This window comes from Curtobacterium sp. MCBA15_001, assembly GCF_001864835.1.
In the GTDB taxonomy this organism is placed as follows: Bacteria; Actinomycetota; Actinomycetes; order Actinomycetales; family Microbacteriaceae; genus Curtobacterium.
Genome location: NZ_MJGI01000004.1, coordinates 57,672 through 106,139 on the forward strand (window position 1 = coordinate 57,672; position 48,468 = coordinate 106,139).

At 72.0% G+C, this 48,468-nt stretch carries 46 protein-coding genes and 1 pseudogene (1 of these 47 cut by a window edge); 19 read left to right on the forward strand and 28 right to left on the reverse strand.

Features of this window, described 5'->3' with window-relative positions; genetic code table 11:
• Positions 1–959 carry the 3' portion of an iron-siderophore ABC transporter substrate-binding protein gene (locus BIU90_RS01675; RefSeq protein WP_254786907.1) on the forward strand. Its footprint begins 55 nt before the window's first position, so the window shows 959 of its 1,014 coding nt (coding positions 56–1,014); the start codon falls outside the window, past its left edge; its stop codon occupies positions 957–959.
• A gap of 172 nt (positions 960–1,131) precedes the next feature.
• Here BIU90_RS01675 and BIU90_RS01680 read toward each other — a convergent pair whose 3' ends face one another.
• Positions 1,132–1,536 carry a DUF1304 domain-containing protein gene (locus BIU90_RS01680; protein ID WP_071298512.1) on the reverse strand — a complete coding sequence of 135 codons (405 nt, stop codon included), beginning with the start codon at positions 1,534–1,536 and terminating at the stop codon, positions 1,132–1,134.
• Positions 1,537–1,615: 79 nt separating this feature from the next.
• Here BIU90_RS01680 and BIU90_RS01685 point away from each other — a divergent pair, with 79 nt between their 5' ends.
• Positions 1,616–1,918, forward strand: a complete 303-nt coding sequence (locus BIU90_RS01685; RefSeq protein WP_071298513.1) for a chorismate mutase — start codon at positions 1,616–1,618, stop codon at positions 1,916–1,918.
• On the forward strand, positions 1,915–3,027 hold the full coding sequence (locus BIU90_RS01690; protein ID WP_071298514.1) for a beta-propeller fold lactonase family protein: 1,113 nt from the start codon (positions 1,915–1,917) through the stop codon (positions 3,025–3,027). The genes BIU90_RS01685 and BIU90_RS01690 overlap by 4 nt, the downstream gene beginning before the upstream one ends.
• Before the next feature lie 31 nt (positions 3,028–3,058).
• Here the strand turns inward: BIU90_RS01690 and BIU90_RS01695 are convergent, their stop codons facing one another.
• From BIU90_RS01695 to purS, 4 genes are read right to left on the reverse strand one after another with little or no spacing between them, the layout of a single operon-like run.
• Positions 3,059–3,997 (reverse strand): NAD(P)-dependent oxidoreductase, encoded by a 939-nt coding sequence (locus BIU90_RS01695; RefSeq protein ID WP_071298515.1) that lies wholly within the window; start codon positions 3,995–3,997, stop codon positions 3,059–3,061.
• Between the two features lie 10 nt (positions 3,998–4,007).
• Positions 4,008–6,389, reverse strand: coding sequence for a phosphoribosylformylglycinamidine synthase subunit PurL (gene purL, locus BIU90_RS01700; protein WP_254786908.1), 2,382 nt, complete (start codon positions 6,387–6,389; stop codon positions 4,008–4,010).
• A 35-nt stretch (positions 6,390–6,424) separates the two neighbouring features.
• On the reverse strand, positions 6,425–7,120 hold the full coding sequence (gene purQ, locus BIU90_RS01705; protein ID WP_071298660.1) for a phosphoribosylformylglycinamidine synthase subunit PurQ: 696 nt from the start codon (positions 7,118–7,120) through the stop codon (positions 6,425–6,427).
• Between the two features lie 5 nt (positions 7,121–7,125).
• On the reverse strand, positions 7,126–7,386 hold the full coding sequence (purS, locus tag BIU90_RS01710) for a phosphoribosylformylglycinamidine synthase subunit PurS (RefSeq protein ID WP_071298517.1): 261 nt from the start codon (positions 7,384–7,386) through the stop codon (positions 7,126–7,128).
• A 146-nt stretch (positions 7,387–7,532) separates the two neighbouring features.
• On the opposite strand from purS, the gene BIU90_RS01715 reads away from it, so the two are divergent.
• Positions 7,533–8,141, forward strand: coding sequence for a PadR family transcriptional regulator (locus BIU90_RS01715; protein ID WP_083403602.1), 609 nt, complete (start codon positions 7,533–7,535; stop codon positions 8,139–8,141).
• Positions 8,138–9,796 (forward strand): DHA2 family efflux MFS transporter permease subunit, encoded by a 1,659-nt coding sequence (locus BIU90_RS01720; RefSeq protein WP_083403603.1) that lies wholly within the window; start codon positions 8,138–8,140, stop codon positions 9,794–9,796. The genes BIU90_RS01715 and BIU90_RS01720 overlap by 4 nt, the downstream gene beginning before the upstream one ends.
• A gap of 689 nt (positions 9,797–10,485) precedes the next feature.
• Here BIU90_RS01720 and BIU90_RS01725 read toward each other — a convergent pair.
• The gene (locus BIU90_RS01725) at positions 10,486–11,304 is read right to left on the reverse strand and encodes a cytochrome c oxidase assembly protein (protein WP_071298519.1); all 819 of its coding nucleotides are present in this window, start codon (positions 11,302–11,304) and stop codon (positions 10,486–10,488) included.
• Between the two features lie 203 nt (positions 11,305–11,507).
• On the opposite strand from BIU90_RS01725, the gene BIU90_RS01730 reads away from it, so the two are divergent.
• Positions 11,508–11,966 carry a Fur family transcriptional regulator gene (locus BIU90_RS01730; RefSeq protein ID WP_071298520.1) on the forward strand — a complete coding sequence of 153 codons (459 nt, stop codon included), beginning with the start codon at positions 11,508–11,510 and terminating at the stop codon, positions 11,964–11,966.
• 65 nt (positions 11,967–12,031) lie between these two features.
• Positions 12,032–13,561, forward strand: a complete 1,530-nt coding sequence (locus BIU90_RS01735) for a catalase (protein ID WP_071298521.1) — start codon at positions 12,032–12,034, stop codon at positions 13,559–13,561.
• 68 nt (positions 13,562–13,629) lie between these two features.
• On the opposite strand, the gene BIU90_RS01740 is transcribed toward BIU90_RS01735, so the two are convergent.
• From BIU90_RS01740 to BIU90_RS01750, 3 genes are all read right to left on the reverse strand, one after another.
• On the reverse strand, positions 13,630–14,196 hold the full coding sequence (locus BIU90_RS01740) for a GNAT family N-acetyltransferase (protein ID WP_071298522.1): 567 nt from the start codon (positions 14,194–14,196) through the stop codon (positions 13,630–13,632).
• Between the two features lie 231 nt (positions 14,197–14,427).
• Positions 14,428–15,297 carry a VOC family protein gene (locus tag BIU90_RS01745; protein WP_071298523.1) on the reverse strand — a complete coding sequence of 290 codons (870 nt, stop codon included), beginning with the start codon at positions 15,295–15,297 and terminating at the stop codon, positions 14,428–14,430.
• Between the two features lie 73 nt (positions 15,298–15,370).
• Positions 15,371–16,147 carry an SDR family oxidoreductase gene (locus BIU90_RS01750; protein ID WP_071298524.1) on the reverse strand — a complete coding sequence of 259 codons (777 nt, stop codon included), beginning with the start codon at positions 16,145–16,147 and terminating at the stop codon, positions 15,371–15,373.
• 70 nt (positions 16,148–16,217) lie between these two features.
• Here BIU90_RS01750 and BIU90_RS01755 point away from each other — a divergent pair, with 70 nt between their 5' ends.
• Both BIU90_RS01755 and lepB read left to right on the forward strand, forming a co-directional pair.
• Positions 16,218–16,742: a hypothetical protein gene (locus BIU90_RS01755; RefSeq protein ID WP_071298525.1), complete on the forward strand. Its 525-nt coding sequence runs from the start codon at positions 16,218–16,220 to the stop codon at positions 16,740–16,742.
• Positions 16,739–17,350: a signal peptidase I gene (gene lepB, locus BIU90_RS01760; protein WP_071298526.1), complete on the forward strand. Its 612-nt coding sequence runs from the start codon at positions 16,739–16,741 to the stop codon at positions 17,348–17,350. The genes BIU90_RS01755 and lepB overlap by 4 nt, the downstream gene beginning before the upstream one ends.
• A gap of 122 nt (positions 17,351–17,472) precedes the next feature.
• On the opposite strand, the gene BIU90_RS01765 is transcribed toward lepB, so the two are convergent.
• Genes BIU90_RS01765 through BIU90_RS01785 form a run of 5 tightly spaced genes read right to left on the reverse strand, consistent with a single transcriptional unit; the run spans position 17,473 to position 21,441 of the window.
• On the reverse strand, positions 17,473–17,793 hold the full coding sequence (locus tag BIU90_RS01765; protein ID WP_071298527.1) for a hypothetical protein: 321 nt from the start codon (positions 17,791–17,793) through the stop codon (positions 17,473–17,475).
• Positions 17,794–17,802: 9 nt separating this feature from the next.
• Complete coding sequence (locus tag BIU90_RS01770; RefSeq protein ID WP_071298528.1) at positions 17,803–18,429, reverse strand: response regulator; 627 nt, start codon at positions 18,427–18,429, stop codon at positions 17,803–17,805.
• The gene (locus BIU90_RS01775; protein WP_071298529.1) at positions 18,426–19,646 is read right to left on the reverse strand and encodes a sensor histidine kinase; all 1,221 of its coding nucleotides are present in this window, start codon (positions 19,644–19,646) and stop codon (positions 18,426–18,428) included. The genes BIU90_RS01770 and BIU90_RS01775 overlap by 4 nt, the downstream gene beginning before the upstream one ends.
• A 23-nt stretch (positions 19,647–19,669) precedes the next feature.
• A complete protein-coding gene (locus tag BIU90_RS01780) occupies positions 19,670–20,482 on the reverse strand; it encodes an ABC transporter permease (RefSeq protein WP_083403604.1) in 813 nt (270 codons plus the stop codon).
• 2 nt (positions 20,483–20,484) lie between these two features.
• Complete coding sequence (locus tag BIU90_RS01785; protein WP_071298530.1) at positions 20,485–21,441, reverse strand: ABC transporter ATP-binding protein; 957 nt, start codon at positions 21,439–21,441, stop codon at positions 20,485–20,487.
• Between the two features lie 167 nt (positions 21,442–21,608).
• Between BIU90_RS01785 and BIU90_RS01790 the strand changes: the two genes are divergently transcribed.
• Entirely contained in the window at positions 21,609–22,814 is a 1,206-nt protein-coding gene (locus BIU90_RS01790; RefSeq protein WP_071298531.1) for a PP2C family protein-serine/threonine phosphatase, read from the forward strand.
• 61 nt (positions 22,815–22,875) lie between these two features.
• On the opposite strand, the gene BIU90_RS01795 is transcribed toward BIU90_RS01790, so the two are convergent.
• Together BIU90_RS01795 and purD are read right to left on the reverse strand one after the other, a co-directional pair.
• On the reverse strand, positions 22,876–23,751 hold the full coding sequence (locus tag BIU90_RS01795; RefSeq protein ID WP_071298532.1) for a phosphoribosylaminoimidazolesuccinocarboxamide synthase: 876 nt from the start codon (positions 23,749–23,751) through the stop codon (positions 22,876–22,878).
• Positions 23,748–25,016: a phosphoribosylamine--glycine ligase gene (gene purD / locus BIU90_RS01800; RefSeq protein WP_071298533.1), complete on the reverse strand. Its 1,269-nt coding sequence runs from the start codon at positions 25,014–25,016 to the stop codon at positions 23,748–23,750. Before purD ends, BIU90_RS01795 begins: the two co-directional genes overlap by 4 nt.
• A gap of 57 nt (positions 25,017–25,073) precedes the next feature.
• On the opposite strand from purD, the gene BIU90_RS01805 reads away from it, so the two are divergent.
• On the forward strand, positions 25,074–25,436 hold the full coding sequence (locus tag BIU90_RS01805) for a sterol carrier family protein (protein ID WP_071298662.1): 363 nt from the start codon (positions 25,074–25,076) through the stop codon (positions 25,434–25,436).
• Between the two features lie 376 nt (positions 25,437–25,812).
• On the opposite strand, the gene BIU90_RS01810 is transcribed toward BIU90_RS01805, so the two are convergent.
• Positions 25,813–28,401 (reverse strand): LuxR C-terminal-related transcriptional regulator, encoded by a 2,589-nt coding sequence (locus BIU90_RS01810; protein ID WP_139195061.1) that lies wholly within the window; start codon positions 28,399–28,401, stop codon positions 25,813–25,815.
• A gap of 107 nt (positions 28,402–28,508) precedes the next feature.
• Here BIU90_RS01810 and BIU90_RS01815 point away from each other — a divergent pair, with 107 nt between their 5' ends.
• On the forward strand, positions 28,509–28,901 hold the full coding sequence (locus BIU90_RS01815; RefSeq protein ID WP_071298535.1) for a hypothetical protein: 393 nt from the start codon (positions 28,509–28,511) through the stop codon (positions 28,899–28,901).
• 86 nt (positions 28,902–28,987) lie between these two features.
• On the opposite strand, the gene purF is transcribed toward BIU90_RS01815, so the two are convergent.
• Entirely contained in the window at positions 28,988–30,445 is a 1,458-nt protein-coding gene (purF, locus tag BIU90_RS01820) for an amidophosphoribosyltransferase (protein WP_071298536.1), read from the reverse strand.
• Positions 30,446–30,516: 71 nt separating this feature from the next.
• Between purF and purM the strand changes: the two genes are divergently transcribed.
• Positions 30,517–31,614, forward strand: coding sequence for a phosphoribosylformylglycinamidine cyclo-ligase (gene purM / locus BIU90_RS01825; RefSeq protein WP_083403606.1), 1,098 nt, complete (start codon positions 30,517–30,519; stop codon positions 31,612–31,614).
• A gap of 253 nt (positions 31,615–31,867) precedes the next feature.
• Here the strand turns inward: purM and BIU90_RS01830 are convergent, their stop codons facing one another.
• Positions 31,868–32,080: a DUF3073 domain-containing protein gene (locus BIU90_RS01830; protein WP_071298538.1), complete on the reverse strand. Its 213-nt coding sequence runs from the start codon at positions 32,078–32,080 to the stop codon at positions 31,868–31,870.
• Between the two features lie 173 nt (positions 32,081–32,253).
• Between BIU90_RS01830 and BIU90_RS01835 the strand changes: the two genes are divergently transcribed.
• Positions 32,254–33,375, forward strand: coding sequence for an NAD(P)-binding domain-containing protein (locus BIU90_RS01835; RefSeq protein WP_254786909.1), 1,122 nt, complete (start codon positions 32,254–32,256; stop codon positions 33,373–33,375).
• 137 nt (positions 33,376–33,512) lie between these two features.
• On the opposite strand, the gene BIU90_RS01840 is transcribed toward BIU90_RS01835, so the two are convergent.
• The 7 genes from BIU90_RS01840 to BIU90_RS01870 form a co-directional block, all read right to left on the reverse strand.
• Positions 33,513–33,953, reverse strand: a complete 441-nt coding sequence (locus BIU90_RS01840) for a DoxX family protein (RefSeq protein ID WP_071298539.1) — start codon at positions 33,951–33,953, stop codon at positions 33,513–33,515.
• Positions 33,954–34,062: 109 nt separating this feature from the next.
• Complete coding sequence (locus BIU90_RS01845) at positions 34,063–34,374, reverse strand: DUF3072 domain-containing protein (protein WP_071298540.1); 312 nt, start codon at positions 34,372–34,374, stop codon at positions 34,063–34,065.
• Positions 34,375–34,449: 75 nt separating this feature from the next.
• Positions 34,450–35,205: a hypothetical protein gene (locus BIU90_RS01850; RefSeq protein ID WP_071298541.1), complete on the reverse strand. Its 756-nt coding sequence runs from the start codon at positions 35,203–35,205 to the stop codon at positions 34,450–34,452.
• A gap of 30 nt (positions 35,206–35,235) precedes the next feature.
• The gene (locus tag BIU90_RS01855; protein ID WP_071298542.1) at positions 35,236–37,485 is read right to left on the reverse strand and encodes an APC family permease; all 2,250 of its coding nucleotides are present in this window, start codon (positions 37,483–37,485) and stop codon (positions 35,236–35,238) included.
• 178 nt (positions 37,486–37,663) lie between these two features.
• A complete protein-coding gene (locus BIU90_RS01860) occupies positions 37,664–38,236 on the reverse strand; it encodes a PadR family transcriptional regulator (protein WP_071298543.1) in 573 nt (190 codons plus the stop codon).
• Positions 38,233–39,126: a DUF4097 family beta strand repeat-containing protein gene (locus BIU90_RS01865; RefSeq protein ID WP_071298544.1), complete on the reverse strand. Its 894-nt coding sequence runs from the start codon at positions 39,124–39,126 to the stop codon at positions 38,233–38,235. Before BIU90_RS01865 ends, BIU90_RS01860 begins: the two co-directional genes overlap by 4 nt.
• Positions 39,127–39,213: 87 nt before the next feature.
• On the reverse strand, positions 39,214–39,876 hold the full coding sequence (locus BIU90_RS01870) for a YitT family protein (protein ID WP_071298545.1): 663 nt from the start codon (positions 39,874–39,876) through the stop codon (positions 39,214–39,216).
• Positions 39,877–39,937: 61 nt separating this feature from the next.
• Between BIU90_RS01870 and BIU90_RS01875 the strand changes: the two genes are divergently transcribed.
• The 3 genes from BIU90_RS01875 to BIU90_RS01885 all read left to right on the forward strand — a co-directional run bounded on the left by BIU90_RS01875 (position 39,938) and on the right by BIU90_RS01885 (position 45,367).
• The gene (locus BIU90_RS01875; protein ID WP_071298546.1) at positions 39,938–41,380 is read left to right on the forward strand and encodes a PLP-dependent aminotransferase family protein; all 1,443 of its coding nucleotides are present in this window, start codon (positions 39,938–39,940) and stop codon (positions 41,378–41,380) included.
• 106 nt (positions 41,381–41,486) lie between these two features.
• Positions 41,487–42,137 (forward strand): DUF6518 family protein, encoded by a 651-nt coding sequence (locus BIU90_RS01880; RefSeq protein ID WP_071298547.1) that lies wholly within the window; start codon positions 41,487–41,489, stop codon positions 42,135–42,137.
• 68 nt (positions 42,138–42,205) lie between these two features.
• Positions 42,206–45,367: an efflux RND transporter permease subunit gene (locus BIU90_RS01885; protein ID WP_071298548.1), complete on the forward strand. Its 3,162-nt coding sequence runs from the start codon at positions 42,206–42,208 to the stop codon at positions 45,365–45,367.
• Here the strand turns inward: BIU90_RS01885 and BIU90_RS01890 are convergent.
• Together BIU90_RS01890 and BIU90_RS01895 are read right to left on the reverse strand one after the other, a co-directional pair.
• Positions 45,364–45,615: a hypothetical protein gene (locus BIU90_RS01890; protein ID WP_071298549.1), complete on the reverse strand. Its 252-nt coding sequence runs from the start codon at positions 45,613–45,615 to the stop codon at positions 45,364–45,366. The two genes, BIU90_RS01885 and BIU90_RS01890, sit on opposite strands and share 4 nt — an antisense overlap.
• A 134-nt stretch (positions 45,616–45,749) precedes the next feature.
• Positions 45,750–46,775, reverse strand: coding sequence for an alpha/beta hydrolase (locus tag BIU90_RS01895; protein ID WP_071298550.1), 1,026 nt, complete (start codon positions 46,773–46,775; stop codon positions 45,750–45,752).
• An 81-nt stretch (positions 46,776–46,856) separates the two neighbouring features.
• Here BIU90_RS01895 and BIU90_RS01900 point away from each other — a divergent pair, with 81 nt between their 5' ends.
• Both BIU90_RS01900 and BIU90_RS01905 read left to right on the forward strand, forming a co-directional pair.
• On the forward strand, positions 46,857–47,711 hold the full coding sequence (locus BIU90_RS01900; protein WP_071298551.1) for a PPK2 family polyphosphate kinase: 855 nt from the start codon (positions 46,857–46,859) through the stop codon (positions 47,709–47,711).
• 260 nt (positions 47,712–47,971) lie between these two features.
• Positions 47,972–48,468: pseudogene (locus tag BIU90_RS01905) on the forward strand (ATP-dependent helicase); the annotation flags it as partial.

Consider the following 48,468-nt stretch of genomic DNA (forward strand, 5'->3'; position numbering starts at 1 on the left):
GCGCCGTCGTGGCCGCGTCGCTCGTCCTCGCCGGGTGCGCCGGTGGCTCGACGACCGCACAGTCCACCTCGTCCGCGACGGGCGACGGTGCGTTCCCCGTGTCCATCACGACCGGCCTCGGCACCACGACGATCGAGTCGCAGCCCAAGCGCGTCGTCGCCCTCGGCTGGGGCGACGCCGAGACGGCACTGGAACTCGGCGTGCAGCCCGTCGGCGCGAGCGACTGGCTGGCGTTCGGTGGCGACGGAGTCGGGCCGTGGCTCAAGGGCGCGTACACGAAGTCGCCGAAGATCATCAACACGCTCGAGCCCAGCTACGAGGACATCCTGAAGCTCAAGCCGGACCTGATCCTCGACGTCAAGTCGTCGGGCGACAAGGACCGCTACAGCAAGCTCTCCGCCATCGCGCCGACCGTGGCGATCCCGAGGGGCGGCGCGAACTACCTCGCCACCACCGAGCAGCAGACCACGATGATCGCGAAGGCGCTCGGCAAGGTCTCCGAGGGCAAGGAGCTCCTGTCGGGGGTCGACCAGGCCTACGCCGCCGCACGCAAGGCCCACCCGGAGTTCGACGGCAAGACCGCCGTCATCGGGTCGTACACGTCCGAGGGCTTCGGCGCCTACGCCTCGGCCGACAGCCGCGCGCAGTTCATGGAGCAGCTCGGCTTCACGATCCCGAAGCAGATCGACCGGGAAGCCGGCAAGCAGTTCTCGGTGTCGCTGTCGAACGAGAACCTCGACCTGCTCGACGCCGACCTGACCGTGATCCTGCCGATCTACGTCGACGCGTCAAAGGCCGAGGCCGACCCGCTGTTCCAGAAGGTCCCGTCCGTGCAGGCCGGCCACGACATCGTGGTCGACGACGCCGACGTGTCCTCGGCGTTCTCGATGGGCACGACCGCTGCGATCGAGTGGGCGCTCAAGCGCCTGCCGGACGAGTTCCAGGCGAAGCTCGGCTGAGCCGAGCGGACCTGCTGCACGGCTGCTGCACGGCTGCTGCACGGCCAGGAGGCCCGGGTCACCACCCACGGACCGGTTGCGGTCCACCGGGGGTGAGCCGGGCCTCCAGTGCGTTGCGTCGGCCGGTGGCCGGCCTTCGGATCGGCCGGTCAGTCAGGCAGTCGGCCCTCGGTCAGACGCCGAACGTCGATCCGAGGAAGGCGAAGAGCAGCGCGATGAGCGGGAACGAGCCCTGGATGAACGCGGTGCTGAGGTAGCGGCGGCCGGTCCCGAGCAGGACCACGGCGGCCGCGAGCATGCTCGCCGTGCCGAAGACGACGAGCGGCCAGCCGGTCGCGCCGTTGCCCGCGAAGGCGAGCGCGACACCGAGGAAGGTGCCGATCGCCAGGAACAGGTTGTAGAAGCCCTGGTTGAAGGCGAGCGAGCGGGTGGCCCTGGCCTCGGCGTCCGAGGCGATGCCGAACGTCTTGCGGACGCGGGGGCTCGTCCAGGCGATCGACTCCATGAAGAAGATGTAGACGTGGAGCAGTCCGGCGAGGATCGCGAACACGCACGAGATGACGAGGAGGACCGACATGGCTCCCATCCTCCCACTCCGTGAGCGAGGTTCCGTCATCGACGAGGTCGCGGGCAGCGCGCGCCGTTAGGCTCGGCGCATGAGCGAGTACGACGAAGCGGCCGTGGCGGAACTGCGGAGCATCCGCCAGAGCATCGACAACATCGACGCCGCCGTGATCCACATGCTCGCCGAACGCTTCAAGTACACGCAGCGGGTCGGGTACCTCAAGGCCAGTGCCGGCATGCCCGCGGCCGACCCCGCACGCGAGCAGATCCAGGTCGCACGGCTGCGGTCACTGGCGGCGGAGTCGCACCTGGACCCGGCGTTCGCGGAGAAGTTCCTGAACTTCATCGTCGCCGAGGTCATCCACCACCACGAGCAGATCGCGGAGGGCGCGTGAGCGCCGCCGACGACGCCCCGGCGTCGTCGCTGCCAGCGCTGCCGGACTTCTTCGTCGGGTCGTACACCGCCACCGGGGGCGGCACCGCGACGGGCATCTCCTTCGTGCGGGACGGTGTCGCAGCGACCGTCGCCGTGGTGGACGACCCCTCGTTCCTGGCCGTCTCGGGTGACCGCGTGTACGCCGTCTCCGAGGTCGTCGACGGCAGCGTGCACGCCTTCCGTCGGCACGGGGACGGGCCGGGGCACGGGCTGGAGCACCTGTGGCAGGCCTCCGCCGGGGGCGATGCGCCGTGCCACGTCCGGGTGGACGCGTCCGGGGTGCTCGTGCTGGCGAACTACACGTCCGGTACGGTGACCGCGGTGTCCGTCGACGACCCGCAGGCGGTCGCGACCGTGGTGCTGCCCGACGTGACCGGGCCCGACGAGGACCGCCAGGACGGCCCGCACGCGCACCAGTCGACTGCGACGCCGTGGGGGACCGTGCTGGTCGCTGACCTGGGTGGGGACGCGTTGCACGAGTTCGCGGTGTCGGGGGCGTCTGGGGCGTCTTCGCCGGGATCGTCGTCTTCGTCTTCGTCTTCGTCTTCGTCGTCGTCGTCGTCGTTGGAGCTGACGCCGGTCCGGGTGCACCACGTCGCTCCGGGAGCCGGTCCGCGGCACATGGCCTGGTACGACGGGGACCTCTTCGTCACCGGCGAGCTCGACGGGCACGTATCACGACTGCGGCGGGACGAGAACGGTGCGCTACGGGTCGTCGCCACCGCCCCGACGTGGGAGGGCGACGAGCCCGCTGCGGCGTCGGCTGTCGCCGGTGCGTCGCTGCTCAGCCACATCGAGGTCGACGAGGCCGGTCGGGTGGTCGTCGCGGTCCGGGGTCGCGACGTGATCGCCGTGCTCGACGCCTCGGACGGAGGCCTGTCGTTCGTCGGGGCGGTCTCGTGCGGTGGGTCGTGGCCGCGGCACTTCGCGCAGGTGCCCGGGTTCCTGCTCGTCGCGAACGAGCGGTCCGACGCCGTCGCGGTGCTGCCCGTGGGCGAGGACGGCGTGCCGGGAGCGCCCGTGGCACAGATCGCCGTGGGCACACCCACCTGCGTGGTGCCGGTCTAGCGACTCGTCCCGGGCCGGATGCCGGTCGGGGTCAGCGCTCGATCAGGTTCTCGAACGGTCGACCCTCGGCCAGCGCTGCCACCTGCCGACGCATCAGCTCGATCGACCGCGGCACGCTGAGGTCGGTGTTGCCTCCGACGTGCGGTGTGAGCACCGTGTTCGGCGTCGTCCAGAGCGGGTGTCCGGCAGGCAGCGGCTCGGGATCGGTGACGTCGAGGCCGGCAGACAGGCGTCCGCTCGTGAGTTCGGCGACCAGGGCATCGGTGTCGACGACCCGACCACGCGCGACGTTGACCACGAGGGCGCCGTCGGGCAGTGCGGCCAGCAGCGCGGCGTCGACCAGCTGGTCGGTCTCGTCCGTGAGCGGCGCGATGAGCACCAGCACGTCCGTGGTCCGCGCCAGGTCCGGCAGCTCGCCGAACGCGTGCACGTGGCGGCCGTCCTGTTCGCGCGCGGTCCGGGCGACGACGGTGACGTCCGTGCGGAACGCCTCGAACCGGGTCGCGATGGCTCGGCCGATGGCGCCGTAGCCGACCACGGTGACCCGCCGGTCGGCCAGCGAGCGGGTCGTCCGGACGTCCCAGACCTGGTTGGTCCGGTCGATCTGGAACTGCCCGATCTCCCGCAGGGCCGTCAGCGCCAGCCTCACGGCGAGCTCGGCCGTCTCGTCGTCGTGGATCCCGCGGCCGTTCGCGAGCTGCGCGTGGTCGGGGACGTGCGGCACCGCGTGCTCGTACCCGGCGCTCGGCAGCTGCAGCAGCTGCAGGTGCGGCAGGTCGTGGACGTACTGCCACCGGTGCCGCCCCTGGAAGTAGAACGGCAGCAGCGTGACCGCCACGTCGTCCGGGCGGCCGTACGGCTGCTCGAGGTCCCACACGTCGAGCTCGACGCCGTCCGGCACAGGGCCGAAACGGTCGACGAGCTCGGCGAAGGGCAGCGTGACGATGCGGGTCTGGCCCTCGGCGGTCACGATGCGCGGGTCAGCTGTCCGTGCGCGGCGAGAACGTGCCGTCGGACGCCAGCGGGCCGCGGCCCAGGACGCCTTCGGTGACGGTCTCCTGGATGACGTCGCCGAAGCGGCCGGGGAGCGTGGCGTCGTGCGTGCCGCGGAGTTCGCCGACCGAGGCCTGGAACGCGCCCTGGACCTCGAGTGCCTGGGAGTGGCCGTCGGTGACGCCGATGCGCAGCACCGGGAAGCCCCGGCCGGCGCACAGACCCTGGAACCGGACGTCGTCCTCGCGCCGGACGGTGACGATCACGCGCGCCGTCGACTCGGAGAACAGGGCCGTGGCGACGTCGATGCCGTCGCGCTCCTGCAGCTCGTCGAGCACGACGCGGGCGCCGACCCCGAACCGCAGCACCGACTCGGCGAGCGACTGGCCGAGGCCGCCGTCCGCCAGGTCGTGGGCGCTGGTCAGGAGCTGCTCATCGGTCGCTGCCTGCAGCAGACCGGCGAGCTCCTTCTCGCGCGCCAGGTCGACCTTGGGCGGACGACCGCCGAGGTGCCCGTGCACCGTGCCGGCCCACGCCGACCCGTCGAGCTCGAGCGAGGTCGTGCCGAGCAGGTAGATGTTGTGGCCGTCGTCCTGCCAGCCGGACGGCACGCGCTTGGCGACGTCGTCGATGACCCCGAGCACGCCCACCACGGGGGTGGGGTGGATCGGCGTCGAACCGGTCTGGTTGTAGAACGACACGTTGCCGCCGGTGACGGGGATGCCGAGCTCCATGCACCCGTCGGCCAGGCCCTCCACCGCCTGGGAGAACTGCCACATCACCTCGGGGTTCTCGGGGGAGCCGAAGTTCAGGCAGTCGGTGACCGCGGCCGGCACTGCGCCCGTGACGGCGACGTTCCGGTAGGCCTCTGCCAGGGCCAGTCGTGCACCCTGCTTCGGGTCGAGCTGGCAGTAGCGGCCGTTCGCATCGGTGGCGATCGTGACGCCCAGGCCAGTTTCCTCGTCGACGCGGATCATGCCGCCGTCGTCGGGGAAGGACAGGGCGGTGTTGCCGAGCACGTAGGTGTCGTACTGGTTCGTGACCCAGTTCTTCGACGCCAGGTTCGGCGACCCGAGCAGCTGCAGGAACTGGGCCTTGAGCGCCGGACCCGTCTCCGGGCGGTCGAGCGACTCGGCGCCGTCGGCCTGCAGGGCGTCGATCCAGCTCGGGTAGGCGACCGGACGGTCGTACACCGGGCCGTCGACGGCGACGGTGCGCGGGTCGACGTTGACGATCTCCTGGCCCTGCCAGTCGATGACGAGACGGCCGGTGCCGGTGACCTCGCCCAGGACGCTCGTCTCGACCTCCCACTTGCCGACGACGGCCAGGAAGGCATCGAGCTTGTCGGGGCGGACGACCGCCATCATGCGCTCCTGGCTCTCCGACATCAGGATCTCTTCGGCGGTGAGCGTGGGGTCGCGCAGCAGGACGTCGTCGAGCGAGATGTGCATGCCGCCGTCGCCGTTGCTGGCGAGCTCGGACGTGGCGCACGAGATGCCCGCGGCGCCGAGGTCCTGGATGCCCTCGACGAGTTCCTCGTGGAAGAGCTCGAGGCAGCACTCGATCAGGACCTTCTCGGCGAAGGGGTCACCGACCTGCACGGCGGGACGCTTGGTCGGGCCGCCCTCGGTGAAGGTGTCGGACGCCAGGATCGACGCGCCGCCGATGCCGTCGCCGCCGGTGCGGGCACCGAACAGGACGACCTTGTTGCCGGCACCGGAGGCGTTCGCCAGGTGCAGGTCCTCGTGCCGCAGGACACCGACGGCCAGGGCGTTGACGAGCGGGTTGCCCTGGTACACCGGGTCGAAGTAGGTCTCGCCGCCGATGTTCGGCAGGCCGAGGCAGTTGCCGTAGAACGAGATGCCGCCGACGACGCCGTGCACGACCCGTGCCGTGTCCTCGTGGTCGATGGCGCCGAAGCGGAGCTGGTCCATCACCGCGACCGGGCGTGCGCCCATCGAGATGATGTCGCGGACGATGCCGCCGACGCCCGTGGCTGCGCCCTGGTACGGCTCGACGTACGACGGGTGGTTGTGCGACTCGACCTTGAAGGTCACCGCCCAGCCGTTGCCCACGTCGACGACACCGGCGTTCTCGCCCATGCCGACCATCAGGTCCTTCTGCATCTCCGGCGTGACCTTCTGGCCGAACTGCCGCAGGTAGTTCTTGCTCGACTTGTACGAGCAGTGCTCCGACCACATGACGGAGTACATCGCCAGCTCGCCGGACGTGGGGCGGCGGCCGAGGATCTCGCGGATCTTCGCGTACTCGTCGGCCTTGAGCCCGAGTGCCTCGTACGGCTGCTCCTTGTCGGGCGTCGCGGCGGCGTCCTGCACGGTGTCGGGCTTCGGGCGAACGTGGGTCGTCACGGTGGTGTTGTTCCCTGTCACTGGCGTCGTGTCCGTCACTTGACGAGCGTCGACTCGATCACGGAGGTGAAGAAGGTCAGGCCGTCCGTGCCGGAGGCCATCGCCGCGGGGGTGTCCGGGCCGAACCCGGGTTCCGTCGCGTGCTCGGGGTGCGGCATGAGGCCGACGACGTTGCCGCGCTCGTTGGAGACGCCGGCGATGTCGTCGATCGAGCCGTTCGGGTTCACGCCGACGTAGCGGAACACCACCTGGCCGTTGTCCTCGATGCGCTTGATCTCGTCAGCGTCGGCGACGAACCGGCCGTCCGCGTTCTTGAGCGGGATGGTGATCTCCTGCTCGGCGCTGAACCCCGAGGTCCAGGCCGTACCGACGTTCTCGACGCGGAGCTTCTGGTCACGCCGGATGAACTGCTGGTGGGCGTTCCGCGTGTGCGCACCGGGCACCAGGCGTGCCTCTGCCAGCATCTGGAAGCCGTTGCAGATCCCCAGGACGGGCATGCCCTTGCGGGCGACGTCGATGACCTCGGCCATGATCGGGGCCTTCGCGGCGATGGCACCGGCACGGAGGTAGTCGCCGTACGAGAACCCGCCGGGGAGCACGATGGCGTCGACGCCTTGCAGGTCGTGGTCGCCGTGCCAGAGCGCGACCGGCTCGGCACCGGCGAGACGGACCGCACGCTGGGCGTCGCGGTCGTCGAGCGAACCGGGGAACGTGATGACGCCGATGCGCATCGCGGTCACTCCGCGTCGTCCTCGACGACACTGACCGAGACGACGTCCTCGATCACGGCGTTGGAGAAGACGTCGACCGCGATGTCGCGGACCTCGGCGAGGCGGGCGTCGTCGACGGGGCCGTCGACGGTCACCTCGAACCGCTTGCCGATGCGGACGTTGGTCAGGTCGTTCTTGCCGAGGCGGGCGAGGGCGTTGCCCACCGCCTTGCCCTGGGGGTCGAGGATCTCGGCCTTCGGCATGACCTCGACGACGATCGTTGGCACGTGTTCACTCCAGCACGGTGGGTCGGTTGGGGACGTGACGAGTCTAGTTGGCACGCGCGGCTCGTCGGAGCCGGTTGTGGAGAACTGATCCGGAGCGTATATTCGAAGTGGAATAGTCGCGTTGGATCATCGGACAGGAGGCCCAGGTGACGTCGCTCACACCGCTCGCGTTCGCCGCGCTCGGCTTGCTCGCCGAGTCGCCGATGCACCCCTACGAGATGTTCCAGACGATGCTCCACCGGCGTGAGGACGAGAACGTCAAGGTGCGGCCCGGCACGCTCTACCACCAGATCGGCCGCCTGGTCGACCTCGGGTACGCCGAGGCCCTCGGCACCGCGCGCGAAGGTAACCGCCCGGAACGCACGACCTACGCGATCACCGACCACGGGCGTGCTGCGCTCGAGTCCGGCCTGCGACGCATGATCGCCGAACCGGCCGACGAGTACCCCGAGTTCCACCTCGCGGTCGCCCACGTCGACAACCTGACCGCCGACGACGCGGCGACCGCGCTGCGGGCACGCGTCGACGCACTGCGAGCCCGACGCGACGAGTACGACGTCGCCGCCACGAGCCTCCAGGACAAACGTCTGGCCGAGCGCTTCTGGCTGGATCTGTCGTACGTGCGTGCCATGCTCACCGCACAGATCGAGTGGCTCTCCGCCACCGCCGACCGCATCGCGGACGGCGTCCTCCCCTGGGACGGCCCGGCCCTCCCCAACCAGACCTCCACGAACAGCAAGGAACCCACTCGATGACCTCTGTCGCCCCGGCCCCCGCGGCCACCGAGAAGAAGCCGTGGCCGGCCCTCTGGGCCCTCGTCGTCGGCTTCTTCATGATCCTGGTCGACTCGACCATCGTGTCGGTCGCCACCCCCACCATCGCCGAGAAGCTGAACGCCGACATCAACGCCGTCATCTGGGTGACCAGTGCCTACCTGCTGGCCTACGCGGTGCCGCTGCTGATCACCGGCCGGCTCGGTGACCGCTTCGGCCCGAAGGTGCTGTACCAGACCGGGCTCGTCGTCTTCACGCTCGCCAGCCTGTGGTGCGGGTTCGCGGGCTCGATCGAGATGCTGATCCTCGCCCGTGTCGTGCAGGGTCTCGGCGCGGCCATGATGACGCCGCAGACCATGGCCGTCATCACCCGCATCTTCCCGCCGCAGAACCGCGGCGCCGCGATGGGCCTGTGGGGGGCCGTCGCCGGTGTGGCCTCGCTGGTCGGGCCGATCGTCGGCGGGCTGCTCGTCGACGGCTTCGGCTGGGAGTGGATCTTCTTCGTCAACGTGCCGGTCGGCATCGTGGCGTTCGTGCTCGCGCAGCGCTTCGTCCCGTCGTTCGAGCGGCACGGGCACCGGTTCGACTACCTCGGCATCGTGCTGAGCGCGGTCGGGCTGTTCCTGCTGGTGTTCGGCATCCAGGAAGGCGAGACCTACGACTGGGGCGTCATCACCGGGGTCATCTCGGTCTGGTCGCTCATCATCGCCGGCATCGTCGTGCTCGTCGCCTTCGTGGTGTGGCAGGGCGTGCAGAAGGGCGAGCCGCTGCTGCCGCTCGGGCTGTTCAAGGACCGCAACTTCACGCTCGCCAACATCGCGATCACGGCGGTCGGTGTGGCGATCTCCTCGTTCGCGCTGCCGATCATGCTCTGGGCCCAGGACGTCCTGCGCTTCTCGCCGACCCAGGCCGCGCTGCTGCTCGTCCCGCAGGCCCTGATCGCTGGCGGCCTCTCACCCCTCGTGGGCAAGAAGTTGACCGTGTGGAACCCGCGCTGGGTCGCTGCGTTCGGGCTCGCGTGCTTCTCGGGCGCCCTCTTCTGGTTCGGCGCGCTGCTGGCCGGCGGAGCCGCCTGGGGCTGGGTCATCCTGCCGAGCGCGCTCCTCGGCCTCGCCAACGCGTGCATGTGGGGGCCCCTGTCGGTCTCCGCGACGCGCAACCTGCCCCCGAAGCTCGCCGGTGCGGGTTCGGGTGTGTACAACACCACCCGGCAGATCGGTGCGGTCCTCGGTTCGGCCGGCATCGCCGCACTGATCGAGGCTCGGATCACCGCGAACTTCCCGGCGCAGTCCGGCGGTGCGTCAGCCGGTGGCGCGGAGCAGCAGGTCGGTGCGCTGCCCGCGTTCCTGCAGCAGCCGTTCGCCACGGCCATGGGGCAGTCCCTCGTGTTGCCGGCAGTGGTGCTCGTCGTCGCGATCGTCGCGGCGCTGTTCCTGGCGAAGCCGAAGCAGACCGTCGCGTGGGGCAACACCGGCTCCGTCGCGACCCAGCCCGGCGCCCCGACTGACGCCGCGCCGGCCGACGGCCCCGCTGCGCCGGCCGGGCACGGTGCCCACGCCGCTGCGCCTGCGCCCGCTTCCCCGGAAGAGGAGCTCGCCGCTGCCGACCACCACGGGCGGCACTCCGGCGCCGAGTAGTCGGCACACGCCTGCGTTCCGACGCCCCCGGCCACACACGTGGTCGGGGGCGTCGTCGTGTGTGGGCCCGGCTGCCGCTCGGACGTTGTGTGCGTCGTGTGCGCCGAGGCGACAGATCTGGCCGTCGCGCGGACGTCGTGTGCGCCGAAGCGACAGATCTGGCCGTCGCGCGGACGTCGTGTGCGCCGAAGCGACAGATCGCGTCGAACATCCGGCGGCGAAGTGTCGCTTTCGCGGAGGTGGAGGCCGGGCGGCGGCGGCAGGCGTGGCGGCTCGCGCGACCAAGCCGTGGTCGTACGACAGCGGCGGTGTCGTTCCGAGTCGGCAGCGCTCCCGGGGTGATGCGGCCGCATGCTCCGTCACCGCGCGAGACGATCACGTGGCGTCGTGTCGAACGATGCGGATCGATCGAGTGTGTCCGCATCGTTCGACTTCGCAGATGACGTTCTCGCGGCGCGGTGTCGGCAGGTGCGTCTGCATGTTCCGACTGGCGGGCAGGGGATCCAGCTGGCGCGACAAGACCGACGTCGTACGACAGCGGCGGTGTCGTTCGGAGTCGGCAGCGCTCCCGGGCACCGGGCAGCGGGCAGCGGGCGGCGGGCATCCACACAGCGGGCAGCGGGCAGCGGGCAGCGGGCGGCGGGCGGCGGGCATCCGCACAGCGGGCAGCGCGGCGCCCCGCGCGCCCGTCACCCCCGGCGGGACAGGTGCTCGCGGGTGAGCGCCTCCATCTCCTCGTCGGACAGGGCGTCGACGGTGCGGGCCTCGCGGCGGTCGGTCCGCTGCCACCGCACGAACAACGAGATCAGCACGGGGATGTCCGCCACCTCGGCGATGAACCACAGCAGGTCGCCCGCCAGGTGCTGGTCGCGCAGGGGTGACGGGAACCAGGCCGGTCCGACCGCCATCCGCGTCGCACCGTCGAGCACGTGGTCGGTGATCCGCAGCACGATGCCGGGGATCGCGTCGAGCATGAGCTCCACGAACGCCAGCAGGAACTCGGCCGTGACGAACGTCGACGAGCGGACCAGCCCGGGCTCGGACAAGGGCGCGAGCAGCCCGAAGCCGAGCATCGGCACGAGCACCGTGATCGCCACCGCTCCCACCGCGGACGTGCGGATCACGGCCGACAGGGGCGTCAGCAGCAGGCAGAACAGCGCGAGGGCGACCAGGGGCGAGACGATCGCGGTGCCGAGCAGCCGCACCGGCCGCGACTGCATGACCGCGGTGGCGGCGCGGGCGAGGGGAGCCGGGCCTCCCGACCGGAGCAGCCCCAGCGGAGCGGCGAAGGCCGCGAACGTCGGCACGGCGAAGAACAGCAGCGCGAGCCGCAGGACGAAGGCCCAACGCAGGGTCTGGTCGTACACGCCGACGATGCCGAACTGCAGCACGCCGAAGAGCGCGAGCGCACCGATGAACGACAGCGTCCGCCACCAGGGCCAGCGGGTCCCGCGGCGACGGGCCGCGACGATCCACCAGCCGTACGACCCCGCTGCGGCGACGAGCATGACGAGGGCCAGCGGGTCGAGGTGCCAGATGCTCCAGAACTCGGACGGTGACGGCGTGGGGTGCCTCCTGCGGGTCGTGCGGCAGGGACATCCTCCGCTCGCAGGTCGTGCTGCCGACCGGACGGACGGGGCGTCGCGATGAGAACCAGCTCAGACCGTGTAGCGTTACGCCTGTCTTGATCGATGCAAGAAAGGGAGTCGCCATGGACGCCGACGCCGAACTGCTTCGTTCCGCCGGGCTCCGCGTGACCACTCCGCGACTGGCAGTCCTGCGCGCGACCGCCTCACTGCCGCACGCCACCGCCGACGACCTGTTGACCGCGCTGGCCGCGGAGCTCCCGACCACCAGCCACCAGGCGGTGTACGGCGTCCTCGCGGCGTTGACCGGGGCCGGGCTCGTCCGGCGGATCGAGCCGGCGGGCAGCCCGGCGCGGTACGAGCGACGCACCGGCGACAACCACCACCACATCGTGTGCACCGTGTGCGGGACGATCGCGGACGTGGACTGCGCGGTCGGGCACGCCCCCTGCCTGACGCCGTCCGAGACCCACGGGTTCGCCGTCACCACCGCCGAGGTCACCTACTGGGGCATCTGCGACCGGTGCGCGGCAGCCGAGCACGACGACGTGACGACCACAGCGCCCGCCCCGACCCCGGCGTGATCGCGCACCCCCAGACCAACCCGAGCCACCCTGACCGAACCAACCGTTCCACCCAAGGAGGAACCGTGTCCGACCAGAACACGACGACCGGCACGCCGGCCGCCACCCCGACCACCACGACCAACAGCGGCGCCCCCGTCTCGAGCGACCAGCACTCCATGGGTGTCGGCGCCGACGGCCCCCTCGCGCTGCACGACCACTACCTGGTCGAGAAGCTCGCCCAGTTCAACCGCGAGCGCGTGCCGGAGCGCGTCGTCCACGCGAAGGGCGGCGGTGCGTTCGGCACCTTCACCGTGACGCACGACGTGTCGCAGTACACCCGCGCCGCGTTCCTGCAGCCCGGCAAGCAGACCGAGATGCTCGCCCGCTTCTCGAGCGTCGCCGGTGAGCAGGGCTCCCCGGACACCTGGCGCGACCCGCGCGGCTTCGCGCTGAAGTTCTACACCGAAGAGGGCAACTACGACCTCGTCGGCAACAACACCCCGGTGTTCTTCATCCGCGACGGCATCAAGTTCCCCGACTTCATCCGCTCGCAGAAGCGCCTGCCCGGTTCGCACCTGCGTGACCACGACATGCAGTGGGACTTCTGGACCCTGTCGCCCGAGTCGGCGCACCAGGTCACGTGGCTGATGGGCGACCGTGGCCTGCCGGCGAGCTGGCGGAACATGGACGGCTTCGGCTCGCACACGTACCAGTGGATCAACGCCGAGGGCGAGCGCTTCTGGGTCAAGTACCACTTCCAGACCCAGCAGGGCCACGAGACCCTCACGCAGGAGGACGCCGACCGCATCGCCGGCGAGGACGCGGACTTCCACATCCGCGACCTGCACGCCGCGATCGAGCGCGGCGACAACCCGCGCTGGACCCTCAAGGTGCAGGTCATGCCGTACGAGGACGCCGCGAGCTACCGCTTCAACCCGTTCGACCTGACGAAGGTCTGGCCGAAGGGTGACTACCCGCTCATCGAGGTCGGCACGATGGAGCTCAACCGGAACCCGGAGAACTACTTCGCCCAGATCGAGCAGGCCACCTTCGCGCCCTCGAACTTCGTCCCCGGCATCGCGGCCAGCCCCGACAAGATGCTCCTCGCGCGCATCTTCAGCTACGCGGACGCCCACCGCTACCGCGTCGGCACGAACCACGCGCAGCTGCCGGTCAACGCTCCGAAGAACGAGGTGCACTCGTACTCGAAGGACGGCGCGATGCGCTTCGACTTCCAGCAGTCCGAGGTCCCGGTGTACGCGCCGAACTCGCTCGGTGGCGCGCACGCCGACCCGAACGCCACGGACGACGCTCCCGGCTGGGAGTCCGACGGTGCGCTGCAGCGCTCCGCCGCCACGCTCCACCCCGAGGACGACGACTTCGGCCAGGCCGGCACGCTGGTCCGCGAGGTCCTCGACGACGCGGCCCGCGAGCGCCTCGTCGGCAACATCGCCGGGCACGTCTCGAAGGTCACGCGCGACGACCTGCGCGAGCGCGTCTTCGCCTACTGGACGAACGTCGACGCCGACCTGGGTGCGCGCGTGCGCGCAGCGGTCGCGCCGAGCGCGCCGGGTTCGAACGAGGACCCCGCGGAGGTCGCGGTCGAGGCGTAGCCAGCCACACGACGGACGGGAGGCCCGGTGCCAGCTGGCACCGGGCCTCCCGTCCGTCTGTCGGGACGTCAGACCTGTTGGCCGTTCAGCCAGATCGGGCCCGACGGCCAGTCCTCCAGGGCGGCGGTGACGGGCCGGACCATCCATCCGCCCTGCTCGGTCTCGGTGACCCCGGCCCCCTCGGCCGTGAAGGCCGAGAACGTGCCGACGGCGTCCGGGATCTCGTGCCAGCCCATGTGCGCGTAGAAGGGGATGCGGTCCTCGCCGGCGCCGAGGAACCCGTACGGCACGCGGAGCCCCTCGAGCACGGCGTGTGTGCGGTCGAGCAGCTCGCGGCCGATGCCCGTGCCCTGCAACCGGGGCGCGACGGCGACGATGCCGGTGTCGCCGACCAGGACGTCCTGCCCGCCGACCGTGATGAACATGCGGCGGATCCCGACGTGGGCGAGCACGACGCCGTCGGCATCCCGCGCGATGACCCGGCGCTCGGGCTGCATGCCGGCGTAGTCACGACCGCCCACGTACCAGTGCGACCAGTCGGGGAACGCCTGTCCCAGCATCGCCGCAATGCCTTCGTGGTCGGAGAGGTTCAGCGCGTTCTCCTCGACCACCTCCCACCGGATGTCGTCGCTCATGCGTCCATCCTGCACGGGTGCTCCTGCGTCGGGCCGTGGCCGACGGCGCCGCCCCCACCCTCGCGAGAAAGCGACAGATCGCCCCGAACGTTCGGCGCCGGTCTGTCGCTTTCGGGAACGGGGCGAGCCTCGTTCCCGCGAAAGCGACAGATGACGGCGAGATGCCGAGGGAGAAGTGTCGCTTTCGCGCAGGCGGACTGCCGCGCGCGCGGGACCGCCGACCCGCCCGCGTCAGCCGCGACCGGGCGTGGTGACCTCGATGCGGTTCGCCCACGGGTCCTCGAACGCGACGGTCCGGCCGTCGTCCGCGGTCTGCACCCCGGTGTCGTGCATCCGAGCGACGAGCGCGCCGAGGTCGTCCGCCGCGGGCACCTCGATGCGGACGAGCCCGAGGCCGAGCGCGAGCTGCCGACGACCGGCGCCCCGCGAGTTCCACGTGTTCATCGCCATGTGGTGGTGGTAGCCGCCGGCGCTGACGAACAGCGCTTCGCCCCAACCAGCGGTGGTCGCGAAGCCGAGCTTGTCCACGTAGAACGCCCGCGCGGTGGGCACGTCGCCGACGGACAGGTGCACGTGGCCCACCCGCCCGGGCTGTGCCGCGGCGGACTCGAGCGCGGACGCGGTCAGGTGCTCCTGCAGGAACGCGTTCGGGTCGACGTACTTCGTGTCCATGTCGACCATGCCGTGCGTCCACGACCACTCGGTCCGGTCGCGGTCCCAGTAGAGCTCGACGCCGTTGCCCTCGGGGTCGGTGAAGTAGAAGGCGTTGCTGACGAGGTGGTCGGCGCTGCCGGTGAACGACTGCGGGTACTGCGTGGCGACGGAGTACAGCGCTGCCGCCAGGTCGGCGCGGGTGTCGAAGAGGATCGCGGTGTGGAACAGCCCGGCCTCGTGCGGGGCGGCGTGCTGCATCGACGGTGCGTGCTCGAGGACCACGATCGGCGTCGTGCCACGTCCGAGCACGGCGACCCCGCCCGCGTTCGACAGGAGCGCGAGCCGGATGCCGTCCCGGTAGAAGGCGGTCATCCGGTCGAGGTCGGCGACCCGGAGCGTGACGGCGCCCATCGCGGTGTCGGCGGCGAGGAGGTCCTGCGTGTGCATGCCATCAGTGTGCGCCGAATTGGTTGACGCGTCAACTAAATCGGTGTCGCCATCGCCACGGGCGAACGACCCGTCACCGTGCGCTGAACCCGCCGTCCGACCTGAGCAACTGCCCGTTCACCCAGCCGCCGTCCGGCCCGAGCAGGAACCGGACGAGCGCGGCGGTGTCCGACGGCAGCGACGGCCGCCCGAGCGGGGTCTGTTCGGCGGCGGAGCGACGGATCTCGTCGGTCATCCACCCGGTGTCGTTCGGCCCGGGACTGACCAGGTTCGCACTCACCCGGACGTCGCCGAGCTCCTGCGCGGCGCCGATCACCAGCCGGTCGAGTGCGCCCTTGCTCGTGCCGTACGGCAGGTTGAACCCCACGTGGTCGCTCGTCAACGCCACGACCCGGCGGCGGTCGAGCGGCGCGTCCGCTCCCGCGCGGAGCCGCGCTGCGTACGCCTGCACGAGCAGGAACGGTGCGCGGACGTTCACCGCCAGGTGCCGGTCGAACGACTCGAGGGTGGTCGACGCGAAGTCCGAGGCCACCGACTCGCAGTGCGACATCACGATCGCGGTGACGGGAGCGCCCGCCTCGGCCTCGGTGCGGCCGACGAGCGCGGCCGCCTGTTCCGGATCGGCCAGGTCGACCGGGAGGCGCGTCACCGTCGCACCCGCGTGCTCGCACTCGGCGACGACGGCGTCGATCCCTGCCGGATCGGCGGCTCCGTGCACGCGGTCGTCGTACGGGCCCCACCACGAGACGGCCAGGTCCCAGCCGTCGGCCGCCAGTCGCGCCGCGATCGCGGCGCCGATCCCGGCCCTGCGGCCGACACCGGTCACCAGGGCGAGTGGTCTGCGGGTCATGGGTCGGGCCTCCTGTCCGGCGCCGCGGCGCGCCGACGCGGCCAGCCTGCCACAGGGGCAGGATGGGCAGATGCCCCGCTCCCGCCCCGCTCCGGGTGACCTGGACGTCGAGCACGTCCGCGACCGCCTGTCGTCGTACGTGTACGGCAACATCACCGTGCTCGCCGCGGCCATCGCCGTCGACCCCGACGCGATCCGCCACGGCTCGGCGGTGTGGGCGGTCCTGGCCACCGCCGTGCTGACGTACGCGGCGCACGTGCTGTCGCACCTGGTGGCGCACGGCGTCGGTGAGCAGGACACCTCCGACGACGCCCGCCGCGAGTCGTTCGCGACGATCGCGCGGAACGCGAACCCGATCGCGACCTCGGGCCTGATCCCCGCCGTCCTGTACGCCGTGGCGTGGGCCGGCTGGGTCCCTGAGCAGTGGGCGCAGACCGCTGCGCTCGTGATCCTGGTCGTCCGCATCGGCCTGGTCGGGGTCTTCATGCAGCGGTTCAGCGGTCGGAAGCCCACGTTCCTCGGGCTCTGGGGTGGCATCGTGCTGGCAGCGGTGGCGTTCGTCATCGGCTTGGCGAAGGTGGTGTTGACGCATTGAGCGAGTCGTCGTCGGACCGCGCGCGCCCGCGCTGGAAGTTCCTGCGCGACCTGGTCGTCATCGTCGTGGTGGCCCTGCTCGCGTCGTTCCTGGTCAAGGCGTTCCTGGTGCGGTCGTTCTGGATCCCGTCCGGGTCGATGCAACAGACGCTCATGATCGACGACCGGGTGCTCGTCAACGAGCTCGTGCCGCGGGTGGCGCCGGTGCGACGGGGCGACGTCGTCGTGTTCCGCGACCCGGGCGGCTGGCTCGGCCCGGGCATGGGCGACGACCTGGTCAAACGGGTGATCGGCATGCCGGGAGACACCGTGACGTGCTGCGACGCCCAGGGCCGGCTCTCGGTCAACGGGCACCCGGTGGACGAGTCCTACGTGGTGCGCTCGCCGGGGTCGGACCGCGTGGCGGCGGACGACTTCTCCGTGACGGTGCCGGCAGGGCAGCTCTGGGTGATGGGCGACAACCGGTACGACTCGGCGGACTCCCGGGTGCACGGGACGGTGCCCGAGTCCGACGTGGTGGGTCGGGCGTTCGTGATCACGTGGCCGATCGGGCGCTGGTCGGTGCTCTCACGCCACGGGGACGTCTGGGACGCGGTGCCGGCGCCCTGACGGTGCTGGCGGCGCTGCGCGGGCGGGGGCGGGGGGCGGGCGGGACCTCGCACCGTGCGCGGACCGCACCGACCTGCGAATGCCACACCGGGCCGCGAACCTCGCACCGTGTGCGGCGGGGGTCAGCAGCCCGTCGAGGACAGCGTGACGTCGACGACCTGCCCGCTGATGATCGTCGTCGACTGCGGGCAGAGGCCGTCGGCGCGGACCGTGACCCTGCCCACGGCGACCCCGGCGAACTCGAGGGTGTCCCCGGGGAAGGCCTTCTGGTGGGCGGCCGTGCGACCGGTCGGGATCAGGACCTCGACGAAGTAGGACTGCTCGGCCTCGTTCGGCGCGACCGTCACGGCGATCCTCCCGGTCGAGTCCTGGGCCTTGCAGCCGGTCAGGACCAGGGCTGCGGCGAGCCCGACGACGAGGACAGCAGCGGGACGACGGAGCACCCGACAAGCCTACGCGGGACCGAGCAGCCAGCCGTTGTCCGCCGCGACCCGCAGCGCCTCGGAGGCGTTCCGGGCCGCGGTCTTGCCGATCGCCGCGGACAGGTGGTTCCGCACGGTGCCCTCGGACAGGTGCAGCGCCGCAGCCACCCCGGCGACCGTCGAGGCCGTGCGGAAGGCGATGAGCGCATCGGTCTCGCGCGGGGTCAGCGGCGACGGGCCGGCCGCCAGGGACTCCGCCGCCAGGACCGGATCGACCACGCGCAGCCCGGCGGCGACCCGACGGACGGCGTCGGCGAGCTGCTCGGCGGGCGTGTCCTTGACGACGAACCCCGCGGCACCGGACTCGAGCGCTCGCCGCAGGTAGCCCGGCCGCCCGAAGGTCGTGACGATGAGCGACCGACAGGACGGCAGCGCCGCGGCGAGCTGGGCTGCTGCCGTCAACCCGTCGGCACCGGGCATCTCGACGTCGAGCAGCGCCACCGTGGCGCCGAACGTGCGCGCGGCCTCGAGCACCTCGTCCCCGCGGGCCACCTGCGCCACGACGTCGATGTCCCGCTCGAGCGACAGCAACGATGCCAGCGCCCCGCGGACCAGCGCCTGGTCGTCGGCGAGCAGCACCCGGATCGTGTCGGTCATCGTCGTCCCCGTTCCACCCGGAGCAGGAACCCGCCCAGGTCGCTCGTCCCCGTCGTGACGCTCGCCCCGACCGCGTCGGCGCGCTCGCGCAGCCCACGCAGCCCGTTGCCGCCGAACACCGGGGCCCCGACGACGGCGTCCCCGACCGGTCCGCCGTCCAGGACCCCGGTCCCGTCGTCCTCGATCGTCAGCGCGGTCCGGCTGATCGTGACCCGCGCAGCCGAGGCGCCGGCGTGCCGCACCACGTTCGTGACCCCCTCGCGCAGCACCCACGCGAACAGGCTCCGCACGTCGGCCGCCGCCGCGTCGCCGGAGGCGGGCAGCGTCGCGTCGATCGACGCCGCGGTCAGCGCGGCCCGGGCGGAGACCAGCTCGGCGTCGAGCGACGCCTCGCGGTACCCGCTCACGGCCTGGCGCAGCCCCTGCAGGGCCTCGCGGGAGAGGCGTTCGACGTCCTGCATCTCGGCCACGGCACGCGCGGGGTCGACGTCGACCAGGCGTGCGGCGAGCTCGGACTTCATCGTCACGACGGTGAGCGTGTGCCCGAGCACGTCGTGCAGGTCGCGGGAGAACCGCGCGCGCTCCTCGACCACGGCCAGCCGGGTGATCTCGTCCTGCGCCACCCCGAGGCGGTCCTCGGCCTCGCGCTGCCGCCCGAAGAACAGCATCGAGGCGCCCACCGACACCGAGATGAACGGCGCGAAGAGGATCCCCGAGCTCGCTGCGGCATCCCACCCCATCGTCGCCGCGACGGCGAACTGGCCGCCGACGGTCACCAGCGCGACGGTCACGGCGACCCACACCCGTGCGGCGACGAAGCCGGACAGGGACACGAGCAGCAGCCACGACCACACCGCGAGCGGGCCGATCACCACGAGCAGCAGTCCGGAGCACACCGCGAAGAGCCCGACCACGACGCTCCGGCCGACCAGTCCACGGCGCCACATCAGCTCGGGGGCCAGCAGGTAGAAGCCGTACAGGACCGCCAGGGCCAGCGTCGCGCCGACGTGCTCGGCGAGCGACCGGTCGTCGGTCCAGAGCGCGATGAGCAGCAGCGACTGCCACAGCAGCCCGAACACGGCCCCGCCGTACCAGCGGCGACGGGAGACGCGGACCTCGGCGTCGTCACGGCTGGGCGGAGCGGCCCACGGGAACGCCCGGGAACGCGCCGGACGGGAGGCCCGTGGGGCCTCCCGCACGCTCGTCACGTCCTCCACGTGGGCGAGTGTAGGGCGCTCGGTCACTGCCGTGCCGCGTCGCGGCGGTAGCGCCAGACGATCACGGCACCGAGGACGACCGCCCAGCCGGTCAGCACGAGCGCGGGCTCGAGCATGCCGGCCGTCCCGGTGGCCCCGGCGCCCATCTGCCCGATCCGGTTGAGCCAGTACGAGGGCAGCAGGTGCGCGACGTCGCCCATCCACGCCGGCATGACCGACAGCGGGACCCAGAGCCCGCCGAGGATCGCCAGGCCCATGAACACCACCATGAAGAGCGGCTGCGCGAAGGACGGCTTGGCGAACTGCCCGATCAGCACGGCGATGAGCGCGAAGGGCACCACCCCGCACCAGATGCCGGACGCGGCGGCGACCCAGTGCCCGGGGTCGAGTGCGGCATGCAGCGCCAGGACCGCGACGACCAGCGTGACGAGGATCGACATCGCGGCGAACGCCATCGCGGCGATGACCTTCGACACCAGGAACGCCCACCCGGACAGCGGCGTGATCCGGAGCTGCCGGTTCCACCCGAGCGAACGTTCGGTGACCAGGACGAACGCCTGGCTGAGCGCGGCCATCATCGCGCCGTACGACGCCATCTGCAGCGTGGTGACGACCAGGTAGCGCAGGTGGGTCGTCGGGTCGAGCTGCGATCCGTACGCGCCGCCGAACACCAGGAGCATCACGACCGGCACGGCGAAGGTGAACACCATGGCACGGACGTTGCGGAGCTGACGGGCGGTCTCGAGGGCGACGTAGCGCCAGGGGAGCCCCGCGCCGAGCGCGGGCGTGGTGGTGGAGCGGACGGGGGCGACGGCGGTCGCGGTGGTCGCGGTCATGGTCAGGCTCCGATCGGGGCTGCGGTGCGGGCGTCGGCGGCACTGCCGTCGGTGTCGGCGGTGAGGGCGAGGAAGGCGTCGTCCATGGTCGAGGCGACCACCTCGACGTCGTGGGCCTGCGGGAACGTGGTGAGCAGCGCCCGGAGGGTGGCGTCCGAGTCGTCGGTGCGCAGCGTGACGGAGCCGTGCCGGGCCTCCAGGTCGAGCGTGCCGGGCAGGACCCGCAGGACGTCGTGGGCATCGTCCGCGACGCCGCGGAAGCGGATGGTGCGGCTGGTGACGATCGCCTTGATCTCGGCCGGCGTGCCGTCGGCGACGACGCGTCCGGCGCGCAGGATGACGATCCGGTCGGCGAAGGTGTCGGCCTCGTCGAGGTAGTGGGTGGCGAAGACGACCGTGCGGCCGGCGTCGGTGAACTCGCGCATCGAGGACCAGAAGACGTGTCGGGCCTCGACGTCCATCGCGGCGGTCGGCTCGTCGAGGACCAGCAGGTCCGGGTCGGAGACCACGGCGACCGCGAAGCGTGCGCGCTGCAGCTGGCCACCGGAGAGCTTGGACACCCGGCGTCCGGCGATGTCGGTGCAGCGGGCGCGGGCGAGGGCCTCGTCGACCGGCATCGGCGCCCGGTGTGCCGCGGCGACCAGCGCGACGGCCTGCCGGACGGTCATGTCGGGCAGCAGCGCACCTCCTTGCAGCATCGCTCCGACGCGGCCCGCGACCACCGCGGTGCGCGGGTCGGCGCCGAACAGGCGGGCGGTCCCCGCGGTCGGGGTCGCCAGGCCGAGCGCCAGGTCGACGGTCGTGGTCTTGCCGGCGCCGTTCGGGCCGAGGAGGGCGACGACCTCGCCCGGACGGATCGTCAGGTCGACGCCGTCGACGGCGGTCACGGTGCCGAAGCGCTTCCGCAGGCCGCTGAGTTCGATGACCGGGCTGTCGTCCCGGGCCGCTGTCTCGTTCATGGACCCAGCGTGCCGCCGGACCGGGACACGCCCATGGTGCGTCCGTCACGGTTCCACCGTGACTTCCGTCACGGGTCGTGGATGCCCGGCGTGGCCCGCATTCTGGGGGTGCGCGTCCTCCGATGTGGGGACAGGCGCTGTCCGGACGGCGCGTTAGCGTGGAGTGCATGGCAGCCGACACCGCGAGCACCGTGCAGTCGACCTCTCCCGCGCAGGACGCGGTGCGGCGCGCAGCGCTCCTCGCGGCGCTCGACGTGGTGCAGGGCGGCGCCGAGGAACGCTTCGAGCGGATCACCCGCATCGCGCGAGAGGCCTTCGGCGTCTCCGGCTCGTTCCTCAACCTGGCCGGCGACGACCACCTGACGATCAAGTCGCAGCAGAGCGACCAGCCCTTCGGCCCGACCATCCCGCTCGACGACACCTTCTGCGGCCGCACGCTGAGCAGCCCCGGGCCGGTGCTCGTCCCCGACGCCCGCGTGGACGCCCGGTTCCGCGACCTGCCGATGGTCGTCGAGGACCCGAACGTCCGCTTCTACGCCGGCGTGCCGCTGCGCCTGGGCTCCGAGCACCTCAAGGTCGGCACGCTGTGCCTGATCGACCCCGAGCCGCGCACCCTGGACGACGACGACGTCGCCCTGCTGCAGGAACTCGGCATCTGGGCCGAGCGTGAACTCGCCGCCGGTGCCGACGAGGACCGCGTGCGTTCGGTGCTCGCCGGACTCGAGCCGAACGCCGTCACGGTGCCCGGGTGGCACGTCACGGGGATGTCGGTCCCGCACGGCGTCGTCTCCGGGGACTTCCACGACTGGCACGTCTCGGACCGCGGGCTGCACCTGACCGTCGCCGACGTGATGGGCAAGGGCATGTCGGCCGGGCTGCTCGCCGCGAACATCCGCGGCGCACTGCTCGCCCACGGCGCGGCACCCGCACCCCGGGCCGTCGGGGCCGTCGAGTCCCAGGTCGCCCCCGAGCTGAGCCGCGCGGAGTCGTTCGCCACGCTGTTCCACGGCGTGGTCGACCCGGCGACCGGCGTGCTCGAGTTCGTCGACGCGGGCCACGGTCTCGTGCTCCAGCTGCACGCCGACGGCACCGAGACGATCCACCGCTCGCTCGACCTGCCGCTGGGACTGCACCCGATCGGGTTCTCCCGCACGACGGGGTCGCTCGAGCTCGAACCCGGTGACGTCCTGATCCTGGTCAGCGACGGTGCGCTCGAGCTCTGGGACTCGACCCTGGCGTCGCTGTCACGGTTGGGCGGGCTGTACCGGAACTCGGCGGACGTCGAGACGTTCCTCGGGCGGATCCGGGCGCGGGCGGCGTCCCACGACCCGGGCGACGACCTGACGGTCGTCGTGGTCGCGCGTGACGCCTGACCGGCACGTCGGGGTCGCCCGTGACGCCTGACCGGTCGCGCGACCGGTCTGGGCGACCGCGCTACGCGCCGAGTCGGTCGATGAGCTCGCGGTAGCGTGCCGCGGTCCGGGTGACGATCTCGTCCGGCAGCACCGGCGGCGTGCCCTGCTTGTCCCAGTTCGCGCTGAGCCAGTCCCGCACGATCTGCTTGTCGAACGAGTCCGTGCGGTTGCCGGCGTCGACCGCGCGGGCGTCCCAGTAGCGGCTCGAGTCGCTCGTGAGGACTTCGTCCCCGATGCGGATCTGCCCAGCGCTGTCGTGCCCGAACTCGAACTTGGTGTCGGCGATGACGACCCCGCGCTGCAGGGCGATCGCCGCGGCCTCGGAGTAGACGTGCAGGGACAGCTCGCGCAGCGTCGCCGCGACGTCGGCCCCGACGAGTTCCTCGGTGCGCTCGAACGAGATGTTCTCGTCGTGCTCACCCTGGGGAGCCTTGTACGCCGGCGTGTAGATCGGCTCCGGCAGCCGGTCGCCGTTGGCCAGACCGGCGGGCAGTTCGACGCCGCAGACGCTGCCGGACTCCTGGTACTCGATCCAGCCGCTGCCGACGAGGTAGCCGCGCACCACGCACTCGACCGGGAACATGGTCAGCGGCATGACGTGCATCGCCCGCGCGGCCACGGACTCGGGGACCGGGGTGCTGGTGGCCGAGGGCCCGAGCAGGTGGTTCGGGACGTCGCCGAGCTGGGCGAACCAGAACCGTGACAACCGGGTCAGCAGCTCGCCCTTGCCCGGGATCGGCGGTTCGAGCGCGAAGTCGTAGGCGCTGACCCGGTCGGAGGCGACCAGCAGCAGCTCGGTGGCACCGGCCACGTCCGCGGTGCCCTGCGGCACGTAGAGCTCGCGCACCTTGCCGGAGGAGACGTGCTGCCAGCCGTCGACGTGCGGGGCGGTCATCGGGTCACCTTCGCCGCGATGTCGGTGCGGAACTGGGCGCCCTGCAGCGTGATGTCGTGCAGTCCCGCGTAGGCACGGCCCCGCGCGTCGGCGAAGTCCGACCCGGTCGCGACGACGCTGAGCACCCGGCCGCCCGTCGCGACGAGTTCGCCGTCGAGCACCCCGGTCGCCGCGTGCAGCACCGAGACGCCCGGTCGGGCAGCTGCTGTGTCGACACCGGTGATCGGACGCCCGGTCTTCGGGCTCTCGGGGTAGCCCTCGCTCGCCAGGACCACGGTGACCGCGGCCTGGTCGTGGAACTCGGGGGCCGGTACGCCGCCGAGCTGGCCGGTGGCGGCCGCGAGCATGAGCGCGCTGAGCGGGGTCGCCAGGCGGGGGAGCACGACCTGCGTCTCCGGGTCACCGAAGCGGGCGTTGAACTCGATGACCCGGACGCCCTGCTCGGTGACGATCAGGCCGCAGTAGAGCAGGCCGACGAACGGGGTGCCCTCATGTTCGAGACGGCGGACGGTCGGCAACGCCACCAGGTCGGCGACCTCGGCCACGAAGGCGGCCTCGGAGCCCCAGCGGTCGGCCAGCCACGGCAGCGGCGAGTACGCGCCCATGCCGCCGGTGTTCGGCCCGGTGTCGCCGTCGCCCAGGCGCTTGTAGTCCTGTGCCGGGCTGAGCGGGGCGACGTCGTGCCCGTCGCTCAGGAAGAACAGCGACACTTCTTCGCCGTCGAGGAACTCCTCCACCACCACCGGGCCGTGCTGCAACCAGTAGCGGGCGTGGTCGACGGCGGCCTGACGGTCCTCGGTCACGAGCACGCCCTTGCCCGCGGCCAGCCCGTCGGCCTTGACCACGTGGGGCGCACCGAGCTCGTCGATCGCGGCGATCGCTTCGTCGAGCGTGCCCGCGGAGACCGGGCGTCCGGTGGGCACCGACGCCTCGGCCATGATGCGCTTGGCGAACGCCTTGGAGCCCTCGAGCGCCGCCGCGGCCTTGCTCGGCCCGAACACGGCGATGCCGCGCGTGCGGAGCGGGTCGGCGACGCCGGCGATCAGCGGTGCCTCGGGACCGACGACGACGAGCTCGACGTCGTTCTCGAGCGCGTACTCGGCGACGAGCGGACCGTTGGTCGGGTCGAGCGACACGGTCTCGACGTCGGCGGCGATGCCGGCGTTGCCGGGCGCGACCGTGATGACGTGGCCGGCTTGTTCGGCCAGCAGCGCCGTCGTGATGGCGTGCTCGCGGGCACCGGAACCGAGGACGAGGATTCGCACCCGATCACCCTACCGAGCCGCAGCGCCCCGCCGCAGTGCACCGGCTAGCCTGTGGACATGCCGGGCCGGACGATCGACGATGCCGAGGGCGCGGCTGCGCTGACCGCCGTGGTCGCCGGGGCCACCGACCGCGCCAGCGTCGCGACGGCCGTGCGGTGGACGCTGCAGCGGCTCGCCGAGGACGTCCCGGGCAACAGCGTCGAGGTCCGCGTGCCGCCCTTCGCCGCGGTGCAGGCCGTCCCCGGTCCGCGACACACCCGTGGCACCCCGCCGAACGTCATCGAGACGGACGCGGCGACGTGGATCGCGTTGGCGACCGGTGCACTCCGGTGGGACGACCCGGCGGTGGCCGTCAAGGTCAGCGCCTCGGGATCGCGTGCGGACCTGGCGTCGTTCCTGCCGGTCCGGACGACGCCCTGACACCACAGCGCCGACACCACAGCGCCGACACGACGATCGCCGCGCCCGACACGCCGTGCAGTACCCGCGGGGATCGAATTAGGTAGCACCTACTGATGCGCCGATCCGCGCCGCGGTCCTAGCGTTGAAGTCACCGGGATTCGGACCCGACCCGAACGGGTCCGAACCCGGCAACGGGGACAACGCTACGCGATGTTCGGCACTGTGTGTCAACCATCCGGCGTGGCGTGCTGCATTCCGCAACGAATCTGCCGAATCCGGCCGCCCCGAATGCCGTTCGACCGACCCGACAACGACGTCTGGCCGGTCGTGCGGACCACGCCGTCCGCGCGGACGGACGCGCGCGCGGGGGTGCGCCCGGACGGACAGCAGACGGTCAGGCGACGCGCAGCAGGTCCACCAGCTCGGACCGGGCGTGCAGCTCCCACTTCTGGAACACCTTCGCCAGGTGCGCGTCGATCGTCCGGACCGACAGCCCGAGCTGTTCCGCGATGAGCCGGTTCGACAGCCCCTGCGCCGCGAGTTCGGCGACCTCGTACTCACGGCGGGTCAGGGGCGGTCGCGCGGCGTTGTCCGTGACGTAGAGCCCGCAGCGCGCCAGCGCCCCGTACGACGCGACGACGCGAGTCCGGTCGCCGGACCGTGACGCCGCGACGTACTCCCGCACCGCGGCGGCGAGCGGACCGTCGACGTGCGCGGCAGCCTCGCCGAGCCGCTCGAGCGTCGGGGTGGGGTCCTGCCCGCGCACGAGCGCTGCGGCGTGCAGGGTCAGGACCCCGGTGAACACGCCGAGCCAGGACCCCGTCGCGGTCGACCGGGCGATGAGCTCGTCGGCGTGCTCGAGCCCGAGCGGGTTGCCGAGCAGCACCTCGGCCCACGTGACCGACGCCGACATCTGCTCGCCGGTGATCCGCATCGCCCGGAGGGGCACGGCGCGCCACCGATCGATGGCCGTCATCGCGTCCTCGATGCGGCCCGCCGACGCCAGGGCCATCGCGAGCCGCGCCCACGGGTACGCGCCGAACCCACCGAGGTCGGCGACGGCGTACCGCTCGCAGGCCGCGGAGAACGCGGTGATCGCGTCGTCCCACCGCCGCTGCCCGATCGCCAGGTTGCCGGCGCCGATCAGCTCGAGGGTGAAGTCGTACTTCAGGAAGGGGTTCGACCGCTTGACCGAGATCGACGTGATCATGTCGTCGTAGTCGCCGCGCCAGACCTGCACCTGGTGCATCACGGACAGCAGTTCCCCGACGCTCCACGGGGCTTCCTCGACGTGCACGGTCGCGGTCGCCAGCGACGCGGTGCCCAGTGCCATCGCGTCGTCGAGCCGTCCGGCGTCGGCCAGGGCCATCACGGCGCACGGTGCGACGCACAGGAACGACATCGGCACGGTCGGCGCGCTGACGATCCCGGAGCGGTCGACCTCGTCGCGCACCTCGGCGAACCGCCCGCCCCACCCGAGGTGTGCCAGGCGGAGCAGCCGGAGCCGTTCGACTGCGCCCGGGCTGCTGACGTAGTCGCGGGCGTCCTCGGAGAGCACGACGGCCGCCGTCACGTCGTCGTCGTGGAACTGCCGGATGTTCGCCAGGGTCTCGCAGGCCTCGATCACGACGGCGTCGGCGACCTCGCCGCGACGTGCACGGACCAGGTCCCAGGCGGCCTCGGCGTCGGCGCGGCCGGCCTCGCGCCCGCTGCTGTACCCGCGCGCCAGGGACCGCAGGCAGAGGGCGACGACCCGCTCCGTCGGAGTCAGGTCCACCCGCAGCGCCGCCGAGCTCAGGGCGACCGCGCTCTCGAGCTCCTGCAGACCGCTCGCCACCTGGGCGGCGTCGAGCAGCTGCGCGACGGGCGGCCGCACCCCGCACTCCAGCGCCCAGAGCGCTGCCCGCAGGCGGGCGGCCGGGGTGGCGCCCTCGTGGTGGTCGGCGCGGAAGGCGTTGGCGCGGGCGAACAGCGTCGTCCGGCGCGCGACGGGCACGAGCGACCGGACGACCTCGCCGACCAGCGGGTGCGACGGGCAGACGATCGGGGCGCCGTCGGCGAGGGAGTCGATGCGGACCAGTCCGAGGGCCACGACACGGTCGACGTCCCCGCCGCTGACCAGCCCCAGCAGGCGCGACAGCGGGATCGGGTCGGCCAGGGCGACGATGTCGACGACGTCGCGCAGGTCCTCCGGCAGCGCGCCGAGCTCGGTCCGGTACATGTCGGCCAGGCTGTTCGACGCCGTGATCCGCCCGCGCCAGTACCACCCCGACACGGTGTGCTCCAGTGCGCCGGAGGCCAGCGCGGCCCGCACCACCTCGCGCAGGTACAGCGGGTTGCCCTCGGTCGCGCGGTGGACGCGTTCGACCGAGGCGGACTCGAGCGGGGCTCCGAGGGCGTCCTCGATGAGCCGCGCGGTGTCGTGCAGGTCGAGCGGCCCGAGGTCGATCCGTTCGAGCAGGTCGTCCTGCCACAGCGATCGCAGCGGTTCGGGCAGCCCGGTGAAGTCGCGGCAGGTGAGGACGAGCCGTGCGCCCTGGTTCCGCACGAGCCAGGCGACGTAGCGTGCCGAGATCGCGTCGAGGTGGTCGGCGTCGTCGATCCGGACCAGCAGGTCACGGTCGACCGCGTCAGCCGCTTCGCGCAGTCGGCGCTCCGATCCGGTCTCGTCGACGAGCACCTCGGCGGGCAGGTCGCCGAAGCGCTCGGAGATCGCGCCGAAGGGCATCGTGCTCCCGGTGGCCACCGCGACGATCGGCACCACGAGCGTCCGCCCGGTCCCGTCCCGCCCGGCGACGCGGTCGGTCACGCGGGCCGCGGCGGTGCTCTTGCCCAGTCCGGGCGCGCCCACGAGCGCGACACTGGTGCGGTGTTCGGCGACGACGGCGACCGAGCGGTCCTCCTCCGCACGCTGGACGATCGGCCACGCGACGCGCGCCGGCACGCGGTGGCCGCGCGCGCCGAGGGCACCCGGTCGAGCCATCGGCGTCACCTCCACCCTCGCGATACCAGTCGGTACGGATCATCCTCCCCCGGAACAGGGCGTGGTGGCAGGCTCCGGGACGTCCCACAGTGGGGGACAATGGTGCAGTGAGCACCCCCGATCCCGACCGGTCCCCGGCCCCGGAGCCCGCATCCGTCTCCTCGTCGGACCAGGTCACCATCCGCCGCGCCCCCAAGTTCGGCGTCTTCATCGTCGGCGGTGCCGTGCTCGGGTTCCTGGTCGTGGTCGTCGTGATCGCCCTCACGCTGGACATCGACCGTGGCGGCCAGACGGAGTCGGTCGGGTTCAGCGGACTCGTCGGCTACTTCGGGCTGTGGGGCGTGGCGATCGGCGGCTTCGTCGGTGCGGTCGTGGCGATCGTGCTCGACCGCGTCCTGGCGCGTCGGTCGGCCCGCCTGACGGCGGAACGCGTCGCCGTCGAGACCCCGCCCGAGACGGTCGAGGGCGAGATCGAGGACCACGGCGACCAGCGGCAGTAGCCGCGACCAGACCAACGGACAGGAGGCCCGGTACCAGCTGGTACCGGGCCTCCTGTCCGTCTGGTGGCCGCGTTGCGACCCACGTGTCAGCTGAGCTGGTTGGCTTCCACCCACGACAGGTACTCCGGGCTCACCGTGCCGGTGACGTACTCACCGGTGAAGCAGCTCATCTCGAGGTCGGTGACGTCGGAGCCCTCGATGATGGCGTCCCGCATGTCGCCGATCTCCTGGTAGATCAGGTGGTCGCTGCCGAGCACGCGGTTGATGTCCGGGATCTTCCGGTCGTGCGCGATGAGCTCGGCGCGGGTCGGCATGTTGATGCCGTACACGTGCGGGTAGCGGACCGGCGGGGCGGCGCTGGTGAAGGTGACGTTGTTCGCACCGGCCGCACGGGCCATCTCGACGATCTCCTTGCTGGTCGTGCCGCGCACGATGGAGTCGTCGACGATCAGGATGTTCTTGCCCTTGAACTCGGAGGACATCGCGTTGAGCTTCTGCCGGACCGACCGCTTGCGCTCGGCCTGTCCCGGCATGATGAACGTGCGACCGACGTAGCGGTTCTTGTAGAAGCCCTCGCGGTACTCGATCCCGAGCTTCCGGGCGACCTGCATCGCCGCGGGTCGGGACGAGTCGGGGATCGGCATCACGACGTCGATGTCGCCGGTGGGGGCGTACTGCGCGATCGTGTCCGCCAGCCGGTTGCCCAGGCGCAGGCGGGCGTCGTACACCGAGATGCCGTTCATCACCGAGTCCGGACGGGCCAGGTAGACGTACTCGAACGAGCAGGGCACCAGTCGCGGGTTCGCGGCGCACTGGCGGGCGTGCATCGTGCCGTCCATCTCGATGAAGACGGCCTCGCCCGGGGCGACGTCGCGGACGATCTCGTAGCCGCCGGACTCGAGCACCAGCGACTCGGACGCGACGACCCACTCCGAGCCGCCGGCCTCGTCGAAACGGTGCCCGAGGATGAGCGGGCGGATGCCGAACGGGTCGCGGAACGCCAGCAGACCGTGCCCGGCGATCGTGGCGATGGCGGCGTAGGAGCCCTCGACGCGCTCGTGCACCCGCTCGACGGCGTCGAAGACCTGCCCGGGGTCGAGCTCGCGGCCGCGGACCTGGCCCTGCAGCTCGTGCGCCAGGACGTTCACCAGGAGCTCGGTGTCGGAGCTGGTGTTGAGGTGTCGACGGTCGATGTCGAACAGCTCGCGCGTCAGTTCCCGCGTGTTCGTCAGGTTGCCGTTGTGGACCAGGACGATGCCGTACGGCGCGTTCACGTAGAACGGCTGGGCTTCTTCCTCGTTGCTGGCGGCGCCCTTGGTGGCGTACCGGACGTGCCCCAGGCCCATCGTGCCGAGCAGCGCCCGCATGTCACGGGTGCGGAAGGCCTCGCGCACGTGCCCGCGGGTCTTGTGCATGTGGTGGATGTGACCCTCGACGGTGGCGATGCCCGTCGAGTCCTGTCCCCGGTGTTGCAACAGGAGCAGTGCGTCGTAGATGGATTGGTTTGCTGGCCCCTGGTTGACGAGGCCGACGATGCCGCACATGCGCGGGGTGCTCCAGACCGTAGGATCGGGTGGTACCGAACAAGTCTGCCATGCCACGCGGAGGACGACGTATGCCCAACCCCTACGCCGAGGCCGGCGTCGACACCGCTGCCGGTGACCTGGCCGTCGAGCTCATGAAGTCCGCGGTCTCCGCCACGCACAACACCTCGGTGCTTGGTGGCGTGGGCGGGTTCGCGGGGCTCTACGACGTCTCGTTCTTGAAGGACTTCTCACGCCCGCTCCTGGCGACCTCGACCGACGGCGTCGGTACGAAGGTCGCGATCGCCCAGGCGATCGACAAGCACGACACCATCGGGCAGGACCTGGTCGGCATGGTCGTCGACGACATCGTCGTGGTCGGCGCGAAGCCGATGTTCATGACGGACTACATCGCCTGCGGTCGGGTCGTGCCCGCGCGCATCGCCGACATCGTCGCCGGGATCGCCCGCGGCTGTGCGGCGACGGGCACGGCGCTCGTCGGTGGCGAGACCGCGGAGCACCCCGGGTTGCTGGGGCCGGACGACTACGACGTGGCTGGTGCCGCGGTCGGCGCGGTCGAGGCCTCGGACGTGCTCGGGGCTCCCCTCGTGCTCGACGGGGACGTGGTCGTCGCGATCGCCTCGTCCGGGCTGCACTCGAACGGGTACTCGCTCGTGCGACACATCCTGGGCCAGCGTGGTGTCGGGTACACCGACCAGCTGCCGGAGTTCGGGTCTGTGTCCGTGGGGGAAGCCCTGCTCGAGCCGACGCGGCTCTACACGACGCCGCTGCTGTCCGTGATCGACGCGCTGCCCGGTGCCGTCCACTCGCTCTCGCACGTGACCGGTGGCGGCATCGCGGCGAACCTGGCGCGCGTGCTGCCCGTCGGCTCCTGGGTCGAGGTCGACCGGTCGACGTGGGAACCGCTGCCCGTGTTCCGGGTGCTGGCGTCGATGTCCGGCACGCCGATCGAGGACACCGAGGGCACGTGGAACCTCGGGATCGGGATGTTCGCGGTCGTGTCGGCGTCGTCCGCCACGGCCGTGGTCGATGCACTCGGTGCGGCCGGGCTGCCGTCGTGGCCGGTCGGCGTCGTGTCGAAGTCGTCGCGGGACCTCGACGGGTTCGAGCAGGGTGCGAAGGGCGTCGACGGGGGAGCGGTGCGGCTCACGGGGACGTACGCGGGCTGAGGCGCGCGGGTCGGGGTCGCGGCGGGGCTCGGCGCGCGTTCCCGACGCGGAACGACACCGTCGCTGTCGTACGACGTCGGTGGTGTCGGGGCCAGCTGATGCCCGATCGGGTCGCTGACGCGGAACGACACCGTCGCTGTCGTTCGGGTCGACGGACGTGGGCGTCGCCGCACACGAGCGCGCCGCCCAGCCGGGCCACCCGAGCACGCGGAAACGCCGCGCTCCCGTGGGTGCGCGGCGTCTCCGACCGTTGTCAGGCGGTCTTGTTCTGGTCCTGATGCGGCTCGAACTCGTCGTCCTCGTCCGGGCCCTCGTACTCGTCCGCCCAGCGGTCGACGTAGTCCTCGCCCGCATGCTGCCCGGAAGCGAGCTCGCGTTCGAGTGCACCGTAGTTCGTCTCCGGGCTGAAGTACTTCAGTTCCCGGGCGACCTTGGTGTGCTTTGCCTTCTGACGGCCGCGCCCCATGCGTGACCCCCTCGTGTGTCGGCTCGTGTCCGGTCGTACGGGAGACGAGTCATCACCCGGGGAATCCGAACGGTTCGTGGTTGGAAATCTGCCGATCACTCTACCATGTACCCCTGTCCGGACCCGCCGCACGCCGACGTCGATCGGGACGGGTCGTGGGGCAGGATCGAGCGGTGACGACCTCGACCGTGCCGGACCCCGTGAGCGAGCACCACCACGCCCGGGTGGTCGTGATCGGGGCCGGGCAGGCCGGGCTCTCCGTCGCCTGGCACCTGCGCCGCCTGGGGCTCGAGCCAGGGTCCGAGCTGGTCGTCCTCGACCGCGCGCCGAGCACCGGCGGCGCGTGGCAGTTCCGGTGGGAGGCCCTGCGGCTCGGGTGGGCGCACCGTGTGCACGACCTGCCCGGGATGTCCGAGATGGGCCTGCGGTTCGAGGACGCCGACCGCGATCGCCCTGCCCGGGACGTCGTCGGCGAGTACTACCGCCGGTTCGAGGAGCACCACGACCTGCGGGTGCGTCGTCCCGTCGCCGTGACCGCGGTGACCCGTGGTGGCCGGGGCCTGCTCGTCCACATCAGCACGGAGGACGGGCGTCAGGAGTCGATCGAGGCCGATGTCGTCGTGAACGCCTCGGGCACCTGGGGCACGCCGTTCGTGCCGTGGTACCCGGGCCGCGACACCTTCAGGGGCCGACAGCTCGACACGACCGAGTACCGCTCGGCAGCGGAGTTCGCCGGTCAGGACGTCATGGTGGTCGGCGGCGGGACCAGTGCGATCGGGTTCCTGCTCGAGCTCGACGGCGTCGCACGGTCCACGCGGTGGTTCACCCGACGCCCCGTGGTCTGGGCCGGGTCGTCGGCGCTCGACGTCGAGTCCGCGGTCGCTGCCGTCGCCGAACAGGACCGGGCTGCGCGAGCCGGCGAGGTCCTGCCGAGCATCGTCAGCGGGACGGGGGTGCCGGTGTCGCCGCGCATCCGCGAGGGGCTCGACCACTGCGTGCTCCGCGACGAACCGGTGTTCGCGGCGTTGGAACCCGAGGGCGTCCGGACCCGCGACGGCGAACTGGTGCACGCCGACGCGATCATCTGGGCGACGGGCTTCCGTGCCGACCTGCGGCACCTCGCGCCGCTGCACCTGCGGACGGAGCACGGCGGCGTGGCGGTCGTGGACGGCCAGAGCGTCGACGAACCGCGGCTGTTCCTGGCCGGCTACGGTCCCCAGGCCTCGACGATCGGCGCGAACCGTGCCGGACGTCGCACGGCGCGCCAGGTGATGGGGCTGCTCGGCGCTCGCTGACCTCGCACGGTGCGATGTCGGCCGCCGCGCGCGCCCAGGGTGCGAGGGAACGGACACGGTGCGAGGCGCACTGCCTCGCACCGTGTACGCAAGCTCGCACCGTGCGCCGGGCTCGCAGGCTCGCGCAGCGCAGCCGCCTACGCGGGCAGGGGCTCGGCGGCGCCGCGACGACGACGACGGGACCGGAGCACGAGGGCGTCGAGCGACAGGCGCCCGGGCCCGGTCAGCGCCACGGCGAGGGCACCCGCGGCCAACACGAGCACGTACTCGAAGCCGCCGTCCTGCGAGAAGAACCCCGCCGACCCGTGGGCGAGCACCCCGGCGACGACCATGTCGACCGCCAGCAGCAGCCCGACGACACGCGTGGCGACGCCGAGCACGAGGAACACGCCCCCGACCAGCTCGAGTCCGGCCACGAGCGGCGCTGCCACCTCGGCGAATGGAACGCCCATGCCAGCGAACCCGGACGTGACGCCCGGGATCCCCTGCGCGAACTTCTGTGCGCCGTGGGCGATGAAGACCACGCCGAGGACGACGCGGAGCACGGTCAGGCCGATCGATGTCGATGTCGTTCGCATGGGCTCGACCGTACGTGGTGACGCGTCACCGATCCGCGGTGTTGACCGCCCTGCCCGGGGATCGCCAGCTGATGTCCAGCCGGCGGTCCCCAGGAAGGCGGACCGTAGATCAGGACGTGGCGCCGATGGTGCCCGAGGTGTCCGACCCGTCCGGGGTGCCCCGGCCGGTCGAGTGCTGCAGGCGGTCGATGTGCTCGGACGCCTCGGCCTTGGTCAGGTCGGCAGGGAGTTCCTCGCCGGCCTCGCGAGCGAGGGTGTCCAGGTAGCTCCGCTGCGGGCCGGTCATCGGCTCGTCACCGGTGACCCACTGCTCGGGGTCCTTGCTGGCGGTCGTGGAGGGGTCCGGGCGTGCACCACCGAGGGTCTCGCCCGAGTGGTCTTCGTCGGCGTCGTGGGCAGGCGTGGAGGATGCGTCGGTCATGCCACGGACGGTACGCCGCACCCACCGACAAGCCGACCGGACCGGGGGACAAGCCCGCGGATGAACGGGACGACCTCAGGCCGGCGTCGCCGTGTACCGCACCAGGTCCGGCCCGACCTCGTTCGCGGCGATCGGCACCGACCGGTCGTCGCGCCGGACCCAGATCGTGTTCGCGGGCTCGTCGAGTCGCTCGACCGGGAACAGCGTCCCCTCGAGCAGCACCGACGCCCGCACGTGCACCCGCCCGGACGGCGCCCGCGGCGGCAGCCCCGGCACGTCGTCGTCGTACGCCGGGTACTCCCCGGGTGCGAGCAGCGGGCTGATCGGCGTCGTCACGATCTCGGTGCCGGCGGCCCCGGACGGCGTCCGGACGTCGGCGCGCACGGTGACCAGCCGGACCACCTGGTCCTTCGGCAGGGGCACGTCCACGACGCCGGAACCGGCCAGTGCGCGGAACGCGGGCCGACCGTCGGAGCCGAGGTGGGCCTCCAGGCCGTCGATCCGGACGCGACCGCGACCGCGGGTGTCCGCGTAGGTGCCGGGAGACAGGTCGGAGCGACGCGCCTCGATGGCGGAGACCACGACGCGGTCCGGTCGGTACCAGTCGCGCAGCGTGGCGGGGTCGACCCACCCGATGCTGGCGACGCCACGGGCCAGTGCGGCGTCGTCGACGGGGCGTTCGTCCACCGCGCCGAGCGGGTGGGCGCCGAGCACGGGGACCATGCCCTCGTGGTCGTCGTCCCGGTGGTCGAGCACCTCGACGCGCTGGGACACCTTGCCGCCGTGTCCGTCGAACGTCGCGAAGGTGCGCAGGTCGGGTGCGTCGGTCATGGCATCAGATCGTAGGCCGGGAGGCCCCGGTCACTCACCAGACGACGGCCGGCGTCCGGCGGACGCCGGCACCAGGGCCGTCAGCTCACCGGTGCACAGGGTCGGGTCGACGCCCTCGGCCGGACCCGCGGGGCGGGTCGCTCGCCGCGAGGACGGCACGACCGGTGCGCCGTGGATCGCCTGGGCCTGCAGGCTGTTGCGCTGGTCGGACCGGGCCAGGCGGTCGTCGTCCTCGCTGCGGAACACCCCGCTCGGGGACCGACGCAGCGCGGGCCGGACCGGTTCGCCGCGGCGGTCCTGCCCGGGGAAGGGGCGCGAGCGTCGGCCGTACAGCAGCTCGGACGAATCGAGCAGCCACGGCACCAGCGCGACGGTCACGCCGTGCACGAGCAGCAGCTTCTTGCGGATGCGGCGGCCGCGGTGGTTGTGGAGCAGACCCTCCCACCAGTGCCCGACGACGAAGACCGGCGTGTAGACCGTGACGACCTCGGAGCCGTGCTGCAGCCGGTGTGCCTTGATGTACTTGATGAGCGGCATCGAGATGTCGCGGTACGGGCTCGGCACGATCGTGAGCGGGACCTCGATGCCGTGCTCGGCCCACTGCTGCCGCAGGTGCGCTGCCTCGGCGTCGTCGATCGCGACGTGCACCGCCTCGAGTCCGGCGTGCCGGGCGGCGATGGCGTAGTCGAGGGCCTTCAGCACGGGCTTCTGCAGCTTGTTCACGAGGACGATCGCGTGGTCCCCGGTCGCGCCGAACTCGGTGTCGACGTCCGCCTCGATCTCGTGCTTGACGTCGCGGTAGTAGCGGTTCACGCCGAGCATGAGCACGAACAGCAGCGGCATGATGACGAACACCAGCCAGGCGCCGTGGGTGAACTTGGTGATGGTGACGATGACCAGGACGACGAAGGTGAACGTGGCCCCGGTCGCGTTGATCGCCCGGGAGCGCATGACCTGCCCGCGGTTGACCGGCTCCGCTGCGGTCCCTCCGCGGTCCTCGCGCAGCAGCCGCGTCCAGTGCACGACCATGCCGGTCTGCCCGAGCGTGAACGACACGAACACGCCGATGATGTAGAGCTGGATCAGGCTCGTGACGTTCGCGCGGTACACCACGAGCAGCGCCGCGGCGACGAGCGCCAGGACGATCACGCCGTTGCTGTAGATGAGCCGGTCGCCGCGGGTCGACAGGGCCTTCGGCGCGTAGGAGTCGCGCGCCAGGATCGAGCCGAGCAGCGGGAAGCCGTTGAACGCGGTGTTCGCGGCGAGCAGCAGCACGGCGGCCGTGGTGGCCTGGATGACGAAGAACAGCACCGTGTCGTTGCCGAAGGTCGCGGCGGCGATCTGCGCGATCAGGGAGCGCTGCGGCGTGGTGGTGCAGTTCGCGAAGCCCTGCAGGTCGCAGGCGCTCTCGGCGTAGTGCACGCGGGACACCAGCGCCAGGGTGATGAGCCCGACGAACAGCACGATCGCGATGCCGCCCATCGCCACGAGGGTCTTCTGCGCGTTCTTGACCTTGGGGCGTCGGAAGGCCTGGACACCGTTCGCGATCGCTTCCACCCCGGTCAGGGCCGAGCAGCCCGAGGCGAACGCGCGCAGGAGCAGCAGGATGAAGGCCGCCTGGGTCGTGTGCTCGACGTTCTGCACCGTGTACGCGGCGGACTCGGCCACGGGGGCGTTGCCCGCGAGGACCCGGATCAGCCCGGTGACGACCATGACGAAGACGCTGGCCACGAACAGGTACGTCGGCACGGCGAAGGCCTTGCTCGACTCGCGGACACCGCGCAGGTTCGCAGCAGCGAGCAGCACGACGAAGAGCAGGGCGAGCTCGACGCGGAACTCGTTGAGCCCGGGCAGCGCGGAGATGATGTTGTCCACGCCGGAGGCCACCGACACGGCGACCGTCATCACGTAGTCGACGAGCAGGGCACTCGCGACGACGAGCCCCGCCTTCTCACCGAGGTTCCGGTGAGCGACCTCGTAGTCGCCGCCGCCGGACGGGTACGCCTTGATGAGCTGTCGGTAGGACGCGACGACCACGAGCAGCAGCAGCACGACGAGGGCGGCGACCCACGGCGCGAACGTCAGGAACGCCATCCCGCCGAGCAGCAGGATCATCAGCAGTTCCTGCGGTGCGTACGCCACGCTCGACAGCGGGTCACTCGCGAAGATCGGCAGTGCCAGGTGCTTCGGGAGGAGCTGTCCTTCGAGCTTCTCAGAGGGGAGCGGATCCCCGATCAGTCGCGACTTCAGCGACCGGATCTCGTTCGTCACGAGCGGCAAACCTACTCAGTTCCGGGCGCGAGTCAACACTGTGCGGACGGACAGGCCGCGTTTGCGCAACGAGAAGCAGCTCGCACCACGCGATCACGTGGTGCGAGCTGCTTCCTGTCGTGCGAACGCCGACGGCGGACCGCCCCGGACGGGAGGCCCGGCTCGGCCCCGGCCGGCGGCGTGCGTCTCAGAGGGACTTGCGCAGGGCCTCGAGCCCGTCACGCAGCCGCGTGACCGTGTCCGGCGCGAGCGTGCCGCGGGTCGCACGGCGGCGCAGGTCGGCGCGGACCTGCTGCCGGAACGACCCGAGCGCCATCTCGAGCTCCCGCAGGGCGCGGGCGCTCTCGGACGGCACCGAGGTCGGTTCCTCGGTGTTCGCACTCTGCGCCGAGGCGGCGAGGTCGGCGCGCAGGGACCGCATCGCGTCGCCGACCGAGGCGCGGACACCGTCGGCCAGGGACTTCACCGAGTCGTTCACGCCGACCTCGAGCGAGGCGATCTCGTCCGCCCGGGCATCGAGCTCGGCGCGACCGGCGTCCGTGATCGCGTAGACGGTCTTGCGGCCGTCGGCGGTCCCGGTGATCAGGCCGTCCTCCTGCAGCTTGGCCAGGCGCGGGTAGACCGTGCCGGCGCTCGGGACATAGGTGCCGCCGAAGCGGTCGCCGAGGGCCTGGATGACCTCGTACCCGTGCATCGGGTGGTCGGCGAGCAGCGTGAGCAGGTACAGGCGCAGGTGGCCGTGCGCGAAGACGGGGCTCATTCGGGGGCCTCGCTCTCGTCGACGACGGGCATGGTCGGCGCAGCGGACCATGCGGACGGGGTGGTCGGCGGGGTCGGCGCAGCGGGGACGTCGACCGGCGGCGCGTGCACCACCGCGATGTCACCGGACACGGAGTTGACCCGCAGCTCGAGCCACTGGCCGGACAGCTCACCGCCCTGCTTGACGTAGGAACCGCGCACGCCCTTGATCTCGGCGTCGTCGAACTGCAGCTTGCCGCTGGCGGTGCTGACGGTGCAGCGGTAGGGGGTGCCGTCCTCGAGTCGGACGCTCACCCCGCCGGACACCGTGTTCACCTTGGCCGAGTCCGGGGTGCCGCGCAGGTCGAGCACGACGTCGGCGGACACCCCGTCGGCCGAGAAGCGCGGGATCTCCCCGGTCGCGACGATGTCGCCGGACACGGTGTGCACGGTCAGCGCGCCGTCGAGGTCGCGCATCGTGGTGGTGCCGGAGACCGCGTTGACGGTGACGTCCCCAGCCACCCCGTCGACGACCACGTCACCGGAGACGGAGTTCAGCGTCGCACCGCGGTTCGTGCCGGAGAGCAGGGCGCCGGCGGAGACGACTCCGAGGTTCACCCCGGCGTCGCGGGGGACCAGGATGCTGACGTCGGCGTGGGCCTTGCCGCGGAAGGACTTCAGGAACCCGATCGGGTCGTCCCAGCGGATCTGCGGGTGGTCGACCGTCAGCGTGTCGCCGTCGAGCTCCACCTTGAGCGGCTTGCCCGACACGCTGTGGACCTCGATCCGGGCGGTCGGCTCGTCGTGCGCGACGACGTCCACCTGACCGCCGACCAGGCCCACCCGCAACGACCGGACGATGCCGGTGTCGATGACCTTCGGCTCGTCGACGAGCCACTTCTCCTGTGCCATGTCGTCTCCTTCGTGCATCGCGATGTATCGCGTCTGGTGGGAACACGATACATCGCGTTGTGGAGCCGTGGTGGGCTCTCGGCGGATTCACGGGACGGGCGTCGGCTCCGTGGCGGAGGTGCGCCCGGCCTCCTGGCCGGACGGCGGGGTCGGGCTCCACGGGAACCGGCGGAAGACCGGCATCATCGGCTGGACCACCGGGCCGATCGCGAAGGCGGCGATCACCGTCCCGGCACCGACGTCCCCGCCCAGGAACCAGCCGACGACGACGACCGACACCTCGATGAGCGTCCGGGCCAGCCAGATCGGCCACCCGAGTCGCTGGTGCAGGCCGACCATCAGGCCGTCCCGCGCGCCGGTGCCGAACCCGGCACCGATGTAGCACGCGGTGGCCAGTGCCAGCAGCAGCAGGCCGGCGACGAACAGCAGGATGCGGCCGACCATGCCGGGCGGGGTCGGCACGAGCCACAGCACCAGGTCCGCCGACGGGCCGATCAGCAGGGCGTTGAGCAGCGTCCCGATGCCCGGCTTCTGACGGAGCGGGATCCAGAACAGCAGGATGACGCCGCTCGACACGACGGTGATGAGCCCGAACGACCAGGGCACGACGTGCTCGAGCCCCTCGGTCAGCACCGTCCACGACGACACCCCGACGACGGCGCGGACCTGCAGAGCGGTCGAGGCGCCGTAGAGGAACAGGCCGACGAGCAGCTGCACGATGCGGAGGGTGAGGGCGGCGGGGCGGGACATGGAGTGATCGTGGCCGGAGATTGGACTGCCCGTCGAGAGCCAATTCCGCTAGCGTGGCGGGATGACGCCCGTCCTGCTCAGTGCCCGCGCCGCTGCCGCCCTGCTGCCGGAGTGGCGCGCCGGGGCCGACACCGTCGCGTACGAGGCGCTCGCCGACGCCGTCCGCGTGCTCGTCATCGACGGCCGGATCCCGCTCGGTACCCGGATGCCCGCCGAACGCGGCCTGGCCGAGGCGCTCGGCGTCTCCCGCACGACCGTCGCCAACGCCTACGCACGACTGCGGGCCTCCGGCTACCTGGCGTCGCTGCGTGGGTCCGGCAGCGTCGTGCGGCTGCCGCGCGACCTGCTCGGGCGACCGGACCCGGAGCGACTGGGCGGGGTGGTGCCCGACGACGTGCTCGACCTGCGGAAGGCGGCGCTGCCCGCGGCGCCCGGCGTCGCCGAGGCCGTGGAGCGGGCGGTGCGCCACGTGCCGGCGGCGCTCGCCGGCACCGGCTACGACACGGTCGGCGACCCGGGCCTGCGCGCCGCGATCGCCGCGCGGTACACCGAGCGCGGACTGCCGACCGACCCGAGCCAGGTCCTGGTGACGATCGGGGCACAGCACGCGATCGCCCTGCTCGCCCGGGTGCTCGTCCGGCGCGGGGACACCGTCCTGGTGGAGTCGCCGACCTACCCGCACGCGCACGAGGCGTTCCGCGAGGCCGGCGGGCGCCTGGTCGGGGTGCCGGTCGACGCGCGGACGGGCTGGGACGTCGACGTGCTCGAGGCCACGCTCCGTCGCTCGACGCCGACCGCCGCATACGTCATGCCGGAGCTGCACAACCCGACCGGGGCGTCGATGTCCCCGGCCGCCCGGCAGGTCCTGCTCGAGGTGGCTGCGTCGGTCGGGACGACGGTGGTCGCCGACGAGACGATGGGCGAGTTGCGCATCGACGGGGTCGGTGGCCCGCCGCTCGCGGCGCTGTCACCGGACGTCGTCATGATCGGCTCGGCCTCCAAGGTGTTCTGGGGCGGTCTGCGGATCGGGTGGATCCGCGCGGAGCCGGAGCTGCTGCAGCGCCTGCTGCTCGCCCGCCCGACGGGCGACCTGGGGACCCCGGTGCTCGACCAGCTGGTCGCGCGCGAGCTGGTCCCGGTGACCGACACCGTCCTGGAGGCGCGGCGCACCTCCCTGCGACAGGGTCGCGACGACGTCGTGGGGGCGTTGCGGACGCGCCTGCCGGCGTGGGACGTGCCCTCCCCGGCCGGCGGGCTGACCCTGTGGGTGGGACTCGGCAGTCCCGTCTCGAGCGCCCTGGTGCTGGCGGCGCGGGCGGAGGGCGTCGTGCTGGCGTCCGGCGGCGTGTTCGGCCCGGACGGCGGGTTCGAGCGGTTCCTCCGGGTGCCGTTCACGATGGCGCCGGCCGACCGGGAGCGGGTGGTCGACGTGCTGGAGCGTGCGTGGGGTCGGGCGTCGGGGGCACGAGCGGGAGCGCGGGGGTCGCTGGCCGCGGTCGTGTGAGGCTGCGTCGTGTGACGGCGGCGTCATCCGTTGGGTGGACGGCCGGGGCGCGGGGTTCGGTCCTCCGGGCGATGCCGTGCGCTCCGTCGGTCACCAGGCTGGTCGCATGACCCCGATCGTGTCCTCCCGCCCCGCGCCCCCGCTCCCGCCCGTGCCCGTCGCCGCCCGGGTCTCGATGGTGTTCGGCGCCGGGCCGCTGGCCGGGGTCCTGACGTCCTTCGGCCAGTCGGTGGGACCGCTGTCCTCGGTCGCGAACTCGGCGGGTCCGTGGTTCCTGGTCACCGTCGCGCTGCTGCTCGTGCTGCGGGTCCGCGCAGGTCGGGGCGGTCTGGCGCTGGCGATGGTCTCCGGGGTGGTGCTGCTCGAGCTCATGCACATCGGGTACTGGGCGGCGACCAACCTGCGCGGGTACCCGGACTTCCTGTCCCTGACGAACTTCTGGGTCCTGATGGGCGTGCCCGCCGGGGTCCTGGCCGGAGCGGTCGCGGTCCTGGTGCGCTCGCAGGACGGCCGATGGCGGGGCGCGGCGGCCGGTGCCGTGGCAGCCGTGCTGATCGGCGAGGGCATGCGGGCGCTGCTGCAGGTGGCCGCGACCACCGGTGTCGTGACGTGGATCGTGGAGATCGCGGTCGGGGTCGGCGTGCTCCTCACCGGGGTCGTGCTGGCCAGGTCGCCCGGGGCACGGGTGGTCGCGCTCGGGACCGGCGTCGTCGGCTCGGTGGCGGTGCTGGCGGTGTACCTGCTGCTCGGCAGCTGAGCAGTCGCGTGCGCTGAGCCTGCCCGGCAGCTGACGGCAGCGTCGGTCGCACCTGCGAGGATCGCACCGTGCACCTGCTCTCGGTCTTCAGCCTGCGGAACCGCGCGCTCATCGCGCTGGTGACGATCGTCGTCGCGATCTTCGGCGGCATCTCGCTGACGAGCCTGAAGCAGGAGCTCATCCCGAGCGTCCAGTTCCCCCAGGTCGCGATCGTCAGCGCCTACCCGGGGGCGACGCCCGAGGTCGTGTCGAACGACGTCTCGACGAAGATCGAGCAGGGCATCCAGGCGGTCCCCGACCTCAAGTCCACGACGGCCACCTCGTCGACCGGCCAGAGCGTCGTGTCGGCCGAGTTCGCCTACGGGTCGAACCTCGCCAGCGCCGAGGACAAGATCCAGACCGTGGTGAACGCGCTCTCCCTGCCGGACTCCGTGCAGACGCAGATCGTGACCGGGTCCTTCGACGACCTGCCGGTGATCCAGCTCGCGGTGACGGCGAAGGGCGACCAGGAGCAGCTCGTCGACCGCCTGACGGCGACGGCAGTCCCCGACCTCGAGAAGCTCGACGGGGTCCGCGCGGCCGACGTCTACGGCAACCCCGGACGCCGCGTCCTGATCACCCCGGACCGCAACGCCCTGGCGGAACGCGGGCTGAGCGCGACCGCGATCTCGGACGCCCTCAAGGACAACGGCACGCTGATCCCCGGCGGCACCATCACGCAGGACGGCTCCACGCTGTCGGTGCAGACGGGGGAGCGCATCGCGTCGATCGCCGACATCCAGGCACTGCCGCTGACCGGTGCCACCACCGCACCCGGGGCCGCGGCGACCACCACGACCATCGGCGACGTCGCGACGGTGGCGATCACCGAGTCCCCGCGGACCTCGATCAGTCGGGTCGACGGCGAGCAGGCGCTCACCATCGCGATCACCAAGACGCAAGAGGCGAACACCGTCGACGTGTCGAAGACCGTCCGCGCGGCGCTGCCCGGCATCGAGTCGAAGATCACCGGCGACCCGCGGTTCACCGTCGTGTTCGACCAGGCGCCGTACATCCAGCAGTCGATCGACTCCCTGGCCGAAGAAGGTCTGCTCGGCCTCGGGTTCGCGGTCGTCGTGATCCTGGTGTTCCTGCTCTCGGTGCGGTCGACCATCGTCACCGCGATCTCGATCCCCACGTCGGTGCTGCTCGCGGCGATCGGCATGCGGGCGGCCGACTACACGCTCAACATCATCACGCTCGCCGGCCTGACGATCGCGATCGGCCGCGTGGTGGACGACTCCATCGTCGTGATCGAGAACATCAAGCGGCACCTGCAACCCGGGGTGGACCGGAGACAGGCGGTGCTCGACGGAGTGCGCGAGGTCGCGGGCGCCGTCACCGCGTCGACCCTGACGACCGTCGTGGTGTTCCTGCCCGTGGCGTTCGTCGCCGAGCTCGTCGGCGAGCTGTTCCGGCCCTTCGCACTGACCGTCTCGATGGCGCTCGTCGCCTCCTTGCTCGTCGCGCTCACGATCGTGCCGGTGCTGGCGTACTGGTTCCTCCGTCCGCCGAAGACGCACAAGCACGCCGGCACGGCCCATCGGGACGTGAGCGCGGCGGCGTCCGGTGCCGCCGCGGGTTCGGCGACCGACTCCGACCTGCGCTCCGCGGCCGACCTGCACGACGCCGGTGCGCCCGACCGCCTGCGCCGCGGGTACCAGCCGGTGCTGCACTGGGTGCTCCGGTTCCCCGCGCTCGTCGTGGTGCTCGCCGTCCTGGTGCTCGGCGGGACCGCCGCGGCGCTGCCCTTCGTCAAGACGAACTACCTCGGTGACTCCGGCCAGAACACGTTCACGGTGACGCAGGACCTGGCGCCCGGCGCCTCGCTCGCCGTGCAGTCCGACCAGGCCCGCACCGTCGAGCGGCAGCTCCGCGCAGTCGACGGCGTCGACACCGTGCAGACCACGATCGGCTCGAGCGGTCAGTCGATCCAGGCGGCGTTCGGCGGCGGTGGCACGGCGTCCATCCAGTACGCGGTGACGACCGACTCGTCCGCCGACCAACCCCGGATCCAGGCCGACACCCGCAAGCGCCTGGACGGGCTGCGGGACGCGGGCACGATCTCGCTGTCGTCCTCGGGCGGCGGGTTCGGCGGCAGCAGCGACATCGAGGTCGACATCACGGCCCCGACGCAGGCGCAGCTCAGCACGGCGGCGTCCCAGGCGCTGACGACCCTGAAGTCGGTGCCGAACACCACCGCCGCGACGAGCAACCTGTCCGCGGCCGAGCCGTACCTGGCCGTCCGCGTCGACCGGGCGAAGGCCGCGTCGCTCGGACTCACCGAGACCCAGGTCGGTGGCATCGTCGCCGCTGCCGTGTCGCCGCAGGACACCGGCACGGTGGAGATCGACGACGCCTCGCTCGACGTGTACATCGCCGAGCCGAGCCCGCCCACCACCGTGCAGGCGCTCGAGGACCTGTCGGTGCCGACGGCCACGGGCAGCGTGCCGCTCTCCGACGTCGCGACCGTGGAACAGGCCGACGGCCCGACCACCGTGACGACCGCCGACGCCGTCCGCACCGCCACGATCACCGTGACGCCCGACTCCACGAACCTCGGTGCCGCCGTCTCGTCGGTGACCAGCGCCGTGGACGGGTTGGACCTGCCCAAGGGGGCCTCCGCGTCGATCGGTGGTGTCGCCTCCAGTCAGTCGTCTGCGTTCAGCCAGCTGCTGCTGGCGGCGCTGGTGGCGATCCTGATCGTCTACGTCGTGATGGTCGCGACGTTCCGCAGCCTGCTGCAGCCGCTGCTGCTGCTCGTGTCGATCCCGTTCGCCGCGACCGGGGCGATCCTGCTGCAGATCGTGTCCGGGATCCCGATCGGGGTCGCGTCGCTCATCGGCGTGCTCATGCTGGTCGGGATCGTCGTGACGAACGCGATCGTGCTCATCGACCTGGTGAACCAGTACCGCCGGCGGGGACTCCGTGTCCGCGAGGCCCTGGTCGAGGGCGCCACCCGGCGACTGCGACCGATCCTGATGACGGCGCTCGCGACGATCTTCGCGCTCGTGCCGATGGCGATCGGGGTGACCGGGCAGGGCGGGTTCATCTCGCAGCCGCTCGCGCTCGTCGTGATCGGCGGGCTGGTGTCGTCGACGCTGCTGACCCTGGTGGTGCTGCCGGCGCTGTACTTCCTGGTCGAGCGGGTGCGGGAGCGGCGGGCCGACCGGCGTGCCGCTCGGGGCTAGCGGGCTTCGACGTCCTCGAGGTCGACGGCCACGAACCACTGCACGACGACGACCGTCAGCGTGACGAGGAACACGACGGCGCCGAGCTGGGCGACGCCCGAGGTGTGACCGGTCGCGGCGCCGTAGCCCGCGAACCCGACCGTCACGAAGAACGACAGCCCGAGCAGGAGCTCGGCGATCGTGCTGGTGCGGGTCCGGCGCTGCCAGGTCGAGACGGGGCGCGCGGGGCGGGTCGAGGTGTCGGTCACCCCTGCAGTGTGCGCCCGGCCGGGGCGTCGGCGGCAGTCCCGACTCCGGGTGCCACCCGGTCGGGGTACGCCCGGGTCCGCCACGTGCCCGACCGCGGACGACGCACGCCGGTGGCCCGCGTGCGGCACGCGGCTCAGCCCAGGTGCCGCCGCAGGAACGCCACCACGCGTTCGCTCATCGCCCGGTCGAGCTGCGCGATGGAGTGCGCCGTGCCCTGCACCGCGACGAGGGTCACCGGCACGTCGTGGGCCCGGAGCGCCGCCGCGAACTCCTGCGACTCCCACAGCGGGATGAACTCGTGCGTGGAGTGTCCGATGAAGAACGGTGCCGTGTCCGAGGTCACGTGCAGCGTCGGCGATGCCCGGTCGGCCGCGGGACAGGCGTCGTACGCGGTGCACCCGAGGTAGAGCAGCTGGCGACGCTGGAACGACGCGGACACCCCGTCGGACTCCGTCGACCGCGCGGTCAGGTCGGTCGGCCCGCTCAGGTCGACCACCGCGCGGATGCGGTCCCCGTCGGCCCAGGCGGCGGACTCGTGGTCCTCGACCGCGAGCATCGCCGCCAGGTTGCCGCCCGCGCTGCCGCCGAACACCCCCACCCGGTCGGGGTCGACGTCGTAGGTCGTCAGGGTCGAGGTCCGGAACACCCAGTCGAGCGCCCGCCGGGTGTCGTCCAGGCCGGCGGGGAAGGGGTCGGTCGGCGCGAGGCGGTAGTCGACGTTGAAGGTGACGAAGCCCTCCGAGGCCAGGTACTGGCAGACCGCGCGGTAGGCGGCCGTGTCCTTGTCGCCGTGGGACCAGCTGCCCCCGTGGATCATCATCACCGCGGGACGGCCGCTCGACGACCCGGCAGCTGCCGACGGGTCGGCCGCCGACGTGCCCGATCCGGCGCCGGCACCCGGACCCGTCGGCGTCGCCGTGGTGCCCGGGGCGCTGTCCGCCGGCAGGCACACGTCGAGCTGCTGCAGCCGGTCGGCCCCGTACGGCACGTCCCGCACCACGTCGATCCCGTGGTACCGCAACGACAGCGGGTAGATGACCGGGTCAGCGGTGACGGTCGTGTTCTCGTCGCCGGTGGGGTCCGCGCTGCAGGACGACACCACACCGAGCGCCACGACCGCGGCGACGAGCGCGAACAGCGTGCGGCGACCGGACCTCATCGCGCACCACGGTACCGCGGAACGCCGTTCACCTGCCGGTGCCAGGATGAGCAGGAGACCCCGAGTGCCCCTGGAGGACCCGTGAGCCGTCGCAAGGCCTGGAACGCCGACCCCGAACCGCTCCTCCGTGTCGACGAGGGCTTCCGACTCGCCGACGTCGACCCCGAGTCCACGCCCGGCTTCCCCGGGCGCAAGATCGACGGCCTCGAGTCCCTGGCCGCCGGCGCCGATCGCCTGGCTGCCCTGCAGGAGCGGCTCTGGGCAGCGGCGACGACCGGGGACGAGCGCCGCGTGCTGCTCGTCCTGCAGGCGATGGACACGGCGGGCAAGGGCGGGATCGTCTCGCACGTGGTCGGCGCGGTGGACCCGAACGGCGTGCACTACGCCGGGTTCAAGGCGCCCACGGCCGAGGAGCGCGAGCACGACTTCCTCTGGCGCATCGAGCGGCAGCTGCCCGGCGCCGGGCAGCTCGGCGTGTTCGACCGGTCGCACTACGAGGACGTCCTCATCCAGCGCATCCGGGCCTTCGCGTCGCCGGACGAGATCGAGCGCCGCTACGGCGCCATCGTGGACTTCGAGAACCGGCTCGCCGAGCAGGGCACGACGATCGTCAAGGTGATGCTGCACATCTCGAAGGACGAGCAGCGCGCACGCCTCGGCGACCGCCTGGACCGGCCGGACAAGCACTGGAAGTTCAACCCGGGCGACATCGACGAGCGGCTGCTCTGGAACCGGTACCAGGACGCGTACCAGATCGTGTTCGACCGGACCTCGACCGCCGTCGCGCCCTGGTACGTGATCCCCGCGAACCGCAAGTGGTACGCCCGCCTCGCCGTGCAGCAGCTCCTGCTCCGCGCACTCGAGGACATGCACCTGTCCTGGCCCGCGGCCGACTTCGACGTGGCCGAGCAACGACAGCGGCTCGCCGAGTCCTGACCAGCGGTCGGCCAGGAGGCTCGGCTCGCCGCCACCGGGGTCGTGGGCTCCCGACGGGGCTGGCCAACACGCGTCGGCTCGCGTAGACTCGCTCGGTCGGCCTTCGACACCGCGGCTGCGAGCCGCGGACGTGTTTGGGTGTTGTGTAGCTCGAGGGCTGGAATCACGTCGATCGACGACGGGATGAACCCCCTCCACGAACTGCCCCCGCCGATGTCGCTGCCGGGCTCCGTGGCATGTCCGCACCCCGGAGAGAACTCATGGCCCCCTACGACAAGGGCGCGAACAACCGCGCCTCCGATCGTGTCCGTCACGCGAACGGCACCCCTGCCGCCCGCTCCAGCAAGCACCGCGGATACCGCGCTGCCGAGCCGACCGCTCCGCGCCAGAAGCAGCGGTGGGACGCCGACGAGCGTCGCAACCGCTCGTCGCAGGGCGAGCGCCCGGCCCGCCCGAACTGGGACCCGCGCGACAGCCGCGGCAGCCGCCCGGCGTGGGAGCCCCGCGGTGCGGGTCGTCCCGCCCGCGGCAACGACCGCGACGAGCGCGCCCCGCGCAGCTTCGACCGCAACGACCGCGACCGTGCGCCCCGCCGTGACGACCGCGATGACCGTGCTCCGCGTCGTTTCGAGCGCGACGACCGTGCACCCCGTCGTGACGACCGTGACGACCGCGCCCCGCGTCGTTTCGACCGTGACGACCGTGCGCCCCGTCGTGACGACCGCGCCCCGCGTCGTTTCGACCGCGACGACCGGGC

Bases quoted from the DNA above. Each gene is read 5' to 3' on its own strand.
- BIU90_RS01845 (WP_071298540.1), bottom strand. From the start codon at position 34,374: ATGACCGACGCATCCTCCACGCCTGCCCACGACGCCGACGAAGACCAC.
- BIU90_RS01865 (WP_071298544.1), bottom strand. From the start codon at position 39,126: ATGGCACAGGAGAAGTGGCTCGTCGACGAGCCGAAGGTCATCGACACC.
- BIU90_RS01770 (WP_071298528.1), bottom strand. From the start codon at position 18,429: ATGACCGACACGATCCGGGTGCTGCTCGCCGACGACCAGGCGCTGGTC.
- BIU90_RS01850 (WP_071298541.1), bottom strand. From the start codon at position 35,205: ATGACCGACGCACCCGACCTGCGCACCTTCGCGACGTTCGACGGACAC.
- BIU90_RS01810 (WP_139195061.1), bottom strand. From the start codon at position 28,401: ATGGCTCGACCGGGTGCCCTCGGCGCGCGCGGCCACCGCGTGCCGGCG.
- purM (WP_083403606.1), top strand. From the start codon at position 30,517: ATGCCCAACCCCTACGCCGAGGCCGGCGTCGACACCGCTGCCGGTGAC.
- BIU90_RS01840 (WP_071298539.1), bottom strand. From the start codon at position 33,953: ATGCGAACGACATCGACATCGATCGGCCTGACCGTGCTCCGCGTCGTC.
- BIU90_RS01720 (WP_083403603.1), top strand. From the start codon at position 8,138: ATGACCTCTGTCGCCCCGGCCCCCGCGGCCACCGAGAAGAAGCCGTGG.
- BIU90_RS01860 (WP_071298543.1), bottom strand. From the start codon at position 38,236: ATGAGCCCCGTCTTCGCGCACGGCCACCTGCGCCTGTACCTGCTCACG.
- BIU90_RS01880 (WP_071298547.1), top strand. From the start codon at position 41,487: ATGACCCCGATCGTGTCCTCCCGCCCCGCGCCCCCGCTCCCGCCCGTG.
- BIU90_RS01730 (WP_071298520.1), top strand. From the start codon at position 11,508: ATGGACGCCGACGCCGAACTGCTTCGTTCCGCCGGGCTCCGCGTGACC.
- BIU90_RS01745 (WP_071298523.1), bottom strand. From the start codon at position 15,297: ATGCACACGCAGGACCTCCTCGCCGCCGACACCGCGATGGGCGCCGTC.
- BIU90_RS01755 (WP_071298525.1), top strand. From the start codon at position 16,218: ATGCCCCGCTCCCGCCCCGCTCCGGGTGACCTGGACGTCGAGCACGTC.
- BIU90_RS01725 (WP_071298519.1), bottom strand. From the start codon at position 11,304: ATGCTCGTCGCCGCAGCGGGGTCGTACGGCTGGTGGATCGTCGCGGCC.
- BIU90_RS01685 (WP_071298513.1), top strand. From the start codon at position 1,616: ATGAGCGAGTACGACGAAGCGGCCGTGGCGGAACTGCGGAGCATCCGC.
- BIU90_RS01805 (WP_071298662.1), top strand. From the start codon at position 25,074: ATGCCGGGCCGGACGATCGACGATGCCGAGGGCGCGGCTGCGCTGACC.
- BIU90_RS01790 (WP_071298531.1), top strand. From the start codon at position 21,609: ATGGCAGCCGACACCGCGAGCACCGTGCAGTCGACCTCTCCCGCGCAG.
- purQ (WP_071298660.1), bottom strand. From the start codon at position 7,120: ATGCGCATCGGCGTCATCACGTTCCCCGGTTCGCTCGACGACCGCGAC.
- BIU90_RS01740 (WP_071298522.1), bottom strand. From the start codon at position 14,196: ATGAGCGACGACATCCGGTGGGAGGTGGTCGAGGAGAACGCGCTGAAC.
- purF (WP_071298536.1), bottom strand. From the start codon at position 30,445: ATGTGCGGCATCGTCGGCCTCGTCAACCAGGGGCCAGCAAACCAATCC.
- BIU90_RS01780 (WP_083403604.1), bottom strand. From the start codon at position 20,482: ATGACCGCGACCACCGCGACCGCCGTCGCCCCCGTCCGCTCCACCACC.
- BIU90_RS01895 (WP_071298550.1), bottom strand. From the start codon at position 46,775: ATGAGGTCCGGTCGCCGCACGCTGTTCGCGCTCGTCGCCGCGGTCGTG.
- BIU90_RS01750 (WP_071298524.1), bottom strand. From the start codon at position 16,147: ATGACCCGCAGACCACTCGCCCTGGTGACCGGTGTCGGCCGCAGGGCC.
- BIU90_RS01870 (WP_071298545.1), bottom strand. From the start codon at position 39,876: ATGTCCCGCCCCGCCGCCCTCACCCTCCGCATCGTGCAGCTGCTCGTC.
- BIU90_RS01875 (WP_071298546.1), top strand. From the start codon at position 39,938: ATGACGCCCGTCCTGCTCAGTGCCCGCGCCGCTGCCGCCCTGCTGCCG.
- BIU90_RS01795 (WP_071298532.1), bottom strand. From the start codon at position 23,751: ATGACCGCCCCGCACGTCGACGGCTGGCAGCACGTCTCCTCCGGCAAG.
- BIU90_RS01785 (WP_071298530.1), bottom strand. From the start codon at position 21,441: ATGAACGAGACAGCGGCCCGGGACGACAGCCCGGTCATCGAACTCAGC.
- BIU90_RS01830 (WP_071298538.1), bottom strand. From the start codon at position 32,080: ATGGGGCGCGGCCGTCAGAAGGCAAAGCACACCAAGGTCGCCCGGGAA.
- BIU90_RS01680 (WP_071298512.1), bottom strand. From the start codon at position 1,536: ATGTCGGTCCTCCTCGTCATCTCGTGCGTGTTCGCGATCCTCGCCGGA.